The organism is Microvirga vignae (genome assembly GCF_001017175.1).
Classification (GTDB): domain Bacteria; phylum Pseudomonadota; class Alphaproteobacteria; order Rhizobiales; family Beijerinckiaceae; genus Microvirga; species Microvirga vignae.
The window spans coordinates 293-48782 of record NZ_LCYG01000051.1; the positions used below are offsets into that span (position 1 = coordinate 293).

At 60.7% G+C, this 48490-nt stretch carries 41 protein-coding genes and 3 pseudogenes; 25 read left to right on the top strand and 19 right to left on the bottom strand.

Going from position 1 to position 48490, the window contains the following annotated elements:
- Nucleotides 1–909 (bottom strand): lytic murein transglycosylase (locus AA309_RS18790; RefSeq protein ID WP_150117646.1); only part of this gene is annotated, 909 nt, incomplete at its 3' end.
- A 59-nt stretch (nucleotides 910–968) separates the two neighbouring features.
- On the bottom strand, nucleotides 969–2894 hold the full coding sequence (locus AA309_RS18795; RefSeq protein WP_052954834.1) for a transglycosylase domain-containing protein: 1926 nt from the start codon (nucleotides 2892–2894) through the stop codon (nucleotides 969–971).
- 320 nt (nucleotides 2895–3214) lie between these two features.
- On the opposite strand from AA309_RS18795, the gene AA309_RS18800 reads away from it, so the two are divergent.
- The gene (locus AA309_RS18800; RefSeq protein ID WP_047190554.1) at nucleotides 3215–3595 is read left to right on the top strand and encodes a site-specific integrase; all 381 of its coding nucleotides are present in this window, start codon (nucleotides 3215–3217) and stop codon (nucleotides 3593–3595) included.
- Here AA309_RS18800 and AA309_RS18805 read toward each other — a convergent pair.
- Entirely contained in the window at nucleotides 3585–4091 is a 507-nt protein-coding gene (locus AA309_RS18805) for a hypothetical protein (protein WP_150117641.1), read from the bottom strand. The two genes, AA309_RS18800 and AA309_RS18805, sit on opposite strands and share 11 nt — an antisense overlap.
- Before the next feature lie 475 nt (nucleotides 4092–4566).
- Here AA309_RS18805 and AA309_RS18810 point away from each other — a divergent pair, with 475 nt between their 5' ends.
- The 4 genes from AA309_RS18810 (at nucleotide 4567) to AA309_RS18825 (ending at nucleotide 6966) form a co-directional block, all read left to right on the top strand.
- Nucleotides 4567–5082, top strand: coding sequence for a hypothetical protein (locus tag AA309_RS18810; RefSeq protein ID WP_150117642.1), 516 nt, complete (start codon nucleotides 4567–4569; stop codon nucleotides 5080–5082).
- Nucleotides 5083–5423: 341 nt separating this feature from the next.
- The gene (locus AA309_RS18815; protein ID WP_047190557.1) at nucleotides 5424–5645 is read left to right on the top strand and encodes a hypothetical protein; all 222 of its coding nucleotides are present in this window, start codon (nucleotides 5424–5426) and stop codon (nucleotides 5643–5645) included.
- Between the two features lie 309 nt (nucleotides 5646–5954).
- Nucleotides 5955–6380: a hypothetical protein gene (locus tag AA309_RS18820; protein WP_052954835.1), complete on the top strand. Its 426-nt coding sequence runs from the start codon at nucleotides 5955–5957 to the stop codon at nucleotides 6378–6380.
- A 133-nt stretch (nucleotides 6381–6513) separates the two neighbouring features.
- A complete protein-coding gene (locus AA309_RS18825) occupies nucleotides 6514–6966 on the top strand; it encodes a hypothetical protein (protein ID WP_047190558.1) in 453 nt (150 codons plus the stop codon).
- A gap of 204 nt (nucleotides 6967–7170) precedes the next feature.
- On the opposite strand, the gene AA309_RS18830 is transcribed toward AA309_RS18825, so the two are convergent.
- Nucleotides 7171–7977 carry a nucleotidyltransferase family protein gene (locus AA309_RS18830; protein WP_047190559.1) on the bottom strand — a complete coding sequence of 269 codons (807 nt, stop codon included), beginning with the start codon at nucleotides 7975–7977 and terminating at the stop codon, nucleotides 7171–7173.
- A gap of 1047 nt (nucleotides 7978–9024) precedes the next feature.
- Between AA309_RS18830 and AA309_RS18835 the strand changes: the two genes are divergently transcribed.
- Together AA309_RS18835 and AA309_RS18840 are read left to right on the top strand one after the other, a co-directional pair.
- Complete coding sequence (locus AA309_RS18835) at nucleotides 9025–10032, top strand: AI-2E family transporter (RefSeq protein ID WP_047190560.1); 1008 nt, start codon at nucleotides 9025–9027, stop codon at nucleotides 10030–10032.
- 402 nt (nucleotides 10033–10434) lie between these two features.
- The gene (locus AA309_RS18840) at nucleotides 10435–11325 is read left to right on the top strand and encodes a LysR family transcriptional regulator (RefSeq protein WP_047190561.1); all 891 of its coding nucleotides are present in this window, start codon (nucleotides 10435–10437) and stop codon (nucleotides 11323–11325) included.
- 231 nt (nucleotides 11326–11556) lie between these two features.
- Here the strand turns inward: AA309_RS18840 and AA309_RS18845 are convergent, their stop codons facing one another.
- On the bottom strand, nucleotides 11557–12951 hold the full coding sequence (locus tag AA309_RS18845) for a thermonuclease family protein (RefSeq protein ID WP_047190562.1): 1395 nt from the start codon (nucleotides 12949–12951) through the stop codon (nucleotides 11557–11559).
- A gap of 1604 nt (nucleotides 12952–14555) precedes the next feature.
- A complete protein-coding gene (locus AA309_RS35315; RefSeq protein ID WP_160310496.1) occupies nucleotides 14556–14699 on the bottom strand; it encodes a hypothetical protein in 144 nt (47 codons plus the stop codon).
- A 154-nt stretch (nucleotides 14700–14853) separates the two neighbouring features.
- On the opposite strand from AA309_RS35315, the gene AA309_RS18850 reads away from it, so the two are divergent.
- Together AA309_RS18850 and AA309_RS18855 are read left to right on the top strand one after the other, a co-directional pair.
- Complete coding sequence (locus tag AA309_RS18850) at nucleotides 14854–15849, top strand: SLAC1 anion channel family protein (RefSeq protein WP_047190563.1); 996 nt, start codon at nucleotides 14854–14856, stop codon at nucleotides 15847–15849.
- Nucleotides 15850–15869: 20 nt separating this feature from the next.
- The gene (locus tag AA309_RS18855; RefSeq protein ID WP_047190564.1) at nucleotides 15870–16862 is read left to right on the top strand and encodes a GlxA family transcriptional regulator; all 993 of its coding nucleotides are present in this window, start codon (nucleotides 15870–15872) and stop codon (nucleotides 16860–16862) included.
- Nucleotides 16863–17387: 525 nt separating this feature from the next.
- Here AA309_RS18855 and AA309_RS18860 read toward each other — a convergent pair.
- Nucleotides 17388–18581: an amidohydrolase family protein gene (locus AA309_RS18860; protein ID WP_047190565.1), complete on the bottom strand. Its 1194-nt coding sequence runs from the start codon at nucleotides 18579–18581 to the stop codon at nucleotides 17388–17390.
- 202 nt (nucleotides 18582–18783) lie between these two features.
- Between AA309_RS18860 and AA309_RS18865 the strand changes: the two genes are divergently transcribed.
- The 8 genes from AA309_RS18865 (at nucleotide 18784) to AA309_RS35320 (ending at nucleotide 27968) form a co-directional block, all read left to right on the top strand.
- Nucleotides 18784–19482: a GntR family transcriptional regulator gene (locus AA309_RS18865; RefSeq protein ID WP_047190566.1), complete on the top strand. Its 699-nt coding sequence runs from the start codon at nucleotides 18784–18786 to the stop codon at nucleotides 19480–19482.
- Between the two features lie 205 nt (nucleotides 19483–19687).
- Complete coding sequence (locus tag AA309_RS18870; RefSeq protein WP_047190567.1) at nucleotides 19688–21256, top strand: ABC transporter substrate-binding protein; 1569 nt, start codon at nucleotides 19688–19690, stop codon at nucleotides 21254–21256.
- Between the two features lie 54 nt (nucleotides 21257–21310).
- The gene (locus tag AA309_RS18875) at nucleotides 21311–22282 is read left to right on the top strand and encodes an ABC transporter permease (protein WP_047190568.1); all 972 of its coding nucleotides are present in this window, start codon (nucleotides 21311–21313) and stop codon (nucleotides 22280–22282) included.
- Nucleotides 22279–23208: an ABC transporter permease gene (locus tag AA309_RS18880; RefSeq protein WP_425286893.1), complete on the top strand. Its 930-nt coding sequence runs from the start codon at nucleotides 22279–22281 to the stop codon at nucleotides 23206–23208. The genes AA309_RS18875 and AA309_RS18880 overlap by 4 nt, the downstream gene beginning before the upstream one ends.
- The gene (locus tag AA309_RS18885) at nucleotides 23205–24935 is read left to right on the top strand and encodes a dipeptide ABC transporter ATP-binding protein (protein ID WP_047190570.1); all 1731 of its coding nucleotides are present in this window, start codon (nucleotides 23205–23207) and stop codon (nucleotides 24933–24935) included. The genes AA309_RS18880 and AA309_RS18885 overlap by 4 nt, the downstream gene beginning before the upstream one ends.
- Before the next feature lie 20 nt (nucleotides 24936–24955).
- Entirely contained in the window at nucleotides 24956–26410 is a 1455-nt protein-coding gene (locus AA309_RS18890) for an amidohydrolase family protein (protein WP_047190571.1), read from the top strand.
- A 107-nt stretch (nucleotides 26411–26517) separates the two neighbouring features.
- A complete protein-coding gene (locus AA309_RS18895; protein WP_150117643.1) occupies nucleotides 26518–27801 on the top strand; it encodes an MFS transporter in 1284 nt (427 codons plus the stop codon).
- Nucleotides 27798–27968, top strand: a complete 171-nt coding sequence (locus tag AA309_RS35320) for a hypothetical protein (protein WP_160310497.1) — start codon at nucleotides 27798–27800, stop codon at nucleotides 27966–27968. Before AA309_RS18895 ends, AA309_RS35320 begins: the two co-directional genes overlap by 4 nt.
- A gap of 150 nt (nucleotides 27969–28118) precedes the next feature.
- Here the strand turns inward: AA309_RS35320 and AA309_RS18900 are convergent.
- From AA309_RS18900 to AA309_RS18915, 4 genes are all read right to left on the bottom strand, one after another.
- Nucleotides 28119–28867, bottom strand: a protein-coding gene (locus tag AA309_RS18900) for an IS6 family transposase (RefSeq protein WP_244470425.1) whose coding sequence is annotated in 2 segments (ribosomal slippage) — nucleotides 28119–28153 and nucleotides 28153–28867 — 750 coding nt in all. Because the reading frame shifts where the segments join, the coding sequence is not laid out codon by codon here.
- Nucleotides 28868–29184: 317 nt separating this feature from the next.
- On the bottom strand, nucleotides 29185–29436 hold the full coding sequence (locus AA309_RS18905; RefSeq protein ID WP_047190572.1) for a WGR domain-containing protein: 252 nt from the start codon (nucleotides 29434–29436) through the stop codon (nucleotides 29185–29187).
- A 213-nt stretch (nucleotides 29437–29649) separates the two neighbouring features.
- Nucleotides 29650–30798: a plasmid replication protein RepC gene (gene repC, locus AA309_RS18910; protein WP_047190586.1), complete on the bottom strand. Its 1149-nt coding sequence runs from the start codon at nucleotides 30796–30798 to the stop codon at nucleotides 29650–29652.
- A gap of 172 nt (nucleotides 30799–30970) precedes the next feature.
- Entirely contained in the window at nucleotides 30971–31183 is a 213-nt protein-coding gene (locus tag AA309_RS18915; RefSeq protein WP_047190573.1) for a ribbon-helix-helix domain-containing protein, read from the bottom strand.
- A 509-nt stretch (nucleotides 31184–31692) separates the two neighbouring features.
- Here AA309_RS18915 and AA309_RS18920 point away from each other — a divergent pair.
- Nucleotides 31693–32015 (top strand): annotated as a pseudogene (locus tag AA309_RS18920) (transposase); the annotation flags it as partial.
- 98 nt (nucleotides 32016–32113) lie between these two features.
- Here the strand turns inward: AA309_RS18920 and AA309_RS18925 are convergent.
- On the bottom strand, nucleotides 32114–33247 hold the full coding sequence (locus tag AA309_RS18925; RefSeq protein WP_047190575.1) for a GGDEF domain-containing protein: 1134 nt from the start codon (nucleotides 33245–33247) through the stop codon (nucleotides 32114–32116).
- A 572-nt stretch (nucleotides 33248–33819) separates the two neighbouring features.
- Nucleotides 33820–34326, bottom strand: a complete 507-nt coding sequence (locus AA309_RS18930) for an MBL fold metallo-hydrolase (RefSeq protein WP_052954837.1) — start codon at nucleotides 34324–34326, stop codon at nucleotides 33820–33822.
- Between the two features lie 82 nt (nucleotides 34327–34408).
- Between AA309_RS18930 and AA309_RS37785 the strand changes: the two are divergent.
- Together AA309_RS37785 and AA309_RS18935 are read left to right on the top strand one after the other, a co-directional pair.
- Nucleotides 34409–34645, top strand: a pseudogene (locus AA309_RS37785) (LysR substrate-binding domain-containing protein); the annotation flags it as partial.
- A gap of 96 nt (nucleotides 34646–34741) precedes the next feature.
- Nucleotides 34742–35407: pseudogene (locus AA309_RS18935) on the top strand (gamma-glutamylcyclotransferase).
- Nucleotides 35408–35585: 178 nt separating this feature from the next.
- Here AA309_RS18935 and AA309_RS18940 read toward each other — a convergent pair.
- Entirely contained in the window at nucleotides 35586–36557 is a 972-nt protein-coding gene (locus tag AA309_RS18940) for a Bug family tripartite tricarboxylate transporter substrate binding protein (RefSeq protein ID WP_047190576.1), read from the bottom strand.
- A 144-nt stretch (nucleotides 36558–36701) separates the two neighbouring features.
- Between AA309_RS18940 and AA309_RS18945 the strand changes: the two genes are divergently transcribed.
- The 3 genes from AA309_RS18945 to AA309_RS18955 all read left to right on the top strand — a co-directional run bounded on the left by AA309_RS18945 (nucleotide 36702) and on the right by AA309_RS18955 (nucleotide 39857).
- Nucleotides 36702–37379, top strand: a complete 678-nt coding sequence (locus AA309_RS18945) for a response regulator transcription factor (protein WP_047190577.1) — start codon at nucleotides 36702–36704, stop codon at nucleotides 37377–37379.
- The gene (locus AA309_RS18950) at nucleotides 37366–38748 is read left to right on the top strand and encodes a sensor histidine kinase (RefSeq protein WP_047190578.1); all 1383 of its coding nucleotides are present in this window, start codon (nucleotides 37366–37368) and stop codon (nucleotides 38746–38748) included. Before AA309_RS18945 ends, AA309_RS18950 begins: the two co-directional genes overlap by 14 nt.
- Nucleotides 38749–38852: 104 nt before the next feature.
- Nucleotides 38853–39857, top strand: a complete 1005-nt coding sequence (locus AA309_RS18955; RefSeq protein ID WP_244470424.1) for an ABC transporter substrate-binding protein — start codon at nucleotides 38853–38855, stop codon at nucleotides 39855–39857.
- Nucleotides 39858–39934: 77 nt separating this feature from the next.
- On the opposite strand, the gene AA309_RS18960 is transcribed toward AA309_RS18955, so the two are convergent.
- From AA309_RS18960 to AA309_RS18975, 5 genes are all read right to left on the bottom strand, one after another.
- A complete protein-coding gene (locus AA309_RS18960) occupies nucleotides 39935–40402 on the bottom strand; it encodes a nuclear transport factor 2 family protein (protein ID WP_047190579.1) in 468 nt (155 codons plus the stop codon).
- Between the two features lie 317 nt (nucleotides 40403–40719).
- Nucleotides 40720–40956 carry a hypothetical protein gene (locus tag AA309_RS34450; RefSeq protein WP_150117644.1) on the bottom strand — a complete coding sequence of 79 codons (237 nt, stop codon included), beginning with the start codon at nucleotides 40954–40956 and terminating at the stop codon, nucleotides 40720–40722.
- 271 nt (nucleotides 40957–41227) lie between these two features.
- Complete coding sequence (locus tag AA309_RS18965; RefSeq protein WP_047190589.1) at nucleotides 41228–42751, bottom strand: malonate--CoA ligase; 1524 nt, start codon at nucleotides 42749–42751, stop codon at nucleotides 41228–41230.
- 62 nt (nucleotides 42752–42813) lie between these two features.
- Complete coding sequence (locus tag AA309_RS18970; protein WP_047190590.1) at nucleotides 42814–44190, bottom strand: malonyl-CoA decarboxylase; 1377 nt, start codon at nucleotides 44188–44190, stop codon at nucleotides 42814–42816.
- Nucleotides 44191–44242: 52 nt separating this feature from the next.
- Nucleotides 44243–45709, bottom strand: coding sequence for an SLC13 family permease (locus tag AA309_RS18975; RefSeq protein WP_047190580.1), 1467 nt, complete (start codon nucleotides 45707–45709; stop codon nucleotides 44243–44245).
- Nucleotides 45710–45915: 206 nt separating this feature from the next.
- On the opposite strand from AA309_RS18975, the gene AA309_RS18980 reads away from it, so the two are divergent.
- Nucleotides 45916–46563 (top strand): GntR family transcriptional regulator, encoded by a 648-nt coding sequence (locus tag AA309_RS18980; protein ID WP_047190591.1) that lies wholly within the window; start codon nucleotides 45916–45918, stop codon nucleotides 46561–46563.
- An 81-nt stretch (nucleotides 46564–46644) separates the two neighbouring features.
- Entirely contained in the window at nucleotides 46645–47841 is a 1197-nt protein-coding gene (locus tag AA309_RS18985; protein WP_047190581.1) for an MFS transporter, read from the top strand.
- Nucleotides 47842–48490 lie beyond the last annotated feature (649 nt).

Genomic DNA, 48490 nt, shown 5'->3' on the forward strand with positions numbered 1-48490 from the left:
GCTGTTCTCGCTTGGCAGGGACGTATGACCGGCGCGAGTGAGGCCGAGCTGTGCCCACTCCCGCAGCGGCTTGCCCTGCCGCGGCCCTTCCAGGGTGCAGGAGACCGTTGTCGGAAGGTCCACCTCTATCCAGCCCCGCTCTGGCTTCCAGCCGTGCTCGCGCAGATAGTTCGCAATCGAGCCGAGGCTGTCCGGCACAGAGCCCCAGATGTCGCGCCGTCCGTCCCCATCCGCATCGACGGCATAGCGCAGGAACTTCGAGGGCAGCAGCTGCGGCTGTCCCATGGCTCCAGCCCAGGAAGAGAGCAAGGTCTCCTCCGGCCAGTGACCCTGCTCCAGGATCAGCAGCACCGCCAGGAGCTCCGGATAATAGAGGATGCGCCGCCGGCCCATGAAGGCCTGCGTGGCCAACACCCTCAAGGCGTGGTGCTTGGGCCTGACACGACCGAAATGCGACTCGCGGCCCCAGATCGCGACAAGGATCTCCCGCGGCACGCCATAGCGCTGCTCCAGCTCGTCGAGAACGGCGGCCCACTCGTCCAGAAGGATTCGACCGGCTGTCGAGAGCGAGGTGAGCTGCCCTTCCGAGAAGTAGCGACCGGGGCTCTGGAACTCGGCTTGCCGCTGATCATCCCGCGGGGGTTCTTGGCCGGGGGGCTGCAGTTCCGGAAGGCTCCAATCGAGCGTGAGGGTCATGAGGGCGCGGTCGAACGTCTCGCGGGAAATCCCCTGCTTTTTCGCATCAGGCCAGACGGTGTCCGCCAGCCAGCCGCGAAACTGATCCTCAACCAGCTGTCGCGTGTCTGATCTCTGCGCCTGCGCAGGCGAGTGCTCCGCCGCCACAAGAGCGCAGGAACCTACGGCAATCAGGACTGCAAACACGCGGCATACAGAACGGATGAGCATCATGAGCACCCTAGATCGGGGGAACCGTGACGGGAATACACCCGGTCAGGGCTCGGATGGTTTCAAGTCCTTTTATCCCTGAGAGGCATCTCCTGAGCTGATGGAGTTCCAGGCCTCGTCATGGCCTGCGGAAGAGAAGAGAGCCAATCGACAATCTTGCCCGGCTCAAGACCTCTCGGCTCAAGACCTCTCTTGGGGCGTGCACCCGCGAGCCGCTGCTCCTCAAACCTCTGCCGGCGCTCGGCCCATTCGTTCACCGCGTTGGAAACACGCCCGAAGTAAGCAGCCGGTGCCCCCGCCCCAGCAACGGCTTGTCCTGTCTCGCCACGACGACGGCCCATCCAGACTCCAAACACCCGCTGCTCGCTCCAGCCAATGAACCAGGCGTCGGCATTGCCGGTCGAGGTCCCGGTCTTCCCGTAAGCTTCCCACCGCTTCAACCGCGCCGCGCGTCCGGTCCCATTCTGAACCACCTCCCGCAGAACCGCGTGGGTCGGCTCGATGCATTTCTCGGGGATGACCCTCCTCCGCATGGGGGTGAGAAAGTCGGCTCGGACCTGGCCTCGACCATCGACTACGGCCAGCACGCCCGATGGGCGGACGCGGTAGCCGCCATTGGCCACCGCCGCATAGGCTGCTGTCATGGCCATGACATCGCTCGAGTAGGAGCCGAGGACGAAGCTCGCATCACTGGCGGGTCCAGGATCGATACCGATGCGCCGGCTGACCTCGGCGACGGTCTCAGTCCCGATCTCCTGCGCGAGCCGCACGGCAGCCGCATTGCGCGATGAGGCAATCGCCTCCTTCAAGGTCGTCTGACCGCGATAGCCCAACTCGCCATTCGCCGGCCAAGCCCCTCTGACCGGCTGGTCCATGACTCGGCTCTCCGGAGACTTGCCGGCCTCGCAGGCGGCAATCAGCAGCGGCAGCTTGGCTGTTGAGCCGGCCTGCACGCTGGCTTTGACGGCGTTGTTGAACTGCCGCTGAGACCAGTTCACGGAGCCCACCATCGCCTGCACGCGTCCATTCGGCGCCATCATCACTGCGCCAGCATCATACTCGGGTGGAACGGTTCGTTCCTTGACCATCCTGTTGAGATGTTGCTCCGCGAGATGCTGGATCCGCGGGTTCAAGGTGACAAAGAACCGGACCGTCTCTCCCGGCTGCACATACTTGTCCGCCCACGTCTCCACCACCCATTCGGTAAAGGCCTGCGGCTGAATCCTGAACTCCGGCAGCATGCCAGGGCGAGTTCCGGCCTTTTCGGCCTGACGGCGCTCGTTGTTGGTGATCCTGCCCTGCTCGGCCATCAGCTTAAGGACGAGAAGCGCCCGTTCATGCGCCCGCTCCCGCGTCTTTTCGCGGACCGGATTGAGCCGGGCAGGCGCTTTGACCATGCCGGCCAGCAGAGCGGCTTCATAAAGCGTCAGATCCTTCGGTTCTTTGCGAAAGTAGTGGCGGCTGGCCCGGTACAGCCCGACGATGTCGCGTCCACCAAACTCGATCTGGTTGAGGTAGGCGGCTAGAAGCTCCTCTTTGCCCACTGCTTCATCAAAGAGCCCGGCGTACCAGACCTCGGCTCCCTTGCGCTCAAGACGCGTAAGCACATCGCTCCCACGCAGATCGTGGAACACCAGGTTCTTGAGGAGCTGCATCGGGATCGTGCTGCCGCCTCGGGCCAGGCCGCCTTTGAGTACGGAGAGCAGCGAGACCACATCAACCCCGCCGTGGTCGAAGTAGCGCTTGTCCTCGACGGCCACGATAGCCTTTTTCATCACTTCGGGGATCTCTGACGGTGCGAGAACCACGGGGCAACGGCAGTAGGCATCCCATCCGGTCCTGGTGCGGGTGACCATCACCTGTGGGGATGAGACGAGAAGCCGGAGAGACCGAGGCTGGAGATCCCAGAAGTGCACCGAGTCTGCGGCTTGTGCGGTGGAGAGACTGGTGAGCAGAAGAGCAGTGGCGAAAGCCAGAGCGCGGGTCATTTGAGGCCCTATGACGCGCCGACCGATTCGGCGCCAAGGCCTTCAACAAACACGAAGACTGTGGCTGAAACCGGTATGATGTTACGGTCAAGCTACGACGGTGTCGAGAAGCCCGCCTGCTTGCACTGTTTCCTGGAGAAGCGCACAAGATCGCGGCTCATGGCGAGCCTTCGCCATGCTTGGGCAGCTCGGCCTCAGACCTAAGAGGCGTTGCACGATTGCACGACCACCGCGAAGGACAGTGCCCCTCCCCTTCACTGGGCAGGGTCTGAGAAGTCCAGAGCCAGATCCCAGCCGTCGCCTTGAGTTGATCCCTTGAGTTGATCCGCAGCCTTCCGAAGATCGGAGCGTCCTCGAAGCTCCTGTTCACCACCACCGGCAGCACGTCCTTCTCGGGCGTGTCGAAGGCAGTGGAGCGCCCCTCGGCTCTGGCCGGCCGGCACCTGAGCGGGGATGGCAGGCTTGCGCCGTGGCGGCTGCACGATCTGCGGCGGACGTTTGCCGCCGGCTGTGCCCGGTTGGGTGTGCCGCTGCACGTCGTGGAGACGAGCCTCAACCACACCTCGGGCACCTTCGGCGGCATTGTGGCCGTCTATCAGCGCCACGACTTCCTGGACGAGCGACGGCAGGCCCTGGAGACCCGGGGCCGTTTCGTGATTGGCCTCACCGGAAGCGGCAGCGGCCCTGCTCTCACAGAGTAGGGGCAAGCCACTCCTTGATCTTGCTGAACTTCAGATGGTCGGCCACCGATGTGGCAGCCTTGGCATTCTGTTGAACCGCGTCCAGCCTGGACCTCACCTCCGCCGGCGCAAGCACCTCAGCCTGCCGCCCAATGGCTAATGCGTCCTCCAGGATCTCGAGGCGATCCTGGAAGCTCATGCGATATCTCAGGTGCTGGGCGATATAGACCTCCCGCTCCCACTCCACCTTCGCCGTATCGGCGCAGGCCAAACGGGTGACGAACGGTAGAAGTTGCTGCCGCTCCTCATCACTGGCTTCATCGTTCAGGAGCATCGCCAAGCGGCAGATCGGGCGCGAGAAACACGCCGGCATGGTCTCGACGGCCCGGACCGGCTGATAGGGAAAGCCAGCCGCAACAATCGCCGCCTCGTTGATGCAGGTTCCGCCGTCCTTGCCGGGGAATGCGTGTGAGCCTCGCTTCAGCTTCCAATTCAGGATGTGATCGAAAGTGTCCATGGCAGCCATCCTTGTGGCATGCCCCCACCCAGCGATGGTGATCCTCTGACAGCTCACCTGTCAATCGCAACGGTATGCTATGCCGGAGTACCGAACGTGAATGATCGGTGGTGCGCCTGCTGATTCAGGTGCACCGACCCCCAGTGAGGTAGCCGCGCAACTTGGCATCGACCGCCCAAACCGAGCGCGGTGCCTCCCTTCTCGGTCGGCCGCCACGCGCGCGCTTGGAGGTCAGCTCATGATAGGCACCGTGAAGGAGTTCAATGGCCAGCGTTACGAATGTATCGCCCTCGAGCCGCACAGTCGGCGCGACACTGGAACGAGCGAGCTCGCCGTGTGGGAGTCCGGCTGTGCTCAGTGTGGCGAGCCATTCGTCTTCAAGGCATCGGCCTCGTCAGACAGGTTCATGCCAAGCCGGCGTTGCACGGTTCATAAGAGACCGGGCCAGCGAGTGACCAGTCGCGAACTCGCCGAGATGGAGCGCAAGGTCGAGGAACGGCGCAAGGCTGAAGAGGCTAGGCTTATCGAAGAGAGACGGCTTGAAGAGGAGCGGCAAGCTGTTCTGAGGCTAGCTCGGACCATGGAAAAGCGACGGCTCTGCGGTCCAGCATTTGAGAATTACAACGTTGCTCAAGTGCAATGGCATGAATGGAAGCGCACCTCTATCCAAGCATGGGAATTGTTCTTGGACGGTGATCTTGTCCGCAATGCTTGGCGTGGTATCGGGTACATTCAGGAGGTGGAGGGCAACAATCTGCGCGTTGTCTGGCGCGATGGCACAACGGTCCTTGGCCATTTCTCCGCGTTCGAGCGGCTCCTCCCTATTCCGGTTGGCTACTGGGTGATTGATGAAGAGCATGGCGAGGGCGAGGTCGCTGAACAAAACGGCTATGACCTGACCATTGAGTTCATCGATAGAGAGCGGCGGACGGTAAACAACTATCGGGCCGTTCCGCTCGGCGGCTATCTCCCTTTCCAAGAGGACGCCTGAGCCACGGTGCATTGGCCCTACAACACAACGGCTTGGCGCAATCTGCGACCGGCCAAGCTGCAGATGCGCTGTCCTCATGGGAGAGGGAGAGGGCAGGTCAAATCTCTAGGGCTTTTGCGCCCGCGACCGGCCAAGCACGCAGATTCTCTCAGCCACAAAATAAGGCAACGGGGGTAAAGCGTGAGCAGACCACGTAAGACAACAGCCGAACTGGCACTCAAGGGCGCGTTCCAGCGCAATCCGTCACGGCTGAAGGAGCGTGAAGGTAAGCCAGTCGTGACGGGGCACTCGGGCTTCCACCCGCAACTCTATCGGATGGAGCCAAGACCGTCTGGCTGGAGATGGCGGCTCATGGCACCTGGCTCACGAGCGCCGATGCTCTGCTGGTGGAGATTGCGGCCAACCTGATGGCGGAGTTCCGCTCGGATGCCGCCAACACGCGCCGTGTGGCCGTCCTCGTCACCGTGCCGAACAAACTCGGGTTTGGCCTGGCCGAGCGGTCGAAGATCCGGGCACCGCAGGCCAAGGAGCCGGAGCCTAATCCCTTTGCGGCGTTCTTCTGAACGTTCAGGCGGGCTGCGTGAGCGTCTCAGGCAGCCTGCAGGCTCTGGACCGCTCCTGTCACCGCAAGCTCAAGCCCTCTGCCCCACCCGGTCGGGTCCCTCTCCAGGGCGCGTCTCAGCGGAGGTGCGCGGCCCTGCCCTGAATACAATCAACCGAAATCAAGCGCCGCTAGGTCGCTAAACGTATTGGCGCGGGTGCCTTTCCTCGCGCCATTGGCCGGGCTGACTGCGGGTGCACCGACGGCCCCACACCACTCCATCGGAAAAAGGCACAGGTTGCCGCGTTCCTGCCTCGTCCCAGTTGGTTGAATGGCCCTGAAAGTGCTTAGACTTGCGGTGTTCTTTCTGTGCTTCATCGCTACCCCGCCGCTTGCCACGGCCAACCAGCGCGTCGGATACATGGACGGAGAGGCGTCCTTCAGGAGTAAGGGTCGGATGCGCGCCAAGCACCTCCTCTATATCGCTCCCGCCGTCATTATTGGCCATGCGGCCGCCCAAGAGGCCATCCCGGCTGACGTGCGCGCGTTCGCCGAGCGCCGCCTCGAGTGCAATCACTGGGCAGGCGAGGAACCATATGACGCCGAGCGAGCGGGCCAAATCACTGGCGCGATGGAGCGCCTCCAATGTGAACGGCTCAAGGTCGATGAGATGCAGCTTCGTCGTCATTACGCGGGCTCTACTGCCATTCTCGGCGTGTTGGATGACGTGAGGCGTCAGACCGGTGCTGACGAGTAATAACCAGGGCACGTTTCTGCCATCAATTGCGTTTGTAAGGCGGGGCTGTCCACGGATGTAATGGCAGCCCCGCTTTCTTCTTGCTTCCAAGCTCCAGCCATCTTGTAATCCATCTGACATTCGGAGAGGGACGATGGACCGCATTAAGTTTTCAGCTGCAGTGACGCTAATTGCTCTGAGTTTTGCGCGCCCTGCTCTTGCTGACGATACAGCAGATGCCCTCACTGTCTTCAAAGAGTACGTGGCCCGCTCGGATCGCTTCGACGTGGCGATTGCTGACTTGTATGCGGATGACGCGGTCATTAAGGCAAAGCGCCTTGGGCCCGACGGGCGAATGCAGACCTTCACGTTCACAGGCAGGCAATGGAAAGCCTTGATCCCCCAAGCAATCCCGCTGGCGCAGCAGCTTGACGAGCGGAACAACTTCCAGGATGTGTCGGTCAAGCCCAGCGATACCGGCATCATGATAACCGCCCGTCGCTATTCCCGCATAGAGGACTCTACGACCCCGTGGGCGATCCTTGTCACCAAACAGCAGACAGGCGACTGGAAGATCAGTGCCGAGATTATTGAAAGCCGACCCTAGTTGGGCAGGCTGAGCGCCTTGGCTTGTTCATGCTTTCTCCTGCTCTCACAAACCACCTGCCACTATGGGAGCCGCACGAAGTATAGCAAAGAATCCGCGGACTCATCGAGGCATCCCTTGGAACCGGATTTACTGTATAATCGCGACCGCATTCCATAAAGGCAATTGCGCATAATCCGCCTTCAGGTAGCCCCGGCGGCCAACTTACAACCGTGCTGTATTGTCAACCTCGTGCCTCAAGAAATCGAAGAGGGCTTGAGGCATGCCTTTCATCTCTGAGCGCGGTGGCTCGTCTGCACGGAGCTTGAGGTAAAGTTCGATGGCAGCAACGAGACTTGCCTTCACTGATCCGAAATCATGGCGTGCGACCGTAGCAGCCAGTTGCCCGGTTTCATCAAGCCTATACGCCTCAACTCGTCTCACACCACGCTGCGGGCGCCCCGCACGGCGGTGGAGCATAGGCCCCAGAACCTGATCACGGAAGAAAGCGAGCATGCTGATGGCCTCGAAGAGCTCTCCTCGCAGGGCTCTGGCTGCTCCGTAGTGGAGCCAGATCCATGCCCGGGCCTCAAACCAATCCGGATCCAGGTTCGGCCAGGAAATTTCCGCCCGGTCCAATCTTGCCTCGACGGCCACTTTGTCCCGTGACCAGAGAACGATCGGACGCTCGACGAGCCGATCCAGGTCCGACATCGTGACGAACTTCAAGTCGATATGGAGAAGCTCAGGCCCATAGAGGCAGATCAGGAGGCGGGGCTCGCCAACGTGCTCCCCCGTGAATGCACTCAGCAACGGTCCGAGGCGGCGCGCCATTTCCATTCTGGAAGCCAGCACCTCGGTGTAGGAGTCCTCCTCGACGACGACAACGAGGTCGAGATCAGAGAGCTCATCCATGCCACCATGGATCATGGAGCCGCCGGCAAGCAAAGTATGGATGCGAAGGTCAGTTGAGAGGATGCCGCGGGCTTTATCGAGGAAGGCGGCATGATAGGGGGGAAGTGTGCTCGTCATGTATTCCTCCAAGCCAGCACCTCAGGATACGCGAAAAGATATGAGTTCCATAAAAGGGGTTATCCGAATTGTTGGTTCGAGTGAGGAAGTTGCATATGGCTGAAACGGCAGCAAACAAGGCTATGCTACCCGAGGCAGCGGCGGCCAACTCACCAAAGATGTGTGCCAGGATGTTCTCGGGGATCTGGTCGTTAAAGGCATGGTGAACATGGTGCAGGGAGGCAACGGCAACGCCAAGCAGCCGTCCAGTGTGGGCGCTATATGCATTGTCACAGCATTGTGCCGATGAACATTTCTACGTCATGGCGGGCCACTTACCGGAGTTTCCGCGAATTGGCGATAGTACCGGGTTCGCTGTCCCTTCGGGCCATCAACCACAGTTTCCTAGTCTCGGCATAGCCGAGCGCTCAATTAACGTTATTTTTCCTATCGGAAGGTCATACCTCTGTTCTCGGTAGCAAACAGCAAGACTTTGAATAGGTGCCATCTTTGCCTCACTCTCACACAACTTACAAAATCGTCGGCATCAATCGCAAAATCGTTGGCCGCAAAAGTGTTTGGCTGATTTTTCGCGACGATGAGTTTGTTGGAGCCTTCCCGGCCCGGTCCTTAGCCGAGATTCTGGTGTGGGAGATGGTTGAGGCGAGCTGCGCTGAGCAAAGGGCTTCTCAAGTTCTGATTGAAGATGAGGTTGTGTGCGAGAAACTCCTGTGCCGCTGCTTTAAGGGCGCGTCTCCCGGAACACACCTGTCTTAGTCAAAGATCCCGATGCGCTCGCTGCAGCTTTCCATAACGGTGTTCCGCAAGAATAGTCTTTAGCTCCAAGAGCGTTGCTGTTTCCGTATCAGGGTGAAAAAAGGCGTGTGAGGATCCGTTGACACTCCCCGGTGCCGGGTATGCCGGGGTGGCTGGAGTTGGAATATAGTCGACATCACCTCTCGTCCGACGGAAAATGAAAGCTCCTGGGATGGCTAGAGCTGAGCTGAGCCGATGCTCGACCCTTTAGGGCGCGACCTATCATCGAAAGAGCCCCTTCCTTCCGGGGGTGTGGCGAGTCCAGTCTCTCGGCTCGAAGCCACAACCCAGATCCTTGCGGCCATTGCTCTGCTCGGCGCCCTTGAGATTGGCCTGCTCGCCTCGCTGCTGGCTGGGCTGCTGGTCTACGAGCTTGTCCATGTACTGGCCCCGAGGTCAAGCATCCGCGTGCCCCACCGCACCGGCAAGATCATTGTCGTGTCGCTTCTTGCGACCGTCATCGTGGTGGTGATCGGGGCCGGGATCCTCGGGTTGATGTCCCTCTTGTCCGGCGGGCCCGACAGCCTTGCCATTCTGCTCCGGCGCATGGCCGAGGTGATCGAGAGCGCGCGGCCTCACCTTCCTGCGTGGGCCAGCAGCTATATCCCAGCCGATCCGGAGGAGCTGAAGGCGGCAGCTTCTGCGTGGCTGCGCGAGAATGCGAGTCAGCTGCGGCTGGTGGGCGAGGACGTATGGCGCACCGTGGTGCATCTTGTCGTTGGCCTCGTCATCGGGGCCCTGATCGCCATCAGCCATGAGGCCGGTGATGCCGAGAGTGGTCCTTTGGCACAGGCGCTGCGGAAGCGAGCCCTCCTGCTCGGTGCTGCGTTTCGCAGCGTGGTTTTTGCTCAGGTGAGGATCTCTGCGCTGAACACGGTCCTGACCGGTGTGTATCTGCTAGGTGTAGTGCCGTTGACGGGTGCCCAGCTTCCCCTGATGAAGACGATGATCGCCGTGACCTTCATAGCCGGGCTGTTGCCGGTGATCGGCAACCTAATTTCCAACACCGTGATCGTTGTCGTGAGCCTGAGCGTATCCCCCGTCTTGGCTGCCAGCTCGCTGCTGTTCCTCGTTGTCATTCACAAGCTGGAGTATTTTGTGAATGCCCGCGTGATGGGTGGCCAGATCCACGCCCGCGCGTGGGAGCTGTTGGTGGCCATGTTGGTCATGGAAGCCATCTTCGGGATCTCTGGCCTTGTTGCGGCTCCGATCTACTATGCCTACCTGAAGAACGAACTCGCAGCCCGCAATCTCATCTGACGGCACCGCGAGAGCCGGTCCGATGTAGACCATAGCCTTGGCCCTTTGAAGCCTCGCTTCGAAGCATGCTCATTCCCACGTGGAACGGATCAACTGAACGTCCACTTTGCGCGCGAACGCGGAACCTCGGGTAAGGTTCGCCCCCTGCCAGAAGCTGTCGTTCTCTCGTTACCGGCTATTTTGGCTACCGCACCGCGAACGTCGACCGCATCCTTTGCATTATCGACCGCTGGCTAAAGATAGCCCTTGAATTTCCTCCATCGCTGGCTTGGCTATCACTCTGGGCCCGTTAGTTTGCGGAGCGAAGACTGCTCCGTGAAGAAGCATGACTGAAAGGTGACGGAACCTTCCGGCTGCGATACGCCAAGACAGGAACTTCACACCTGAGCCTGAGGAATCGCTTTGGATTGGGACAAGATCAGACTCTTCTATGAGGTTGCGGAGGCGGGAAACTTCACCCGAGCCGGCGAGAAGCTCGGGGTGAACCAGTCCTCAGTCAGCCGCCAGATCAGTGCCCTTGAGCAGGAGTTGAAAGTTCCTCTGTTTCATCGCCATGCCCGCGGGCTGATCCTGACGGAGCACGGAGACGTGCTCTTCAAGGCGGCTCAAGAGATGCGCCTGCGTCTGGAGATGACACGCCAGCGCCTGACTGAGACCAGTGAGCGCCCGGCAGGAGCTCTCAAAGTCACAGCCACCGTCGGCATTGGCGGCATTTGGCTCGCCCAACGCATCAAGGAATTCCTAGACCTCTACCCTGAAGTGACGATTGAGCTGATCCTGACGAATAGCGAGTTGGATCTCGCCATGCGAGAGGCGGATCTCGCCATCCGGCTACGCCGTCCCACACAACCTGATCTGATTCAACGGCGCCTGTTTACGATCCAGTATCATGCCTATGCCGCCGTCACCTATCTGGAGCGCTTTGGCGAGCCCGTGAGCGTGGAGGATCTCGATCATCACCGCATCCTTAGCTTAGGCGGGGGCCAACCGGAGTTCATTCTTGATCTGCATCGACTAACAATCCTGGGACGCAATCCAAAGGATCCGCGCACCAGCCACTTAACGGTCAATGACAGTCTGGCCCTGCGGCGTGCCATTGAGAGTGGCGCCGGAATCGGCATGGCTCCAGACTACGCCATGAACAGTAATCCCGAGGTCACCCAGGTCCTCCGTGATGTCGAGATGCCGTCACTTGAGGCTTATCTGGTATATCCGGATGAGATGCGCTCTGTCGCACGCCTTCAGGCATTCCGCGACTTCCTTGTCACAAAGGCACAGCGGTGGGCCTATTGATCCGTGGCTTACTTCCACCGAGCAACAGTGTTCTCTTCCCGTGCTGCGCGACAACCGGATCCGCATTGTGGAGCATCAAGGACCGATTAGGATCACACCAAGGAATTCCCTTCCCGTCAGGAAGGTCCGATGTTCCTGTCTCAGGCAGACATTCGGTTTTCTTCCGAGATGTGCCATTAGGAGACATTCCTCCTCGGCTCTGATGTGCTTGCGCCAACTTGAGCGAATAAGCTATTTGCTCCAGACCCCTACGCGAGCCGAGCGCGCTCGGTCCGCCGCAAGCGTAAGTCCCGGGGGTGCATCCGGCGCAGCCCGCCCGCCACCGTTGAACAACACGACCAAGGACAGGTCCATCCTGTCGACTTGGCATCGGTAAACATCTGTTGGACCCGCAGGCTCACAATCCACTTCGCGGCCATCCAGATATTTGGTCAATTCATTGGCACTGCCTGCATCACCATCCGCCTGAACTCCGAACAGGTGAATGGTGCGGCCCTGCAGTGAAAGTGTTGCTGCATCAACAACGTTCGGAACGCCACGAAGTCTATACGTGTTTGCCTGAACAGCCGCCGCCCTAACCGGTAATGATCCCAGTGAACTGGCTCCATGAGACGGTGCAAGGCTTGCCATGCCTATCGGCTCACCGCTCTTGCTGCTCTGAGATTGTTCCGCCTTCTGATGCACGGCAGACGCGGCCCGGTTCCTTTGTCGTTCTCGCCCAAGCTGCTCTTTCAACTCCTGTAGTTCTCTGCGGCTGTCTGCGGCAAGGACCGCATCCTGCCCCCGCAGTTGCTGAAGGGCGTGACGTTCCTCCGCCATGACGGCAAGATCACGCCTAACAGCGTCTGCCCGCTCGCGCTCCTTTTCAAAGGACGCCTTGAGCTCTGCCCATTGTTGAGCGTTTACTGCTGCAGAAGCGGCCTCTTGCGCCCGCAATGCTTGAAGCGCATGCAGCTCCTCCGTAACGGTCGCAAGGTCACGGGAAAGTGCATCCGCCCGTTGCTGTTCCCGGTCTCTTGCAGCTTTCAATTCTGCAAGCTCATCAGATGTTGGCACTACGTGAGTCGCGCCGGAACTATCTGGTGACGGTGCCACGTGCTGCCCTGCGGCAGCCGGAAGCGCGGTGGACTGATTGTCGTCTCGGAGGCCAAGTGTTTGTAGCTCGGCTAACAAGCTTGGCGTTCTAAGCTGGTCTTGGAGGAGTATGGCAAAGGTAGCAACGTTTATTGCCTTACTGAGATGGCTTTCAGCTTCTTCTATTTTGCCGTCCCGAAGGAGGTGCTCGAGATCCTTTGCGAATTGCCGCCGCTCCGGTGAGTTAACAAGCAAGTGCAGGACATTAGGGGCATTGCCAACACCGCTAGTCTCTGTCCGACTTACCGGCTTGGAGTCCCGTTCTGTTGTCCGAAGATCTTGGATGTTAGAACGACTGCGCAGTCCAAGATTGCTCTCCCCTGTCAGTGTTTGGTTCTCGGCCATCACAGGGCCACTCAGCAGCGATCCTGTCAGAACTGCTGCAAGGGTCTTTGCGAAATTGCCACGAGCATCCCGGAGCGCTCGGCTGAATGGCACGATATGCAGTCTCGCGGAACGACTTGTGAGTTCTGCAAAGTTTCGTTCGCACATGTCGGACCTCCATCAGGAGCGCTCCTGTCAGCTCGTAAGCTAGGGCGAGCACTTGGGGTGCTGTTGGATAGGCATCACACAATCTCTTCGACTGGCCACAGCAGTGCTCGTTCTCACACTGCTTACAACGCAAAGGCCACAATCATTCTCGCAAGGCGCTTTAGCAATAAGCCATTTATGAGCAAACAACTTAATCGTATCTTAGCTGCCTTCGTCGTCAATATAGCCACTTTTGGCAGGATCCTTGCAAGAATATCGCCTTAATACCAGGTCTATATTCGTTTTAGTTGCGGCTGAAGCTGAACTGATTATTATTGCAGACACGAAAACCTTCTCGCAAACTTCTGTGCCGACTCCCGATCACGGACGGTTTTTCCTGCTCAGCACACGACTGGTTTCGAAGATAATCACCGGCCGCTCTCCTGCGAAGCTCACAACCAATTCATGCGTCCCAACCCCGCGCGAGCGTTGGTCCAGCTTGGAGTTGACAGCCTCAAAGTCAAAAGCTGAACGCACAGTGCATGTGTTCGTGCCAGGACTGCATCGCACGTTCAGCGTGTCAGGGCGATAGCGATAGTCTCGGTCAGGCCACCGTTGAGCGAAGCGGCGCTTCTCGGCAAGTAGTTCTCCAAAGCTCATCCTCTTTCCGTGGAAGAGTACTCTCGAGCCGTAGAACTCTGGCGTCGTTTGGAGAGCCTGACGGTTTGAGGCGGACCAGAGATTAAGGTAATTGAGTGCCAAACTCTGCGCGGCTTGCTCCTGAGAGCCTGACCGACCTCTGACGAGGCTCGGCCGAGTTGCCATGTCAGAAGTGCTCGTTGGCGCGCCTGCGGGTTCCGAGGCAGATTGGGCATTTTGCTGTCGAGGAACAGCCTGAAATGGACCGGATTGCCCCTGCTGCCCCGAATGCTCGGAAGAGAACCTCTCTGTTGGGGCCTTGGATTTCGGATGAACAGCACTGAGAGAAGATCTTGGCCCCGTCTCTGATGCGGGAGCCGTAATTGCCGGCGCCGATGAGGTCCTTGCTTGGGAGGGAGCCTCAACTGAAGAGCTTGGCTCAGCCGGCTGGGTTGTAAGCGCAGACAGATCGGCTGGCGGGTCAACCCAAGCTCCCCTTGTCTGCCCGAGGGCTGCAGAGCTTAGGAACACCGCAGGAACGACAGTAGCTTTCCAGGCTTGCTTCCATATAGCTCGCATGACGCTCTCCATAGGTCCAGCGTGACTGATAAGCCTAACTGAAGACAACCTGCGCCAAGATCATTCCAGCACAGAAAACCAAGATCATTCCAGCACAGAAAAACAGTCAAACGCGCAATTCGGGCGAAAGAAGGCTCGCCTGCGATGACTTAAGCTGCCTCGTTCCTGCAGCCCAAAATTGACGGCTTGATGCGCTGTACGGTCACACACCGCCATCTCGCCGATGTCCGCACCGGGTCAGGCAGTGAAATTCGCCGACCTTGAGGAACGTCCGGTTGCGCGAGGATTGCTGCCCCTGGGCGCAGGTCGCAGGAGTGCCATTAGCAGCCCTTCGCATTGAGGACCTATGGCACGGACAACCTCATGGGAATGTGCGCCCCTCATGGCCCGAACCATGGGTCGTCCTGTCAGGCTTCAACGCGCAGGTCCTTGCCGGTTCCAGGAGCGTCAGCCTGAAGCCCCTCGGCCAGTGCGATGCTGAGCAGGAAACGCCACTTTCGCCCTGCCTGCGGCCAGATCGGGGTTCCGTTGATGGCAAAGCCTTCCACCATCCACTGCTGCCGCCTCGTCTCGGCGTGGCAGCAACCGCTCCCTCTTTGGCCGTTTTTGTCTCTGGATTTCAATTTCAGCCAAACCAGATCAGAGGCTTAATAGGGCTGATCATTTGAGCCAATCAGCTGCCCGGCCACCTTGATGGAGAGCCACATGACGACATCCGCTTCTATTGCTGGTGAACTGCCGCGCCCCGGTGCCAGGCAATCAATCAGCCAGTTACCCGTCAACCTGTTTGCTTCGGTAATGGGACTGGCCGGCCTCAGCCTCGCTTGGCGAGAGGCCTATCGTGCGTTCGGCCTTGACCTCCGCCTGGGCGAAGCGGCGGGTTGGATCGCTGTTTCGGTCTTCGTCATCCTGGCCGTTGCCTATGCAGCCAAGTTCATCCGTCATCGGGCGGCGTTTCAGGCCGAGTACTCACACCCGGTGATGAGCAACTTCTTTGCCACGATAGCCATCGGCCTGCTGTTGCTGTCGGCGTTCTTGTCCCCTTACTCAACACACCTCGGCCAAGCGGTGTGGCTTGCGGGAACCCTGCTCACAGCGGCTCTCGCCTACGCGGTGGCGCAGCGCTTTCTGAGTGTGCAGCAGAACGCCGAGCACACGCTGCCGCCGTTGCTCATTCCAGGAGTTGCCACCCTCGACATCGCTGTCACAGGTGCGTCGATGCCGTTTGGCTGGGCCTATGAGGTCAACATGTTCGCGTTCGCCGTGGGCTCGGTGCTCGCGCTGGTTCTGGTTGTGCTGATCTTCGGGCGCCTGCGTCACCAGGAGCCTCTCCCCCTTGCCATGCGTCCCTCCCTCATGGTGCTCGTTGCTCCCTTCGCGGTTGGCTTTCTCGCTTACACGAACCTGACAGGGCGCTACGACATGATCGCCTCGATGCTGTTCTACTTCGGCCTGTTCATGTTCGTTGTCGTGTCGCCGAAAGTGTTCCGGCGTGACGTTCCCTTCGGGATCACTTGGTGGGCGATCAGCTTCCCGATGGCCGCTCTGTCGACCGCCGCCTTCAAGTATGCCGATCAGGTTGGGGGTACGGGGCTTCACACGCTCGCCTTTGTGATCTTTGCCATGTTGACCGTCGCGATCCTGATTCTGTTCCTCCGTACGCTCGTCATCCTCATTAACGGCACCCTGCTTCGGGTGTAGCCTGCTGCACGGAGGCGATTATGAGGCGTGTCGCAATTCTGGCTTTCCCCGGAGCACAACTCCTTGATGTTGTAGGTCCCACTGACGTGTTCGCAGAAGCGAACCGGCAGGCCAAAGAACTCCATTACCGCATTGAGGTGGTGAGTTCAGGGACGGGACCTCTTCAAGGCTCATCCGGCCTTCGAATCCTTCCCGACCGCTCGATTCACGACCCTGTTCTTCCCGTTGATACGCTGCTGATTGCAGGGGATCCCACAATTCATAAGCGCCCGGTCGAAGAAGAGGTTCAGGCCTGGGTCAAGGCAACCGCCGCGCTCTCGCGCCGCTTCGGATCCGTGTGCTCCGGAGCTTTCGTGCTGGCCGAGGCAGGTCTCCTTAAGGGGAGGAGTGCCACAACCCATTGGTCACAGGCGGGGACTTTTGCGCGGCGCTATCCCGACGTTTTGCTCGACGCGAACCGCATCTTCACCGCAGATGGTCCGGTCTGGACCTCGGCGGGTGTCACTGCCGGCATTGATCTGGCTCTGGCTCTTGTCGAGGAGGATCTTGGCCGTGAGGTGGCGATGGCTGTCGCACGGGAGTTAGTGGTATTTCTGAAGCGCCCTGGCGGGCAGGCACAATTCAGCGCCCATCTTGCCGCACAGGAGGCCAGCCGGACCCCGGTCCAGGCGGCGCAGGCGTATATCCTGGACAATCTTGCTGCGGATCTGTCAGTGCCCACCCTTGCGAAGCGGGTCGGCATGAGCGAACGCCACTTTGCACGGGTCTTCCGACAGGATGCCGGTGTCACCCCCGCCGAGTTTGTCGAGACCGCTCGGCTCGATGCAGCCCGGCGGCTGGTGGAGGATCCGTCAATGCCGTTGCAGCGGATCGCGACCCGCACCGGCTTCGGGGACATGGTCACCATGCGCCGGGCCTTCATGCGCCAACTCCACGTCTCACCACTTGCCTATCGCAATTCCTTTGCTGGAACAGGGGCACATGCAATGGAATCCACACACGCGAAGCTATGACATTCCGCGCGATCGAATGTTCAAGCGTGCCTATCCATTCGCTCAACCCGCCGCCAAATAGGGCAATACGTGATGATCCTGCGTGGAACGTGAGGAGAGATTCACAATGAGGCCGACCAATGTCGGCGATCATCCGGAGAAGAAGCGCTTTGAACTCGCAGTCGAGGACATATACGCTATGGCATATTAGCAGTTGTGACGCGGTCTGGAAGACGCGGGATTACCTCTCTGAACCTCAGCGTAAGATCTTCTCCAGGTCGCTTCGGCAGATCGCGAAGGTCCGGATCGGGTCAAAGGCGGCCTTTGAGCGTGGCCGTGTAAAGGTCCGCTCACCGTGCGAATACGGACGTTCGTCTTAATTCCGGAAAGTGCCAGTTCCTGACGTTCCCCTCTGATCATTTCCTGCGCGGCTGCTGCTCCGGATTAACGGGGCGCTTACTCCCCTGCCCGATAGTGTCAATCTACGTGCAGAAATCCGGATAAGCACGGGACTCAGCAGTGCCCTTTCCAAAGCTCATGCTTCCTTTATGCCACCTCGATGAGAGCCTGACCGTTGCGCGCCACCACGCGTCCGCCCTTGATGACAATTCGGCGTGGTGCACGGTTTACGACCGCTTCCGCGAGGGTCTCGCCATCGAGCAGGACAAGGTCTGCCTTGCAGCCGGGGGCAAGGCCGTAATCCTCCAGACCCATTAGCCGCGCGCCCCCCATAGTGCACGTGTCGAGGGCAAGAGCCACCTCGTCGTCCCGCCGGAAATTGTTGCGCAGGCCCACCAGCACTGCGCGCTCCAGCATATCCGCATTGCCATAAGGCCCCCAGGTATCGCGCACCCCGTCGGAACCCGCTGCGACTACGACACCTGCCTCCACGAGTCGTTTCACGGGCGGGACCGGCCGCGAGGCCGGGGCTGTGGTGAGGATATGGACCCTCGCCTCGGCAAGGGAGTCGATGAGGCTCGCGACATAGTCCTGATCAGCCATGCCGAGGCAGAAGGCGTGGCTGATAGTGACCTTTCCCTGCATGCTGAGAGCCCGCGTGCGCTCGATGATCAGCTCCATGGAGAAAGCGCCCAGCTCCGCCGGCTCGTGGAGGTGAATGTCCACCGGCACGCCGAAACGCTCCGCAAGGCGGAAGATCACGTCGAGGTGCCCCTTGGGGTCGCGGTCGATGGCGGAGGGATCGAGCCCGCCGACCACGTGAGCGCCGAGCCTGAGCGCTTCCTCCATGAGTTCCACAGTGCCGGGCCGGATCAGCATGCCGCTCTGCGGAAAGGCCACGATCTCGATATCCACGATGTCGCGGTAGGTCTCACTCGTGCGCAGAACTCCCTCGATTCCAGACAGGCCGATCTCGGTGTCCACGTCTACGTGCGATCGGATCGCCGTGGAACCATGAGAAACCGATAAGATCGCCTGACGGGCGGACTGACGGGCAGGATCGATCCCGAGGCGCTTCTTTTCGGCGCGCTCGTTCTCGATCTTGTCGATGAGCCGCGGGCCCACCTCGTTCCGATACCAGCCCATGCCGAGCAGGGTCTTGTCGAGATGGGTATGGGCCTCGACGAGGCCGGGAATGAGGATCGCATCGCCACCATCGATGACCTCGACCCCGGGCGACGCAACCTCTCCGCAGGCGGCGATGCGCCCGCCGCGCACGGTTAGGCTCGTGGCCGCTTCGCCCATGGGCCGAACCCGGGTGATGTACAGATCGCCGGTCATGCCGCTTATCCTCACCTGCTCCACCAAGGCCCTGCGTTCACTCTCTGGAATGGTGCAGCCGGCCTAAAAGAATCGCTTTCCAGAACGAGCTTATTGTATACAATCATGAATGCAACTGCTTTTGTAAATTGGCTCTTGGTGCGAGATCGAAATGGATACTAAATGGTGGCGAGCCCACCTTGCCCCGTCAGTCCCGTCGAGCATGCCCAATCGTTCCTCGAAAACAGCCGGATCCCGGAGCGAATCCGTTTATTCCGGCTTGCGCCGCGCCATCATCGAGCAGGCCCTGATGCCCGGGGACAAGCTGACGGAGGACGTAATTGGCGAGCGGTTTGGCGTCAGCCGGACGATCGTCCGCACCGCGTTGGCCAAGCTTAATGCGGAAGGGCTCGTCGACCTTCAGCCCAACAAGGGCGCCACCATCGCCCAACCGAGTCTGTCGGAGGCGCACGACGTGTTCGAGGCACGGATGTGCCTTGAGCGACAGGTCCTTGCGCGCTTGGCCGAGCGGATCACCGATCGGGAAATCGCCATGCTGGAGCAGCATGTGGCCCTGGAAACGAAGGCCAATGCCCATGACGGCCCGGCCGCAATCCGCCTTGCCGGCGAGTTCCACATCCTCCTGGCGGAACTGTCGGGCAATGGGGTGCTCGCCCGATTTGTGGACGAGGTGGTGTCCCGCTGCTCCCTAATCCTGGCTCTTTACAGCCGTCCCCATTCCTCGGATTGCTCAATCAACGAGCACCAGCAGATCATTGAGGCTCTGCGCGCCCGTGACGCAGCTCGCGCCATGAAGGCGATGGACCATCACCTGCAGGCAGTGACCGATCGCGCCCTTCTCTCGTCGAGCTCCGACAAGCACCGCGACCTCCGCTCGATCCTCGACCGCTACGCGAGCTGAGGTGTCACCGGCCCTGCGCCGGGACTCCTTCCTTCTCTCTTCTCCTGAGATCCTGCCCGGCCGTCCCGGACAAGGGCAGATTCGCGCGTGGATGCCTGCCGTCGATTTTCTCCGAAGCGAATTGACGCCTCTTCTGTTGTATGCAATTTTTTCTATTTATTGGATACAATAAGTCCAAATCAGAGGGTTCAAACGGAGGCTTACAATGAAACCACGTCTCGCCTTATGTCTCTCCGTCGCGATCGGGGCGCTGATGGGCTTCGCCGCAGAGGCGAAAACCCTGCGGTGGTCGTCGCCGACGGATCTCACCACGCTCGACCCATATGCCCACACGGAGAGCTTCACGACGAGCATGCTGCACCACGTGTTCGATCCACTCGTGCGCCGCAGCCGAAATCTGGAGCTCGAGCCGGCACTTGCGGTGAGCTGGAAGACCGTAAGGCCGGATACCTGGCGCTTCGAGCTGCGCCGGAACGTGAAGTTCCACAACGGCAATCCCTTTACGGCCGATGACGTGGTGGCTTCGATCAACCGGCTTCTCGACCCCGGCGCTCGGGCGCGAGGCAACATTTCCACGGTGACTGGTGCGCAGAAGGTCGACGACTATACGGTCGACATCACCACCAAGGGACCCTACCCACTCCTCCTCAACGACCTTGCCGGCGTCTACATCATGGACAAGGAATGGATGGAGGCGAACGATGCCCTGAAGCCGGGCAACATCGCGACCGGCGTCACCACCGCCGCCTCCAGCACGGCTGTCGGCACCGGCCCGTTCAAGGTCGAATCCTACAAGCCGGACGCCGGTACCGTCTTCGTGGTGAACCCCGATTGGTGGGACAAGACCCAGCACAATCTCGATCGCATCGAGTTCAAGCCGATCAAATCGGACGCGACCCGGGTCGCCGCCCTGCTCTCCGGCGAACTCGATCTGATCGCGCCCGCACCCCTGCAGGATCTGCAGCGGATCAGCGGATCCTCCGGCTTCAAGGTGATCGAGGAGCCGTCGCTGCGCCTTATCATGCTGTCATTGAGCTTCCGGCCCGAGCTCAAGGCGATGCCGGGGCAGAAAAATCCGCAACTCGATCTCAAGGTGCGCCAGGCCATGTGGCATGCCATCGACTTCGAGGCGATCAAGAAGCGCGTCATGCGCGACAGGTCCCGCAATACGGGCACCCTCGTCGCGCCGCCTGTCCCCGGATATTCCAAGGACAACGACAAGCCGTTCGGCTACGACCTGGACAAGGCCAAGAAGCTCCTCACCGAGGCCGGCTATCCAAATGGGTTCAAGACCAAGCTCAACTGCCCGAACGACCGTTACATCAACGACGAACAGATCTGCGTCGCCATTGCGTCCATGTGGACCAAGGTCGGAATCCAGACGGAATTGCAGACGGAATCCCGCGCCACCTATTTTCCCCGTCAGGATCGCCACGAGTTCGACGTCTCGATGGTCGGCTGGGCGACCCTGCCGCCCATGGACGGGTTCAGCGTCCTGTCCTCGCTCCTGACCGAACAGAAGGAGGGCTATGGCGGATCGAATTCGGGTGCCTACAGCAATCCGCAGATCGAGGAGCTGACGCGCAAGGCGGCAGTGGAGCTCGATGAGGAGAAGCGTCGCGCCATGCTGGTGGAGGCCCTGAAGGTTGCACGCGACACCGTGGCCTATATCCCGGTTCACCAGCAGCCCGTGGCCTGGGCCATCCGCGACGGTGTCGAGGTGCCCCAGTTCCCGGACGAGTACGTGCGCCTCTGGTTCGCCACCGTGAAGTAAACCTTCCTTCGATGCTTGTGCGGCCCGTTTCACAGCGGGCCGCAGGAGGCAGCCATGTTGAAAGTCCTTCTCTCCCGCCTCGGGCAAGCAGCGCTGGTGATGCTGGTCGTCTCGGCGATATCCTTCGTGATGTTCCGCTTCGTGGGCGATCCTGTCTCATCCATGTCGCGCGAGAATGCCAGCGTCGAGGAAAAGGCGGAGCTGCGCCGCTCGCTCGGGCTCGACCAGCCGGTCGTGGTGCAGTACGGCCGCTTCCTGGCGCGGACGCTGTCGGGTGATCTGGGCATCAGCTATCGCAATCAGCGTCCCGTGACGCAGCTCATCGCGGAGCGGTTGCCTGCGACTCTCGAGCTCGTCCTCGTCGCCACGATCCTGTCCCTCGCGCTCGGCATTCCGCTCGGCGTCCTGTGCGCCCTGAAACCCAACGGAGTGGCGGCGCGGCTCGTGCAAGCCTTCTCGCTGATCGGCATTTCCACGCCGACTTTCGTGACAGGCATTGTGCTGATCCTTGTCTTCGCCGTCAGTCTCGGATGGCTGCCCTCCTTCGGTCGCGGCCAGGTGGTGGATCTCGGCTGGTGGAGCACCGGCTTTCTCACCTTGAGCGGCCTCAAAGCCCTGATCCTGCCCGGCATCACACTCGCGCTCTATCAGCTCACTCTCATCATGCGGCTCGTGCGGGCCGAGATGATCGACGTGCTCTCCAGCGATTATATCCGCTTCGCGCGGGCCCGCGGCCTTCCCAGGCGCTACATCCATTTCCATCTGGCGCTCCGCAATGCGCTGATGCCGGTGATCACCGTGACCGGACTGCAGATCGGCTCGCTCATCGCCTTCGCTATCGTCACGGAGACGGTGTTCCAGTGGCCGGGCATGGGCCTGCTCTTCATCCAGGCCGTCAGCTTCGTCGATATTCCCGTCATGGCCGCCTACCTCCTGTTCGTCGGCCTGCTTTTCGTTCTCATCAACACCGTGGTCGACATCCTCTATGCCGTCGTCGATCCGCGCCTGCGTGCGAGGTCCGCATGAAAACGGCCGCTTCCTCCCCTCGTCCTATGTCGCCGAGCCTGATGACGCGGATCGGCGCGCCGATCTCCGTCATGATCGCCGGAGCTCTGGCGCTCCTCATCGTCGGCTGTGCCCTGATGGCATCATGGATCGCACCCTACGATCCGACGGATCTGGCTAGTTTCGAGCTGATCAATGCCGAACTGCCGCCCGCCTTCACGGCCGAAGGCGACAGCCACTTCCTGCTCGGCACGGACAACCAGGGCCGCGACCTTCTCTCCGCCATGCTCTATGGCGCGCGCGTCTCCATCGCCATCGGCGGCGGAGCGGTGCTCGTGGCAGCGACGCTCGGCGTGATCCTGGGCCTGCTCGCCGGCTATTTCGGCGGCAAGGTCGATGCCGTCATCATGCGCATCGCCGATGTGATTTTGAGCTTCCCCACCATTCTGCTCGCGCTTCTTGTGAGCGGCATTGCCCGCGCACTCTTTCCCGGTGCGGCAACAGCCGAATGGGCTCCGGTCATCCTGATCTGCGCCATCGCGATTCACGAATGGGTGCAATATGCGCGCACGGTGCGCGCCGCGACCATGGTCGAGACCGCCAAGGATTATGTCCGCGCCGCGAAGGTGATCGGCCTTCCGCCCTCACGGATCATGCTGCGTCACATCCTGCCCAACGTGATGAGCCCGGTGCTGGTGATCGCCACCATCAATCTCGCGGCGGCGGTGTTGACGGAAGCGACGCTTTCCTTCCTTGGCGTCGGCATGCCCCCCACCTATCCATCACTCGGGACATTGATCCGCATCGGCAACGAGTTCGTCTTCTCCGGGATCTGGTGGATCGCCCTCTTTCCGGCCCTGACTCTGGTGATCCTGGTTCTGGCAGTCAACATCGTGGGCGACTGGCTCCGCGACCGCTTCAATCCCAAACTTCGGGTGAAACGATGAGCACGCTCCAACCTCCCGTTCTCGCCATCGACAATCTGCGCGTCGAGTACCCGCTCGCCAACGGCACCACATTCACTGCCGTCGAGAATGCTTCGATCACGATCGGGCCCGGCGAGATTCACGCCCTCGTCGGTGAATCGGGCGCGGGCAAGACTACGATCGGCAACGCGGTGATGGGTCTTCTGGAGAAGCCCGGCCGCATCGCCGCAGGCACGATCCGCATCGGCGGAAAGCCCTTCGATCCTGTGGCGGGCTCCGCAGAGGGCGTCGTGCTCGGCAGGGATATCGGCGCGGTGTTCCAGGACCCGATGACGAGCCTCAACCCGCTCTTTACCATCGAGAGCCAGCTCACCGAAACGATGCGAACGCATCTCAAGCTGGACAAGGCGGCCGCACGCGCCCGCGCACTCCAGCTGCTGAAAGCAGTGGGCATTCCCGAGCCGGAGCGGCGCCTCAAGGCCTATCCGCACCAGCTCTCGGGCGGTCAGCGCCAGCGCGTGGTGATCGCCGCCGCCCTGTCCTGCGATCCGAAGCTCGTCGTCGCCGACGAACCGACCACCGCACTCGACGTGTCAGTGCAAGCGCAAATCCTCACGCTTCTGCGCGATCTCGCCGACCAGCGCGGCATCGGGATTCTTCTCGTGACGCACAACATGGGCGTCGTGGCGCAGATCGCCGACCGGGTGACGATCATGCATCGCGGGAAAGTGGTGGAGACGGGCCCGACTGCCGAGGTCCTGCGTCGCCCGAAGGCTCCTTACGCGAAGGCTCTGATCGGCGCAGTGCCGCGCATCGACGTGCGGCTCGATCGCTTCCCGGTCCTCGGTGAAGAAGGCAAGGGCCGCGCGGCGGAAGCCCGCGCCGCCTTGCGGGCGAAGGCGGAACGAACCGACGCGACCACCGATGGAACGCCGATCCTCGCCGTCGAGGATCTCTGCGTCGATTACATGACCGGCGGCTGGCTGCCCGGATCGACGGGACACCGCTTCCGGGCGGTCGACAAGGTGAACTTCACGGTGCGCAGCGGCGAGGTCTTCGGCCTTGTCGGCGAGTCCGGATGCGGCAAGACCACCATCGCCAATGTCGTCTCCGGTCTCGTGCGTCCGACGTCCGGCCGCGTGATCTATCGCGACAAGGTCATCGCCGGCGAGGGAACAGTGCGCCGGATCGGCCCTTTGCGACAAGCGATCCAGATGATCTTCCAAGACCCCTACTCCTCCCTCAACAGCCGCCTGCGGATCGGCTCGATTCTGGCGGAGCCCATTCTTTTCTATCGTCTCGCCGCGACGAAAGCGGAAGCGGAGCGGGACGTGGGTCAGCTCATCGAGGCCGTGGGGCTCGAAGCCGAAGCGGCGCAGCGCTTCCCGCACGCCTTTTCGGGCGGCCAGCGTCAGCGCCTGTCAATCGCTCGCGCACTCGGCGCACGGCCCAAGCTCATCGTCTGCGACGAGCCGACCTCCTCGCTTGACGTCTCAGTGCAGGCCCAGATCCTTAACCTGCTCAAGGATCTGCGCGACGCCACGGGCCTGACGCTGCTTCTGATCAGCCACGACCTCGCGGTGGTGCGCCAGATGTGCGACCGCATCGCGGTGATGCGACGTGGAGCCCTGGTGGAGGAGGCTGCGTCCGAGACGTTGTTCACGTGTCCCCAACATCCCTATACGAAGGAGCTCATCTCCCTCGTTCCAACCCTCGACCGCATCCGCGGCGAAACGCATGCCGCCTGACGACCGGAGTATCGCATTCAATGGCTGACATCATCATTACCCATGGCATCGTCGTCACGATGGACCCGCAGCGACGCGTCATCGAGGATGGCGCCGTCGCCATCGAGAAGGACAGGATCGTTGCCGTCGGCACGACCGACGAGGTGCTGGCTCAGCACCGGGCTCCGACCGAGATCGATGCGAGCCGCAAGATCGTCATGCCTGGACTGATCGACGGCCATGCTCATGCTGGGCACGGCTTCATCAAGACCATGGGCGGTGGCGACGGACAGCAATGGTATGAAGCCTGCGAGAAAGCCTATACGGTCGCCTCGACGCCAGAGTTCTGGCACGCGGAGGCGCGGCTCGCCGCGCTGGAGCGCCTGCGCTTCGGTGTCACCACGGGCGTCTCGCTCCTCGGTGGCGGCGACACCATCCTGCGCACGGACGAGCCAGTCTATGGCGATGCCCATTGTGAGGGCGTGCGCGAGGTCGGCACTCGCTCCGTTGTCGCGGTGGGTCCGACGCGACCGCCGCATCCGCGTATCTATGCCCGCTTCGTCGACGGCACAGCGGTGGAGCGGCCGGTCACCTTCGAGGAACAGTTCGAGACCTGCCGAACGCTCATCGAGACCTGGCACGGCAGCCAAAATGGCCGTCTCAACATCGCTCTCATCACGCCGACCCTGCGTCCCGAGCATCGTGAACAGCTTGGGGCCGTCAATCTCGAGGAAGCGCGCAGACAAGCCCGGATGACGGCGGATCTCGCCCGAGAAGCCGGACTCGTCTTCACACAGGACGGACACAACAAGGGCAGTGTCGCCTATGCGAAGGAACTCGGCATCCTCGGTCCCAATGCGCTCCTCTCCCACGCCACCGATCTGACGGACGAGGAGATCCGCATCGTTGCCGACACGGGTACCCACATCGCTCACAACCCGAGTGCCATCGCCTCGATCCTGGGACGTTGCCCCGTCCCGGAACTGCTGGAGGCCGGCGCCAATGTCTGCCTCGGATCGGACGCGACGGCGCCGGACCGCTCCGGCGACATGTTCCGCCACATGCAGCAATGCATGCACTACCACCGCAGACACTTTCGGGACCCGACCTGGCTCCCGCCTGGTCGCGTGTTGGAAATGTGCACCATCGATGCCGCAAAGGCGCTCGGCATGGAGAAGGACATCGGATCGCTCGAAGCGGGCAAGAAGGCGGACGTGGTGTTGCTCGACCTGCGCCGACCGCATCTCTACCCGCTGAACATGCCCGTGTTCCGTCTCATCTATTTCGCCAACGGCAACGATGTCGATACGGTGATCGTCGACGGCCGCATCGCACTGAGGGATCGCAAGGCCACCTTCGTGGATGAGGACGCGGTGCTCGACGATGCGCAGCGCGAGACGGAAGCGATGCTGGATCGCACCGGTTTCCGCTTCATGCTGGAGACTCCCAAGATGTTCTGGAACCACGTGCGGGCGACGGACCAGATCGAACACTAACGGCTCGGGAGGCGGGCCGGCGGCTCCCCCTTCCCCAACTCCCGACGCAATGACCATGGACCGCGGCCACCGCACCGGCAGCCGCGAAAGGAGAGGTTTTGCCTTCCGTGAACTCCTTCGAGATCGAACAGGCGCCCTATGCCAAGGCGCCGCCCAAAGCCCGGCATGCTCCCCTGACGAGACTGCTGCTGTTTACAGGTCTTTGCCTAGTCCTCGGAGCCCTCAACATGCGACCGGCTCTGACGAGCCTTGCCACCGTGCTGACCGACGTCGAGCAGGATCTCGCCGTGGGGCGTCTCTGGACCGGTTTCATCACCACTGCCCCGGTCCTGTGCTTCGGAATCTTCGGGCTGCCCGCGCCCTGGCTCGCGGGACGACTCGGCCTGGAGCGCGCCATTGCCCTGCTGCTCCTGTTTTTGTTCATGGGCCTTGCCCTGCGCACCCAGGTCTCCAGCGCCGGGCTCGTCGCCAGCACGCTGATATCGGGAGCAGCCATCGGCATGGCCGGAGTGCTCCTGCCAGTCGTCATTCGCCGCGATTTCCCAGAGCGCGCCGGAATTGCGACCGGCGTCTACACCATGGCGATGAGCATTGGCGGCGCGAGCGCGGCCAGCCTGACCCCGATCCTTGAGCGGGCGACCGGTACCTGGACCTCCGCCCTCGCGATCTGGTCCCTGCCGGCGCTTGCCACAGCCCTCGCCTGGGGCGGCTTGGCCCTCGTCTCGCATCGCGCCAGCCGGATGGCCCGGCTGCCGCACTTCTCCGCTCTCCTGCGCGATAGGGTCGCCTGGAACGTGACCGCCTTCATGGGCCTTCAGGCAGGACTTGCCTTTATTGTCCTCGGTTGGCTCCCGACCCTCCTCAGGGGCCGCGGCTATGGCGGCCTGGAGGCGGGCCTCGTCACGTCCATTTCGATCCTCGCACAGGCGATCACTGCCCTGATGGTGCCTTCTTTGGCGACCCGGCGTGTCTCTCCGGCTCTGCTGGTAATCCTGGTGCTGGGGGCGACCATCGCCGGCTTCCTGGGCCTGCTCTACGCGCCGGTGGAAGCACGCATCATCTGGGCCCTTGTGCTTGGTCTCGGTCAAGGCGGCCTCTTTGGCCTTGCACTCCTGTTCATTTCCCTGCGCTCGCCCTCACCGGAAGCGGCGGCCATGCTCTCGGGTATGTCGCAGAGCATTGGCTATCTCGGTGCCTCCTTGGCTCCCTTCATGGTGAGCATGCTACGAGGCTTCAGCGATGCCATGGGAGGTCCCGCCATGTTCTTTCTTGCTATTGCCGCCCTGTGCACCGTTTTTGGTCTGCGTGCCGCACGGCCCGGCTTCGTCCTCACACAGATGGGAGACTCGCACCCGCTTCTGAGTTCATTACCCCATAGGAAAGGGTCATGAGCAGACGGGTCGCAGGAGCCTTTGGTGCCCGGGTGGCGCTGACGGTCGTTGCGGTCGCGCTTGTCGCCACGTCAACTTCGTCCGCCTCCGCAGCAGCTTCGAGGCGGAAGCCCGCACCCTGCATCGCGTCGTCTCACAGCGAGCAGACCAGCACGAAGCGCATCTGACGAGCCTTGCCGCCGTACTGGCCAGTCTCGACCACTCGCTCGCGACCCTTCGCGCCGTCGCCGAGGCCGTTTTGCGCTTTTACCCACGGATCACGGCTCTGTCGCGAATTTTCGATGACGACAGAAAGAGGGCTATTCCACCCGCAGGTCTCACGCGGCCAGTCTGTCGAACTGTTCGGCGGGGATAGCGGCCGATTACAGGCATACTTCGCCTGCTGTTTGCGCATCATGTGCACCATCTCGATGCCACTAAGGATCACTCGCGCGGACACCATCGGCTTGAACCCGGGTATCGGTCGAATTCGACGTTTGATGGCGCGATGATCCTGCTCAATGCGATTATTCAAGTAGGCACTTTGTCGGATCCGGATAGGTTTCAGATCATGTCGCGACCTTTCCTGGAGCCGGTCTGCAGCATCGCAGGACAGGATGGCTTCCCGGTTCGTCTGGCTGCCGTCGATGACAATCCTCTCGGATCGGCCGTGGCGCTTGAGCGCCTTGTTTAGAAAGCGCTTGACAGCAGTCAGATTGCGCCGCTCGCTGAACCAGAACTCGACCGTGTCACCATTGCTGTCAACGGCGCGGTAAAGATACATCCAGCGCCTACGGACCTTGATACAGGTTTCGTCCACGTGCCATTTCCGGCTGACGCTTCGTTTGCGAAGATTGAACTGCTCAAGCAGTTCGGGCGTGTACCTGACGGCCCACCTGTGGATGGTCGCATGATCGACCGAGATGCCCCGCTCGGCCACCATCTCTTCCAAATTCCGGAGGCTGAGAGAATAAGCCAAGTACCACCGCACGCGGAGCAGGATTATCGAGTGATCAAAATGCCTGCCCTTGAACGCGCCACCCTCCTCCCCGAAGCCAGGGAAGCAGTAGCTGAAACTCTGAACCAAAACGTTTGCGACACATCCGGCGATGAACATGCCTCAAGAGCTCACACATCGTCCATTCAGAGTCGTCTGCCACGAATGCTGAATATGAGATTGCTGCAAAGGGTACAGACATACTTCCGCAAGCCCGAACTGCCGCCAGCAGTCCAGTTGCAAGTGGCTCATATTGATGAACGGGTGGAAGCTCACGCTCAAAGCGAGCTCAAATCAGGGATGTGCTGCGCCGGTACGAGAGAGGCAGTCTCGAAGAAGCTGAAGCCGTCAAAGAACTGCTCAAGATCCTGTGCTGAGAACAATCCAGGCTTCTGTGTGCTCCTACCCTACCCGCCCCTCAGCACATAGCCGCGTCGGCGCTTTCGCTGGAGCCAGGTCTCAAGGGCTTCTACGGCGCGTGATTGGTTTTCGTAGATCTCAATTCTCCTCCGCCCCTGTCGCCCAATGCGGCCCCACTCACGTATGAGCGTCGCATCACCAAACAGGCTGGGCTCGATCGAGAGCACATAATAGCGAGCCATGTTGCAGCTTGGATCGCGCCTGTCGAGGACCAGGTATTGGATCGTGTCTTGGGACATGCGCCAGTGTCGCGCAAGCCGGCCTATACGGTCCAATCAAAGTCCTGAATCCATCAAGCGCTAACGATTCACAACTGTGATGCACCCTGCCATTGTGGAGTTTCAGCCTCCCAGTGGCTTGCCCGTGAGAAGCACCTTGATGCTCTGACCCTGTGCTCCCTGCGGCCCGGCAAGCCCGCCAGTCAGTCATCTCGACGTGCATAGTCCCTCTCCCTACGACATTCGGCGCCTGCGCATGGCGAGAAGTTCGACACTCAGGTCAACCTTGCCGGCTTTGACCAGGCGCGCCATGGCGCGGAAGTAACCGCCCGGGTTCTTGATCCGGCCTTCGCCGCTGGAGACATCGGCATCGTAGAGCTGGAGCACATAGATGACCGTAACCGCGGCCCTGACCAAGCCGATTTCGGCCACCGCCTCGTTCCAAGCACTTTCGTTGGCGCTCAGCGACGCCCGTAGGTAGCGCCCGGCCGCCACGATGTCGGCCACATCCTCAATCGGCTTTGGGTAGTCCCTGAGGGTGGGGCAGGCCTCAAGGATCAATTCCGGTGATAGGTGCTCAGTGGTTTGTTCGTTTTGAAGAACCGCCCCAGCTTTCTTCGGAAAGCCTTTGTTACAAGTCTCACTAGGAGAACCGTTGTTTGTTTCTAAGTGGCGGACTCCGAGTCCGGCATTGCCCGCTTCATAGAAGGTCTCTTCAGCCTCAGTTCTCAACAGCTGCCAGGCGTCTAGGAGGTCGGCCGGCAGGGTGACATGGGAGCGGGTGGGGGTGCGGGCCTGAAGCGCCTTCAGGCGGGATTCCAGCTCAGTGCGATCGAGATCCGGGAAGTGTTCCGCCAGGGCGCTCAGGGCCTCTTCGGTGGCGCGTCGACAGATGGTGACCTCATCGAAGGCCCGCTTCTGAACCTCCCGGAGCTGCTTCTGCTCCATGAGCATGACAGCCCAATCGCCCCGGCGGGCATAGATAGGGGTCAGATCAAACCCGAAGGCATCGACCACCTGCCCGGACAAGTCCTTGACGGCGAAGCGTTTGCCGTTGGGCGAGTCCCTGGGAACGATCAACTGCAGATCGATCAGCTGGCGCAGGATGCGCCGGATCGCCCGCTCGGTCAGTCCTGTCCGGTTCATGAGATAATCGTTGGACGGCCAGACGAGCAGCCGCTCCCATTCCTGCTCGCCCCAGCAGGCCACGAGCTCGGAGAGGACTACCCGTTGCGCGGGTCTCAGGTCGAGCGCCTTGCCGGCGTCCCGGGCTGCGGCAGATAATTCCTTACGTGTTACTGTGCGCCCGGTGTCGAGCGCAAGCTTCCCTGCGACCAAAGCAGCATGTCTCAGCCGCCGGCCTCCAGACGATGCGAGCTGCATCGTACCCTCCATGTTGAGGGCAAAGCGGGAGCGTTCACCGAAACCGATGCTCTTGACAGTCAGCTTGTCGGGATGGCATAAGGAGATTGTCACATTTCCAAATGCCCACCCCTCGGTGGACTCCAAAGGCCCTCGAAGTTTCCAGCTTCGTGGGCCTTTTGCTTTGCCTGGTTTACATCACGGCATTTCGATCCTTTTGAGCGAACATGGTCTCAAGGGCGTGAGTGATGACTTCCTGACGCGACTTGAAGCGGCCGCTCTCGACAGCCTCGTCGATCGCGGCCCCCAGAAGCCCAGGTATCCAGACGTTCATCTCCCGATCACCCCGCTCGCGGCGCGACTTGCGGAAGCGTTGAACCCGTTCGATACCTTTCGCGTCAGCCATGGCATCCCATCCATCGCACTTGTGACGTATCGAGAAATGACCGATTCTGAGTTGGCTGTGGAGTCGGGGCGCAAGAATCCATTCATAATAGATGGATTCTCCGTTGGAAAACTCCTTTAGGCAGAATCAATTAGCCCAAAAGGCCGAATCAATTCGCAAGTAAAAGGCTGGTTCCAGGCGACTTGGCGTTACGCACTTGATTCTATGCACTGAGTTATAGAGTCGCCATCTGGGCTCACACCTCGACACTTTTCTCTGCAAGACTCGGTGTTTAGCCTTGAAGACTATTTCCCGGCAAAAACGCTACCATCAATATTTGGGGTAGTCTCATGAGCCCGGTTTCTTGGAGGAGTGACTGATAAGTGCTCATCTGCTTCACGATCGCAGTTGATCACAGGAGCCTGATGGAGTTTCGACGTAGGTTACGGGGCTGTCCTTCCAACCGAACAGCGCGACGATGGACTTGCTTCGGAAAAATGGAGAGCCTCTCATGAAGCAGGAGGATCTCCATGCCCCACACACGCTTTACGAAAGAGTTTCAGGATGAGGCGGTGCGGCTTGCCCTGACCAGCGGCCGCAGCCGGCGCGAGATTTCCGCGGATCTCGGGTTCGGCCTATCCACTCTACGCCACTGGATCGATCGCCACCGCGGACGTGAGATCGACGATCCGCCCGAGGAGCGGCAGGAGGACATGGCGGCCGAGCTGAAGCGGCTGCGGCGCGAGAACGAGAACGAGATCCTGCGCCAGGAGCGGGAGATCCTGAAACAGGCCACCGCTTTTTTCGCCAAGGAGGGAAGTCGATGAAGTTCCGGTTCATCGATGTGGCGAAATCGGCCGTTACATCGATGGCTTCTACAACTCTGTCCAGCGTCATGCGACGCTTGACTACGTCAGTCGGGTTCAGTTCGAAAGACTGGCCGGATAGCTGTCAAACCGCTCTACACAAAAGCGGAGCAAGACCAACCGTCATGTGTCGCCGAGTAGTGGATTTACCGGCCGCCTTTGCCGCATAGAGCGCAGAGTCAGCAGCTCCTATAAGATCAATCACGCTGCTCATCGATCGGTCGAACTCCGCCAAACCAACGCTGGCCCCGACACTCACAAACTCGCCGTCGATTTTGATCGGCTTTGAGACGGCTGCGATAATCTGATCTGCTAGGTGCTCTGGATCGCCAAGCGCGGCATCGGCTTTCGCTACGACAACGAACTCGTCACCTCCAAGCCGTGCTACAAAGCGCTCTGGACCGACGGTTTCCTTCAATGTGGAAGCGGTTTGGCGGAGCACTTCATCCCCCGCCAGGTGCCCCATTCTGTCGTTCACCTGTTTGAATCCATCTAGGTCGATCGTCATGAGAACGATCGGATCCGGAGAAGAGGATCTTGAAAGCAGCTCAGTGAGATGATGTTCGAGAAACGCGCGATTGGGCAACCCTGTCAGATAATCATGTCGAGCCAGTGCAGCTAGTTCGCGCTCAGCCCTCAACCTAGCCGCGAGTGTGTCGTGGATGTAGTAAATGAGCTGAACGCCTGCCGTAAGGAAAAGAATGTGAAGGAACGACAAAGCGACAGAAGTCGGGCTGAAGAACCAGAATCCGATGCAAATCACTGGAATGTGCATCAGTGAAAGCTGTGCAACTGCGATTTTTGGTCGTACCGCTACTCTGATGATCATCCCTGTTGAGTATGCAATTGCCGTTGTGACCGTCAGCAACTGGGATTCAACGTCACCGACGATCAGTGTGCGCGAGGTCAAAGATCCTACGCAGATCGAGAAAATGAATCCTCCTAACCCGTACAGGGCTTCCCAGACTTTATGGTTCAAGGTTCCATGGCAGCGCAGCACAAGATGGTAGGCGACTATAACAGCTATTCTGTAAAGGCCGATTGAGAGACCTGCAGCAAGTATAACGTACGTGAGCAGATCGTTCGTTCGAACTGCGGCCATAGATCCGGCAAGCGCATAGCCTGTTACAACAATAATGATCGACGGAAGCGCCGTGTACATCAGGCCGATCAAAGTTTGCTCGATCTCTTCGTCCGAATTTGTGTAACTGGGCGGCAAGATAAAGACCTCACTTCACTCCGAAGAGACAGGAGTCCTATATAGACCAATTGTCGACATATCATTGCCTCTTTTGTCTAACCTAGAGGCCCCTCTTCATAGAAGGATTGTCTTGGGTTCAGGTATCGGAGCGACTACGCCTCCAGCGCTCCTGGCCCGACTAGACTTTCAATTCTGAGAGCTATTCGGAATCGACGCCGCCTTGCTGACGGTCAGAATTGGGTCAGCCTCTGAAGTTCCCCTACCCCTTCGGAATGTCTGCTTCGGCCTGACGAGCAGACACTCGGCCTTCTTCCGAGAAGTGCCAGAAGCTGTCCTTCCTGCCGGAGAGACACAGGGCAGAAGCTGATCAGCCGGCGCGCTCGCTCGAAGCGGCAGACCAGACGCCGGCGGCATTCCACCAGTCAAGACGGACATCCCGATGCAGACGATCAAGCATTCGTGGGAGATTCCGGTCTGACGGCGACAGCCAACGGTCGTCGACGGCCCCCGGAATGTCTGTTCAGGGTCAGGCAGTGAAATTCGCCGACCCTTAGGAACGTCTGGTTACGCGAGAATTGCTGTCATTAGGCTTAGGTCTCATGAGTGCCAGTTCCAGACCTTCCTGATGTACGGGGCGTCGGATAACACCCGTCATGCTCATCCGGCAGCTTCGTACCGAAGGCATCGCCGCCGCGCGGTCCACGACCAAACTCCGGTTTGGCATCGACAAGCGTCTGGTCGCTGTAGATCTCCGGCTGGTCGCTGCCGGCGAACACCTTGGCGCCACCTGAATGATCGGGATGGTTGTGGGTATAGATGATCGCGCGAACGGGTCGCGCCATCCGATCCCCGGACGCTTCGACGATCGCACGTGCATCGACCGGATTGGCCGACGTGTCCACGATGATCGATCCGTCCCGGCCTTGGATGAGGGTCACGTTGCTGGCGGAATACCCGACCGCCACGAACACCCCGTTAGTGACTTCGATCACGTCCTTGCGGAACTCGGCTGAACTGGCACGGAGTTGCTCTCGCCCGACACATTCATCTTGGGCGATGGTAGGCGTTCCAAGCCCCAACAAAGAAACGATGGCCATAGCGGTCTTCAATCGGAAGTTCCATGGATGCTGCATGTTGCCTCCACTGTCACGGTCCTGAATCCACGGGCGCCGCAGCGTCTTGGCAGTAAGACCCACGCTGGAAACAGTCTTCACCGTCAACGACTACCTGCAGCTCCGGGACCGCGCGCTGTCAGGCGATGTCATCACCGAGCTCCCGCCGTTTCTCGCCGCCACATTCATCCGGAGTGGAAAGCTGGTTCCGGTCCTTCCCGAACGGCCGTTTCCCGAGTCACCCGTTCATCTGATCTACCGGCAGCACCGCCATCCCTCGTCGATCGTTGGGGCCTATCTGGCGTTCTGCCAAAGTTTCCTTCCGACATCAGGAAGCGGTGCGAGATCCAAGTCCCCGATGATCCGAGATAGTGCTGCGAGGAGCACCAATCGGCGCGCCATGCTTCTCGCCCCAGAGCTTGTCGCCTGCACGGTGAGGGAGGTGCCCGATGAAGGGCCTGAACCTGGCTGGACACTGCTGCCTGACGATGAACTGGAACCGCTGACGGACCGCATCGATCGGGAGGCTGGTGCCGAACCCATATGGGTGTTCGCGTAGGGATCGTTGATCTGGAATCCAGGCTTTGAGGTCGCCGAGAAAGAGCGCGCCACAGCGTATGGTTGGCACCGGGCCTTCTCCCTCAGGATGGAGAGATGGCGGGCCGCGAGTGAGCAGCCAGGCTTGATGATGGCGCTTGAGCCCGGGGGAAGATGCGACGGTGTGAACCTTCGCTTGCCGGACGAGCATCGACGGGAAAGCCTTAGGATCCTCTTGCTCCGGGAGATCCATTACGGAGAGGTGGTCGATATGGTGCGCTGGCTGTGGGTCAGAACCCGGGCGGGCAGCCGGCGCGCACTGTCCTTCTGGGCAGATGTCAAAGGCGATCGATTAGTGAAGCGATTGCCGTTGCCTGAGGTAGCTTTCATGCTCGCGCGGGCTTGTGGGCCGGCTGGTTCATGCGCCGAGTACCTCCACAACACTGTCGCCCACTTGGAAGCCGAAGGCATTCGAGATCGCAATCTGTGGCGGCTTCAGGCCCTCGTCGCAGAGGACCTTCGCCAATGACACTTCGGATAGTGGGCCAAGTTCACTTCACCGGATGGTCCGCACCGGGTCAAACGCTCACATGCCGGCCACTCAACGGACGTCATCTCTTAAGCGCTGAAGCGGACCACGCTCTTTCGTTCCGGTTTGGGCAGGAGCACCTCAGAGCACTCCTGCCGCGGTGCTATGAGCCGGCTTCTTAGCCGAGACCCAGTTCCTTAAGGATGGACGAGATGCGGCTCTGCTCCTCCTTGATGAACGTCGTGAACTGGGCAGACGGCATGTAGAGATCGACCCATTCCCGTTCCTGAAGGAGCTTCTTCCAGGACGCACTCTGCACCAGCTTGGCGACCGCCGCTTCGAGTGCCTGCTTGTCCTCGGCGCTGACACCGGGAGGAGCCATCAATCCGCGCCAGTTGACGAGAGTGGCATCGACGCCCTGTTCCCGGAAGGTGGGAATGTCGACGCCGGGAAGGCGCTCCGGCGACGAGATGCCAATCGGCCTGAGCTTGCCCGCCTTGAACTGACCGGCAACCTCGTTAAGACCACCGGTAGCGACGGTGATCTTGCCGTTCATCACCAGCGGCAGCATCTCGCCGCCGGTGCCCACGGGAATGTAGTTCATCTTCTTCACATCACCGCCGGCAGCCTTGACGACCAATCCGCACAGGACGTGGTCGGGAGAGCCGTGCGCGAAGCCGCCCCAGGTGACTGACCCCGGATCTTGCTTGAACTTGTTCACCAGGTCCGTGACGGTCTTGATGGGCGATTCAGCAGCAACGAACAGTGGCTGGTACTCGCCCTGGAGCCGCGCGAGGGGCGTAGTCTGTTCCAGCGTTACCGGGGACTTGTTGATGACGGGCGCACCCACGAGACCGAAACCGGCGATCATCAGCGAGGGGTCTCGATCCTTGGAGTTGATGAACTGGGCCAGCCCGATGGTGCCGCCGGCACCCGGCACGTTCTGGACCTGCACGCTGGTCGCGATTTTTTCGCTCATCAGGACCTCCTGCACCGCGCGGGCGAGCTGATCGTATCCTCCCCCGGGACCGGCGGGAGCAATGATCTTGAGGCTCTTGAGCTGTTGCGCCCATGCTGGCAGCGCCGGCAGAAGACCGGCTGTGGCGGCTGCAAGGAGGGCTTTGTTGAAGCTACGACGGTCTAAGGACATTTCCTGTCTCCCACATACGTTCTCCTCGGCACGAGAAGAACCGCAATGTTATTGCTCTGGGGGCGTATAAGTTGTGGCCCGAGCTTACGGGGTACGTTAGGGTCGGAACCTGTCATTCACCTGTCATCCAGAGTGACGGAAGGCATGCGCATCTTTCTGGTTGAGGACACGCGGGACGTGGGCGAGGCGATTGTCGAGCACTTCGCCCGGATCGGCCATGTCGTGGACTGGGAGACCGACGGCGAGGCCGCAGCCAACACGCTCGACGAGACATTATATGATCTGATCATTCTTGACGTGATGCTGCCGGGCTGGAGCGGGTTTTCGATCCTGCAACGCCTTCGGACCTCCGGCAGCACGACCCCCGTCCTGATGCTCACCGCTCGGTCCGAGGTGGAGGACCGGGTGAGCGCCCTCGACATCGGTGCCGACGATTACCTAGTGAAGCCGTTCGACTTTCGTGAGCTGGAAGCGCGAGCTCGGGCTCTGCTGCGCCGCCGCCATGGCGAAGCCACGAACCTGCTCGAATGCGGCGACATCTGCATCGACAGGTCGGCTCGTGCCGTTCGGGTGGGCCAGCGCGAAGTACACCTGACCCGCCGTGAAGTGACCCTGCTCGAAATCTTGGCCTCGCGTCCCGGCCGGGTCTTCAGCAAGGAGGATTTGCTGGACCAGGTCTTCGGCTTCGACGAGGAGGCTCCCTCATTCAACGCAGTCGAGCTTTACATCGGCCGTCTGCGCAAGAAACTGCAGGGAGCGAATGCCCAGATCGTGACGGTTCGGGGTTTCGGCTATCAGATGGTTCCGCATGGCGCGTCGTGAACCATCCCTGTTCTCCCGCCTGATCGTACTCATCTCGCTGGTGCTACTGGCGGGTGCCGCCGCTTTGACGACGGCAGCCTGGTATTATGCCCGCGAGGCCGCGAATGACGCCTATGACCGTCTGCTGGTTGGCGCAGCGTACCAGATGGCAGAGGCCCTCAACGTGCAGGGCGGAACTCTGACGGTCGAACTGCCGGTGTCGGCTTTCGAGTTGCTGGCGAGTTCGGAGCGTGACCGGATCTTCTACAAGGTCGTCGATCCGGGTGGCCGCACCTTGACCGGGTATGCCGATCTGGTGACGCCTGAGAGCGATGCTCCTGCCATGGCAAGCCCGGCCGTCCTGGACGGCCGGTTCAAGGGGGTGGATGTTCGGATGACAAAGGTCGGCCGCTACTTCTCTGATCCTTCCGTCCAGGGACGTGTCGACGTGGTCGTGGCCCAGACCACAGAGGCGCGCACGGCTTTGGCCCGGGAGTTGACCTTGCGTGCGGTGGCGCTTGTCATAGCCATGAGCGCTCTGGCCCTCGGCGGAGCCGTTTTTGCGATCCGGTATGCACTCAGGCCTATCGGACGCGTTGGAGCCGTGCTCCGGGACCGGGACCCCCATGACGTGACGCTGATCACCGTCAGCACACCCCGCGAGCTACGTCCGTTTGTTTCCGCGACGAATGAGTTCATCACCCGCCTGAAGAGCCGAATGGATCTGATGCAGCAGTTCATCGCTGATGCCGCACACCAGATCCGCACGCCCCTGACGGCATTGAAGGCTCAGCTTCAGCTTCTGTCGCGACAGCCCATGGAGCCCCAGGCGCTGCAGTACCTCACACGGGTGCAGGAGCGTGTTGACCAGCTGTCCCGCCTCGCAGGCCAGTTGCTCAGTCACGCCATGGTCAACCATCGTGCGGGAGCCGTACCGCTTGAGCCAGTGGATGTGGTCGAAATTGTTCGGCATGCGATCCGCGAGGCGGTGCCGGAAGCGCTTGACCGCGATGTCCTGACCTCCCTGGAGTTGCCGCCGGTTCCGGTGACGATTGCAGGTGATGCCATCAGCCTCAAGGAAGCGGTCAAGAACGTGGTCGACAATGCGATCCGCCATGGCGCTCCAACGCAGCTCACGCTTCGCGTGCGCCAGGAACTCAAGACGGTGGAAATCGAGGTCGAGGACGATGGCCCGGGCATTCCCCCTGAGCTGTGGCCTCAGGTGACCGAAAGGTTCGGCACACCTTCGCCAGACGGATCCGGGCTCGGGCTCTCCATTGCCGCGGACGTGCTCGCTGCCCATGGTGGAAGCCTGAGCTTCCGCCATGCGGACGAGAATGGCTTTGCCGTCATCATGAGCTTGCCTAGCGAGACTGGACCCAACTCATGAATGGCCTGAAGTTCCCGCTGTGTCGGCCCACGTTGCTGTGCCTTTGTCTGCTCTGGGCTGTAGTCCAGCCTTCAGCAGGCTTTACACAGGGTAGCCCAACCCCGATGTTCCCTGCCCTGCAGACTGAGCAAGAGGTTCTGTCAATCCATGCTGCAACCGACCGCCCGGCCATGGAGCCGCTGATCCGTGATTTCCAACTCCTGAATCCCAATACCCGGGTTGAGTTCGTGGAATACGTCACGAACGATCTCTTTGCTGCGGCGAACAAGGCTTGTCAGGACGGCCGCCCCTTAGGTGATGTCCTTCTGTCCTCGGGCGTCGACCAGCTGGTGAAACTTGCCAACGACGGCTGCGCACGCAGTGTTGACTCGCCGGAAACCCAGACGGTGCCACGCTGGGCCAATTGGCGGGACGAAGTCTTCGGCTTTACCTTTGAGCCGGTCGTGTTCGTCTACAATCGTGAGAAGGTTCCTGTTGAGGATGTCCCGAAAACACACCTTGAGATTGCTGACCTTCTGCGATTGAAGCCTGAGACCTATCAGGGCCGCGTCGGCACCTACGATATTCGTCAGTCGGGCATCGGCTATCTGCTGGCGTTCAACGACTCGCAGCAGACGACCACCACGTATGGCCGGCTCCTCGAAAGCCTTGGGCGCGCCCAAGCCGTCGTGCGCTGCTGCACAGGTGAAATCCTTGATGAGATCGAGGCAGGTCGTCTCCTCATCGGCTACAACATGCTGGCGTCGTATGCCTATGCCCGCGTTCGCGCTGGAGCCAATCTCGGGCTGGTCATGCCCGCGGACTACACCCTTGTGCTCAGCCGGGGAGCGATGCTCCTTGCCGAGGCGAGCAATGCCACCGCAGGTGCCCGCTTCATAAGTTATCTTCTATCGGCCCGCGGCCAAACGCTGGCACAGCGCGAGGCCTTCTTTTTCGGTTTTGCCGGAGAGGGGCCCACCGGCCTTGAAGGAGCAGCCTCTATCGTTCGGACAGGGATCGCCCGCCCGATCGCGATCAGTCCCGCCCTGCTTGCGGTTCAGGACGACGAAAGGCGCAGACGGTTCATCGCTGACTGGAGTCGCTCCCTCGTCGACATGGCGACCCGGTAGACCACTGGCCTACTGCAACACATCGGGATCTTGCGCAAAGGCAATGATGCGGGAGGTTGGCGTTAAGCCTTCGTGTGTTAGCCGTCAGCCTTGCGCGTGCCGCCGTGGAGTTGGCGATTGCCCCAACTCCGCAGCGCCCGTTGCGTGATGCTGGCGATCTTCCACCCGCCCTGGACTTTGCCGAACCGAAACTCGTAGGCCCCGCACGAGTGATAGAAGTCCTCGCCCTCCCCATTGAAGTCGCGGTCGAACCTCAGGATCAGGTAGTTACAGCGTCCCCTCACGCCATCCTCGTCCTTCGACAGCAGCAGGTTGGAGAAGCTGTGATGCTTGGCCAGGGTGTCGACCGCATCCCGCCGGCGTTGAACGAACTCGGTCCCGCTCATGGTGCTGGGCTGCTCGCGGCCTGACGAGGAATAGTCGATGAATACCTCGGGTGCGAGACAGTTCTCCATGGCGCCCCAATCGCGCTCATCGAAGGCTAGGAAGAAACGGCAGAGGACATCGTTGATGGCAACGTGGTCGAGAGCGTCCAAGGCTTCCATACCGGTCATCCTCCGTGGCGAAACGAGAGTGGTCGATGCAGGCAGCATCGATGCAGGCCTAGGCTGCTATTGCCATGGAAAGCCGCCTGAGGAAAGTAGAGCCCGGAAAGTCAGCAACGGGTCAAAGGCGGTCTTTGAGCGTGACCGTGTAAAGATCTGCTCACCGTGCGAATACGGACGTTCGTCCTACTTCCGGAAAGTGCCAGGAGGAGAAGTTAGGAGAAGTTTGCCCTTCAGGAACTCGGGCAAACTTCTCAAACCTTATCGAGAGCTGCTGAACAGGTTTTGGCAACGGTGCTCAGCGAGCGGCGGAGCCATCAGCGATGAAACACCCAACCATTGAGTTGGCGGACAGGCTCCCCTGCAGTCGCATCGTCAGGGCGCTGGATATAACCGCTGGCGAGGAGATCGGCCTCCTGCATTCGCGCAGCAATCAAGGTTGTCCAGAAGCCGTAGCTCCTCTCGCTAGAGGGAAGAACCTTCTGTTGTTCGAGGTTAGCTGACTTGCGTCGAAGATTGGCCAGTGAATGGCCAAGTAAAGCAATGATCGTCAAGGAACGGACTCCTTACTGGAATTCTAAAGATCCTTGAGCGTTTCCTTTGCCCTATATGGCTATTTGCTCGGCAGTTCAAAACAGCCAAAGCTGCATGTTCGTCATGCAGCCATTACATAGAGGCGTGAACTTTTGGCAGGTCTCCCCATTCCAGTGCCATTTGCCATGTCCCGCGGTTGTGAATCGCCATTCACAGCGGAGCCAAAACAAGCCGGGGACCATAGACCTGAGGCTACGATCCCCTAAGCTCACGAATGCCTCGGGTAGGGAGTTATGAGGCCTTTGCCGTGTACAGATCGGCGAAGTGCTCGCGCAGCACGTTCTTCTGCACCTTGCCCATGGTGTTGCGCGGCAACTCATCGACGAAGACGACCCGCTTGGGCAGCTTGAACTTCGCCAGCCGGCCATCGAGCGCCGCCAGGATCGTCTTCTCGTCGACCCCTGCCTCCTTCGAGCGGACCACGACGGCCGTGACGCCCTCGCCGAAGTCCTTGTGCGGCAGGCCAATCACGGCGCTCTCGAAGACGCCCGGGATGGCATCGATCTCGTCCTCGATCTCCTTCGGATACACGTTGAAGCCGCCGGTGATCACCAGATCCTTGCCGCGCCCGAGAATGTGCACGTAGCCGCGCTCGTCGATCTTGCCGAGATCGCCGGTGATGAAGAAGCCGTCCGAACGGAACTCGGAGGCGGTCTTCTCCGGCATGCGCCAGTAGCCCTTGAACACGTTCGGGCCCTTCACCTCGATCAGGCCGATCTCGTCGCGTGCCAGTTCCTCGCCCGTCTCCGGATTGGTGATCCGCACCGACACTCCCGGCAGCGGCAGACCGACGGCACCCGGTACCCTGTCCCCATCATACGGGTTCGAGGTGTTCATGTTCGTCTCGGTCATGCCGTAGCGCTCGAGAATGGCGTGCCCGGTGCGGGCACTCCACTCGCGGTGGGTTTCGGCCAGCAGCGGCGCGGAGCCCGACACGAACAGGCGCATGCCGGAGGTCGCCTCCCTGGTCAGGCCCGGATGCTGCAGCAGACGGACATAGAAGGTGGGCACTCCCATCAGGGCGGTGGCGCGGGGCATCAGCCCGAGGATCTCGTCGGCGTCGAACTTCGATAGAAAGATCATCGACGCGCCGGAGAACAGGGTCACGTTGCTCGCCACGAAGAGCCCATGGGTGTGATAGATCGGCAGGGCATGGATCAGCACGTCGTCCGCCGTGAAGCGCCACACCTCCTTCAGCGTCAGGGCATTGGACACGAGATTGTCATGCGTCAGCATGGCGCCCTTCGAGCGGCCGGTTGTGCCGGAGGTGTAGAGGATTGCGGCAAGGTCATCGCCTGCACTCTGCACCGTCTCGAATATCTCGGAGGCATCGTCTGCAGCCTCCAAGAGGGAGCCCTGCCCTTTGGCGTCGAGCGTTTCGACCGCCGCTCCCACCTTCGCAGCAAGCGGCTCGATCCCTTCGCGTTTGCTCGGATCGCAGACGACCAACGCGGGTTCGGCATCGCCGATGAAATACTCCAGCTCGGCAAGCGTGTAGGCCGTGTTGAGAGGAAGATAAACGGCGCCGGCCCGAACGGTCGCAAGGTACAGCACCAGCGCCGGAACTGATTTCTCGACCTGGACGGCGACACGGTCGCCGGGCTTGACCCCGCGAGCGGCGAGCACGTTGGCCAGCCGGCCCGCCAGCGCGATCAGGTCGGCATAGCTGACCGTCTCACCGGCCGGTGTCGTGATGGCGGTCTTGGGGAGATCGGCGATCGAGCGTTCGAGCCGCTCGAACAGGTTCGCATTCATGGCATGAGCTCCGAAACGCGGGTCGACAACGGACCCGGCAAAGGGATCGTGGGATGTTGCGGTCATGGGGTGGGCACCAGATCAGCGGAGGACAGATCGGCCCGCAAGGCTTTGCGCACCAGGGGGGAGGCAGCGACCACGCCCTTCTCGGCGAAGGCTTCGTGGTTCCTCTCGATCTCATCGAGGGCATAGAGGTAATTCACCATGAGCCCATGCGACTGCTTCAGGCCCTTGGCGGAGACGTCGCCGGGGAAGTTCAGACGCTCGAGCCGTGCCCCGTTGCCGAGATGGAACCGGGCCACCGGATCGACGGGACGGCCCTTCGAGTCCTTTGCCTTCAGGAAGTAACAGGCTGCAGCTGAGAGCAGGATGGCGCGAACGCTCTCCACTTTCTCCGGATCGTCACTCCAGCCGGGTTCATCGAGGATCCCGAGCGCCTCCTTGGCCGCAGCATCGAGACAGGATGATTCCTCGCTCTTGCGCTCGCGCTCCAGCCAGCGTGCGAAACCTGGCACGGGCGAGAGCGTCACAAATGTCTTGAGGCTCGGCAATTCGCGCTTGAGGTTCTCCACCACCTGCTTGATCAGGAAGTTGCCGAAGGAAACACCACCGAGCCCCTTCTGGGTGTTCGAGATCGAGTAGAACACGGCGGTCGTTGCCTCAGTCGCGGCAATCGGGGTGCGGGACAGATCGAGGAGCGGGCCGATTGCACCGGGAATCTCCCTGGTCAGAGCCACCTCGACGAAGATCAGCGGCTCGTCGACGAGCTGCGGGTGGAAGAAGCCGTAGCAGCGGCGATCCTCCGGCTGGAGGCGATTGCGCAGATCGTCCCAGTTCTGAATCGCATGCACCGCCTCGTAGCGGATGATCTTCTCCAGGATGTTGGCAGGCGTGGTCCAGTCGATCGGCCGCAGCACCAGAAACCCCCGATTGAACCAGGACGAGAAGAGATGGGTGAAGTCGGCGTCGACCGACTTCAGCTCCGGGTGTTTGGGCAGATACTCGAGGAGTTCCTCACGCATTCGCACCAGGGCGGAGGTGCCCCCAGGTGCGAGGTTCAGACGCCGGATCAGCTCCTGCCGCCGGGGCTCGGCCGCGGCATGCAGGTTCTCGAGGGCCTCCGTCCCCTGATCCTTGCGGACCGCTTCGATCGCGTGCTCGATCCGACGGCGATCCGGCCCGAAGCGATCGGCAAGCGCCTGGAGGAAGGCCAATCGCTCGGACGGCTCGGCTGCCGCGTAGCTGGCAATCAACGTTTGGGCGATTGCAACCCCTGAGGCCTCGCCTCTTCGCGACAGCAGCATCTCGCCCAGAGTCGGGAGAGCGTCCTTGGCGACAATCTCCCGCCCCCCTTTCTGACCGAGCAGGGATCGCCCCCGCTCGGTTAGCGTGTCAATCAGGTCGCTGAAGAAAGCAGGCGCCGCCTCCAGCCCAGCCATTGATCGAGAGAGCTTCACATTCGTCTCCTTCATCCACGACAGACGATCAGCTTCAAAGCACGACGAACAGAGCCCAGACGACGATCGGCGCAACCACCGTGACAATCGCGCCATAGGCCATGAGCTTGCGGAAGAATGCCTCTCGGTCGACGCCCTGAGCATTGGCCAGGACAAGAGCGCCATTGGTCGAGAAGGGACTCACATCCACAATAGTCGATGCGACAGCCATAGCGGCAATGAAGCCGATCGGACTGACGCCGGTTCCCGATTGCAGGAATGGAACGGCCAGCGGAATGAGAGATCCGAGGACTGCGGTCGAGGATGCGAAAGCCGAGACGACGGCGCCGATGAAGCACAGCAGAAGGGCAGCAAGCATTGGAGACGCTAGACCCGCCACGCTGTCACCGACAAAGGAGATGGTGCCCATCTTCTCGAGTACGACCACGTAGGTGCTCACGCCTGTAATCAGCATGATCTCGGGCCATGAAACCTGTCCCATGGCACGCTTCTGCAGGTTCGGTGCGATCAATGAGAGACCCAAGCCAATGGTGATCGCCACGAAACCGATGTCAAGATTGAAGGCAAGGGTAAGGACGGCCAGGAGGATCAGGCCGCCGAGAGTGAGCACCCGGTACCAATGCGGGCTTTCAGCCAGTCGATCAGCGCCTTCGCCGCCACTGGCCAGCGCATCGTCGCGTCGGTCGCTCAGCATCCTCTCTTCGGTCAGAGCCTCGGACTCGGCATCGCCGTAAACCTGAGGGCCCGCCTGCGGGACTGCTATGGCGACGTGCGGAACAGCCAGAGCCAAGTTGCCAGCGGTGCCCGCAACAGCCGCAGGTGTTACGGGTGCCGTCGCCGACGCGGCGGCCGTAGCACTCTGGCTAACCTGGCCCGCTGACACATCGGCCCTGGCCTGAAGGAGCCTGCGCCCGCCGAGAACGAAGAAGAGCAGAACGGCGACGGTCAGGTTCACGCCAAAGCTCGCCAGAAAGGTCACGATCTCGTTGAGTGGCAGGCCGGCTTTCGCCACGATACGGTTTGTGATGCCGCCATAGATGCTGATCGGTGAGAAGCCGCCGGCTTGAGCGCCATGAATGACCATCAAGCCCATGAGGAGCGGATTGATGCTGTACTTGATCGCAAAGCCAAGCGCGATCGGGGCAATGATGGCGACCGCGCCCGGGCTGACGGCGCCGACAGCGGTCAAAACTGCGGAGATCCCGAACATAATCCACGGGATGGCGACAATCCGGCCCCGTACGCCCCTGACGGCCAGCCGGACGAGCCAGTCGATGGTGCCGTTGTTCTGGGCAATGGCGAAGAGAAAAGTAATCCCGACCAAGGTCAGGAACAGCCCGCCGGGAAAGCCGGCGATGATAGCACTGGTGGTTTGGCCGGCCACCAGGGTCCCGACCAGGAAAGCACCGACGAACGCCAGCACTCCCATGTTGATCGGTAGAACCGTAGCCACCACGAACATGGCGACTAGAGCGTAGATTGAGATCAGCTGTGGTGACATGGCACCCGCTCCTCCGTTTCCTCCTCTGCGTCGGATGGACGAGTGGCTTCGAGCCAACTCGTGGGGATTGCGCAGGCGGATCCCCCGTTTTCTTTGCATGAGAGACTGCGCTGCATTGCATTAAGTGTCAACGTTTTTGTATACAAGAATTTGCTTGTGAGATTATATACGTCTGCCTTAGGATGCTGGCGACCGGGACAGGTACGATGAGACGCGCTCAAGCCTTAAGGGATGCCCTCGAGCAGGATATTATTACTGGGAAGTTCCGCCCCGGCGATCGTCTGGATGAGCAGAGCTTGGCGGCTCGGTTTGAGGTCTCGCGGACGCCGATCCGAGAAGCCCTGATGCAGCTTGCCTCGACCGGACTCGTGGAACTGCAGCCACGACGAGGTGCATTTGTCGCCTCGCTCAGCTTCAAGGATGTGGTCGAGCGATTCGAGGTCATGGCCGTGCTTGAGGGAATGTGTGGAGCTTTGGCCGCGCGCCGGATCACGGAGCCTATGCAGAAGGAACTCGAGAAGGCGCACGAGGATTGCGTCCGGGAGGCATCGCAGGAGAACGCGGACGCCTACTACTACGCAAACGAGCGCTTCCATCACGTCATCTACAAGGCCTGCCAGAGCGCCTTTCTGGCGGAGCAGGCCCAACAACTTCACGCCCGGCTCAAGCCGTACCGACGGCTCCAGCTGCGGGCCCGCAGCCGTGTGGCGAACTCACTGGCGGAGCATCAGGGCATTGTTGATGCCATCCGTGCCGGGGACAGCGATCGGGCGGAACGATTACTTCGGGAGCATATTCTGATTCAGGGAGAACGCTTGGCCGACTTCATCGCGAGTTTCGATCGGGCGGCCTAGCCGCCGGGTAGCCCGTGGAGCATTCTGGCGGGGTCCGGCAGCCGCGGTGTGGCGCACAAAAAAATGTCGAGGATGCGAAAGATGTCTCCTGACCTGCTCTCCCAACGCATGATCGCCTTCGTTAACATCGCGCATGCGCTCGACCATTTTGTCCTTCTGATCTACCCGACTGCCGTGATCGCAATCGCGGCAGAGCGGCAACTTCCCTATGCCACCCTCATTGGTCTTTCGACCGGCGCATTTGTGGCCTTTGGCCTGTTCTCGTTGCCGATGGGTTGGCTTGCGGATCGCATCGGGCGGCGCAATCTTCTCGCTATCTTCTTTGGCGGGTGTGGGATCGCCTGTTTAGGGCTCTCGACGGCGAACTCGCCGATCATGTTCGCCATCTGGCTCTTTGTCCTTGGAGTGTTCTCGGCGATCTACCATCCCATCGGCTCAACGATGCTAGTGACCCATACCCATCGTCTTGGGCGAGATCTCGGCCTCAATGGGGTGTGGGGCAACCTCGGTGCGGCTTTCGCCTCAGGAATCACAGCCTTTCTGGCCGCAAGCCTCGGCTGGCGCGCTGCCTTCATTCTGCCTGGACTTGTTTGCCTCATTGCCGGCGTCACTTTTGCTAAGCTCGTGCCAAGCGACGGAGATGGTCGCACCAAGTCCGGCAGTGGCAATGCCATGATCCCGGTTGCACGGCCGATGACGCTACTCCTGCTGTTCGCGGTAGCGATCGTGGCAGGTGGCATGACTTTCAATATCACGACAATTGCACTTCCCAAGATCATTGATGAGCGCGCCGGTGCCACCCTGCCCCTCGTCCTGACCGGGTCTCTGGCCACCCTCGTGTTTGTCTTCGGTGCGCTGACGCAGTTACTCATGGGACGCCTCGTCGACAAATTCACACTGCCGAGGATCTTCGTTGGTCTCTCAATCCTGCAGCCGATCGGGCTTGGCATCGCAGCTCTGACGAGCGGGATACCCATGCTTTGTGGACTGGTGCTCACCATGGCGGCTATCTATGGGCAAGTCGTCGTGAACGATGCGATGGTCGCCCGTTACGTTCCAACCGAATACAGGGCCCGAGCATTCAGCGTGCGCTACTTCCTTGGGTTCACAACGAGCGGTCTGGCCGTGCCGCTCATCGCGCTTTTGCACGGGATGAGCGGTTTCACCCTTGTCCTGAGCGCGACAAGTCTGTTCGGGGGTGTGGTTTTCCTGTGTTCGATCGGATTTCTTCTGACCGCTCACGGCTTACCTGACTTGTCCAGAATGCCGGCGGAATGATGCTCATTGACGGGAAGATCTGGTTCCGCGATCAAATGCTTGCGGGTGAGCGTGCGGGACCAATACGCTCACCAAAAGGCTCCAAGCGAGATACCACAGACACACTTCGAAGATCCTCTTTAGGACAGCCCAAGAATTTTCCATCGCGTGTTCAATTAGTGCTCAGGCCCTACCCCGTGGCCGCTCGAGTCGTGCAGACAAGTTTGGCCAACGTTCAGGCCCTAATCATGATCTGGTGCTTACTATGTGGTTACTGGAATCTGAGTCTGCGGCCTGCCGGTTGGCCACAAATAGGCTAAGTCCCTGGAAAAATATGGTGAGCGCACTGGGACTCGAACCCAGGACCCTCTGCCTAAAAGTCAGAGGTCCTCCCGCTGGCGAACTGCTGGCCAACACTTCAATGCAAGGGATCTGCGTCATCTGCCCCGATCCTATTTGCGCCAACGAAGTGCAAGCCGTCAGATACGTGCACGCGGATGATCCGCGTACCAGTATGGCACTCGGAAGGAGCCCCGAATGTAGCCCGCCGTCGGCCCATCCGTTCCGTTGGTAGTAATTTGCCAGTCAGGATCGTTGGAGCTGAGTTCGAGGCGAATGGTGATGTCGTCCCAACCAGGGAAATTGCTGGGTTCTGTCGCAAATCCTCACC

Bases quoted from the DNA above. Each gene is read 5' to 3' on its own strand.
- AA309_RS18795 (WP_052954834.1), bottom strand. From the start codon at position 2,894: ATGACCCGCGCTCTGGCTTTCGCCACTGCTCTTCTGCTCACCAGTCTC.
- AA309_RS18805 (WP_150117641.1), bottom strand. From the start codon at position 4,091: ATGGACACTTTCGATCACATCCTGAATTGGAAGCTGAAGCGAGGCTCA.
- AA309_RS18810 (WP_150117642.1), top strand. From the start codon at position 4,567: ATGGAGCGCAAGGTCGAGGAACGGCGCAAGGCTGAAGAGGCTAGGCTT.
- AA309_RS18815 (WP_047190557.1), top strand. From the start codon at position 5,424: ATGGCGGCTCATGGCACCTGGCTCACGAGCGCCGATGCTCTGCTGGTG.
- AA309_RS18820 (WP_052954835.1), top strand. From the start codon at position 5,955: ATGGCCCTGAAAGTGCTTAGACTTGCGGTGTTCTTTCTGTGCTTCATC.
- AA309_RS18825 (WP_047190558.1), top strand. From the start codon at position 6,514: ATGGACCGCATTAAGTTTTCAGCTGCAGTGACGCTAATTGCTCTGAGT.
- AA309_RS18830 (WP_047190559.1), bottom strand. From the start codon at position 7,977: ATGACGAGCACACTTCCCCCCTATCATGCCGCCTTCCTCGATAAAGCC.
- AA309_RS18845 (WP_047190562.1), bottom strand. From the start codon at position 12,951: ATGTGCGAACGAAACTTTGCAGAACTCACAAGTCGTTCCGCGAGACTG.
- AA309_RS35315 (WP_160310496.1), bottom strand. From the start codon at position 14,699: ATGGTGGAAGGCTTTGCCATCAACGGAACCCCGATCTGGCCGCAGGCA.
- AA309_RS18850 (WP_047190563.1), top strand. From the start codon at position 14,854: ATGACGACATCCGCTTCTATTGCTGGTGAACTGCCGCGCCCCGGTGCC.
- AA309_RS18855 (WP_047190564.1), top strand. From the start codon at position 15,870: ATGAGGCGTGTCGCAATTCTGGCTTTCCCCGGAGCACAACTCCTTGAT.
- AA309_RS18860 (WP_047190565.1), bottom strand. From the start codon at position 18,581: ATGACCGGCGATCTGTACATCACCCGGGTTCGGCCCATGGGCGAAGCG.
- AA309_RS18865 (WP_047190566.1), top strand. From the start codon at position 18,784: ATGCCCAATCGTTCCTCGAAAACAGCCGGATCCCGGAGCGAATCCGTT.
- AA309_RS18870 (WP_047190567.1), top strand. From the start codon at position 19,688: ATGAAACCACGTCTCGCCTTATGTCTCTCCGTCGCGATCGGGGCGCTG.
- AA309_RS18875 (WP_047190568.1), top strand. From the start codon at position 21,311: ATGTTGAAAGTCCTTCTCTCCCGCCTCGGGCAAGCAGCGCTGGTGATG.
- AA309_RS18880 (WP_425286893.1), top strand. From the start codon at position 22,279: ATGAAAACGGCCGCTTCCTCCCCTCGTCCTATGTCGCCGAGCCTGATG.
- AA309_RS18885 (WP_047190570.1), top strand. From the start codon at position 23,205: ATGAGCACGCTCCAACCTCCCGTTCTCGCCATCGACAATCTGCGCGTC.
- AA309_RS18890 (WP_047190571.1), top strand. From the start codon at position 24,956: ATGGCTGACATCATCATTACCCATGGCATCGTCGTCACGATGGACCCG.
- AA309_RS35320 (WP_160310497.1), top strand. From the start codon at position 27,798: ATGAGCAGACGGGTCGCAGGAGCCTTTGGTGCCCGGGTGGCGCTGACG.
- AA309_RS18905 (WP_047190572.1), bottom strand. From the start codon at position 29,436: ATGTCCCAAGACACGATCCAATACCTGGTCCTCGACAGGCGCGATCCA.
- repC (WP_047190586.1), bottom strand. From the start codon at position 30,798: ATGCAGCTCGCATCGTCTGGAGGCCGGCGGCTGAGACATGCTGCTTTG.
- AA309_RS18915 (WP_047190573.1), bottom strand. From the start codon at position 31,183: ATGGCTGACGCGAAAGGTATCGAACGGGTTCAACGCTTCCGCAAGTCG.
- AA309_RS18930 (WP_052954837.1), bottom strand. From the start codon at position 34,326: ATGGCCATCGTTTCTTTGTTGGGGCTTGGAACGCCTACCATCGCCCAA.
- AA309_RS18940 (WP_047190576.1), bottom strand. From the start codon at position 36,557: ATGTCCTTAGACCGTCGTAGCTTCAACAAAGCCCTCCTTGCAGCCGCC.
- AA309_RS18945 (WP_047190577.1), top strand. From the start codon at position 36,702: ATGCGCATCTTTCTGGTTGAGGACACGCGGGACGTGGGCGAGGCGATT.
- AA309_RS18950 (WP_047190578.1), top strand. From the start codon at position 37,366: ATGGCGCGTCGTGAACCATCCCTGTTCTCCCGCCTGATCGTACTCATC.
- AA309_RS18955 (WP_244470424.1), top strand. From the start codon at position 38,853: ATGTTCCCTGCCCTGCAGACTGAGCAAGAGGTTCTGTCAATCCATGCT.
- AA309_RS18960 (WP_047190579.1), bottom strand. From the start codon at position 40,402: ATGGAAGCCTTGGACGCTCTCGACCACGTTGCCATCAACGATGTCCTC.
- AA309_RS18965 (WP_047190589.1), bottom strand. From the start codon at position 42,751: ATGAATGCGAACCTGTTCGAGCGGCTCGAACGCTCGATCGCCGATCTC.
- AA309_RS18970 (WP_047190590.1), bottom strand. From the start codon at position 44,190: ATGGCTGGGCTGGAGGCGGCGCCTGCTTTCTTCAGCGACCTGATTGAC.
- AA309_RS18975 (WP_047190580.1), bottom strand. From the start codon at position 45,709: ATGTCACCACAGCTGATCTCAATCTACGCTCTAGTCGCCATGTTCGTG.
- AA309_RS18980 (WP_047190591.1), top strand. From the start codon at position 45,916: ATGAGACGCGCTCAAGCCTTAAGGGATGCCCTCGAGCAGGATATTATT.
- AA309_RS18985 (WP_047190581.1), top strand. From the start codon at position 46,645: ATGTCTCCTGACCTGCTCTCCCAACGCATGATCGCCTTCGTTAACATC.